The 56,609-nt window shown below is 65.4% G+C and carries 53 protein-coding genes, 3 tRNA genes and 1 other RNA gene (1 of these 57 running past the window's edge); 27 read left to right on the top strand and 30 right to left on the bottom strand.

All coding sequences use genetic code 11. From position 1 onward, the window contains the following. Positions 1-2,154, bottom strand: partial view of a pyruvate dehydrogenase (acetyl-transferring), homodimeric type gene (gene aceE, locus ACT3UE_RS11895; RefSeq protein ID WP_086994496.1) — the 5' portion only. 588 nt of this gene lie to the left of the window's left edge; only the first 2,154 of its 2,742 coding nucleotides appear in the window; it begins with the start codon at positions 2,152-2,154; its stop codon lies off the left edge, out of view. A 362-nt stretch (positions 2,155-2,516) separates the two neighbouring features. Between aceE and ACT3UE_RS11890 the strand changes: the two genes are divergently transcribed. The 4 genes from ACT3UE_RS11890 (at position 2,517) to ACT3UE_RS11875 (ending at position 4,365) form a co-directional block, all read left to right on the top strand. After that, positions 2,517-2,933 carry a DUF3052 domain-containing protein gene (locus ACT3UE_RS11890; RefSeq protein ID WP_441380672.1) on the top strand — a complete coding sequence of 139 codons (417 nt, stop codon included), beginning with the start codon at positions 2,517-2,519 and terminating at the stop codon, positions 2,931-2,933. Continuing rightward, positions 2,933-3,409, top strand: coding sequence for a redoxin domain-containing protein (locus tag ACT3UE_RS11885; RefSeq protein WP_443390226.1), 477 nt, complete (start codon positions 2,933-2,935; stop codon positions 3,407-3,409). Before ACT3UE_RS11890 ends, ACT3UE_RS11885 begins: the two co-directional genes overlap by 1 nt. 72 nt (positions 3,410-3,481) lie before the next feature. Then, positions 3,482-3,554: transfer RNA gene (locus ACT3UE_RS11880), tRNA-Val, on the top strand. 241 nt (positions 3,555-3,795) lie between these two features. Continuing rightward, positions 3,796-4,365 (top strand): mismatch-specific DNA-glycosylase, encoded by a 570-nt coding sequence (locus ACT3UE_RS11875; protein WP_444566780.1) that lies wholly within the window; start codon positions 3,796-3,798, stop codon positions 4,363-4,365. A 53-nt stretch (positions 4,366-4,418) separates the two neighbouring features. Here the strand turns inward: ACT3UE_RS11875 and arfB are convergent, their stop codons facing one another. The 4 genes from arfB to ACT3UE_RS11855 are packed head-to-tail and all read right to left on the bottom strand — an operon-like array spanning position 4,419 to position 7,083. Next, positions 4,419-4,841: an alternative ribosome rescue aminoacyl-tRNA hydrolase ArfB gene (gene arfB, locus ACT3UE_RS11870; protein ID WP_444566779.1), complete on the bottom strand. Its 423-nt coding sequence runs from the start codon at positions 4,839-4,841 to the stop codon at positions 4,419-4,421. Positions 4,842-4,844: 3 nt separating this feature from the next. Further along, positions 4,845-5,645: a glycosyltransferase family 2 protein gene (locus ACT3UE_RS11865; RefSeq protein WP_444566778.1), complete on the bottom strand. Its 801-nt coding sequence runs from the start codon at positions 5,643-5,645 to the stop codon at positions 4,845-4,847. Continuing rightward, positions 5,642-6,271: a hypothetical protein gene (locus ACT3UE_RS11860; protein WP_444566777.1), complete on the bottom strand. Its 630-nt coding sequence runs from the start codon at positions 6,269-6,271 to the stop codon at positions 5,642-5,644. The genes ACT3UE_RS11865 and ACT3UE_RS11860 overlap by 4 nt, the downstream gene beginning before the upstream one ends. After that, a complete protein-coding gene (locus tag ACT3UE_RS11855; protein WP_444566776.1) occupies positions 6,268-7,083 on the bottom strand; it encodes an endonuclease/exonuclease/phosphatase family protein in 816 nt (271 codons plus the stop codon). The genes ACT3UE_RS11860 and ACT3UE_RS11855 overlap by 4 nt, the downstream gene beginning before the upstream one ends. 353 nt (positions 7,084-7,436) lie before the next feature. Between ACT3UE_RS11855 and gndA the strand changes: the two genes are divergently transcribed. Continuing rightward, entirely contained in the window at positions 7,437-8,873 is a 1,437-nt protein-coding gene (gene gndA / locus ACT3UE_RS11850; protein ID WP_096223469.1) for an NADP-dependent phosphogluconate dehydrogenase, read from the top strand. A 120-nt stretch (positions 8,874-8,993) separates the two neighbouring features. Continuing rightward, positions 8,994-9,998 carry an aldo/keto reductase family protein gene (locus tag ACT3UE_RS11845; RefSeq protein ID WP_443390222.1) on the top strand — a complete coding sequence of 335 codons (1,005 nt, stop codon included), beginning with the start codon at positions 8,994-8,996 and terminating at the stop codon, positions 9,996-9,998. Positions 9,999-10,079: 81 nt separating this feature from the next. Here ACT3UE_RS11845 and epsC read toward each other — a convergent pair whose 3' ends face one another. The 3 genes from epsC to msrA all read right to left on the bottom strand — a co-directional run bounded on the left by epsC (position 10,080) and on the right by msrA (position 12,346). Beyond that, positions 10,080-10,664, bottom strand: a complete 585-nt coding sequence (gene epsC, locus ACT3UE_RS11840) for a serine O-acetyltransferase EpsC (RefSeq protein ID WP_086998077.1) — start codon at positions 10,662-10,664, stop codon at positions 10,080-10,082. A gap of 39 nt (positions 10,665-10,703) precedes the next feature. Continuing rightward, positions 10,704-11,639, bottom strand: coding sequence for a cysteine synthase A (gene cysK / locus ACT3UE_RS11835; RefSeq protein WP_444566775.1), 936 nt, complete (start codon positions 11,637-11,639; stop codon positions 10,704-10,706). 71 nt (positions 11,640-11,710) lie between these two features. Beyond that, positions 11,711-12,346 carry a peptide-methionine (S)-S-oxide reductase MsrA gene (gene msrA / locus ACT3UE_RS11830; RefSeq protein ID WP_444566774.1) on the bottom strand — a complete coding sequence of 212 codons (636 nt, stop codon included), beginning with the start codon at positions 12,344-12,346 and terminating at the stop codon, positions 11,711-11,713. A 163-nt stretch (positions 12,347-12,509) separates the two neighbouring features. On the opposite strand from msrA, the gene ACT3UE_RS11825 reads away from it, so the two are divergent. From ACT3UE_RS11825 to ACT3UE_RS11815, 3 genes are read left to right on the top strand one after another with little or no spacing between them, the layout of a single operon-like run. Continuing rightward, positions 12,510-13,418, top strand: coding sequence for a Nif3-like dinuclear metal center hexameric protein (locus ACT3UE_RS11825; RefSeq protein ID WP_444566784.1), 909 nt, complete (start codon positions 12,510-12,512; stop codon positions 13,416-13,418). A 54-nt stretch (positions 13,419-13,472) separates the two neighbouring features. Next, entirely contained in the window at positions 13,473-14,210 is a 738-nt protein-coding gene (locus tag ACT3UE_RS11820) for a zinc ribbon domain-containing protein (protein ID WP_444566773.1), read from the top strand. A gap of 44 nt (positions 14,211-14,254) precedes the next feature. Next, positions 14,255-14,641: a VOC family protein gene (locus tag ACT3UE_RS11815; RefSeq protein ID WP_444566772.1), complete on the top strand. Its 387-nt coding sequence runs from the start codon at positions 14,255-14,257 to the stop codon at positions 14,639-14,641. A gap of 16 nt (positions 14,642-14,657) precedes the next feature. On the opposite strand, the gene ACT3UE_RS11810 is transcribed toward ACT3UE_RS11815, so the two are convergent. Next, positions 14,658-15,440: a YaaA family protein gene (locus ACT3UE_RS11810; RefSeq protein ID WP_444566771.1), complete on the bottom strand. Its 783-nt coding sequence runs from the start codon at positions 15,438-15,440 to the stop codon at positions 14,658-14,660. A gap of 200 nt (positions 15,441-15,640) precedes the next feature. On the opposite strand from ACT3UE_RS11810, the gene ACT3UE_RS11805 reads away from it, so the two are divergent. The 4 genes from ACT3UE_RS11805 (at position 15,641) to ACT3UE_RS11790 (ending at position 22,366) form a co-directional block, all read left to right on the top strand. Continuing rightward, positions 15,641-16,750, top strand: a complete 1,110-nt coding sequence (locus tag ACT3UE_RS11805) for an acyltransferase family protein (protein ID WP_444566770.1) — start codon at positions 15,641-15,643, stop codon at positions 16,748-16,750. A gap of 13 nt (positions 16,751-16,763) precedes the next feature. Continuing rightward, positions 16,764-17,132, top strand: an RNA gene (rnpB, locus tag ACT3UE_RS11800) — RNase P RNA component class A. 741 nt (positions 17,133-17,873) lie between these two features. Continuing rightward, positions 17,874-18,866, top strand: coding sequence for an IS481 family transposase (locus ACT3UE_RS11795; RefSeq protein ID WP_444566769.1), 993 nt, complete (start codon positions 17,874-17,876; stop codon positions 18,864-18,866). Positions 18,867-19,105: 239 nt separating this feature from the next. Beyond that, positions 19,106-22,366, top strand: a complete 3,261-nt coding sequence (locus ACT3UE_RS11790; RefSeq protein ID WP_444566768.1) for a BTAD domain-containing putative transcriptional regulator — start codon at positions 19,106-19,108, stop codon at positions 22,364-22,366. Here ACT3UE_RS11790 and ACT3UE_RS11785 read toward each other — a convergent pair. Together ACT3UE_RS11785 and ACT3UE_RS11780 are read right to left on the bottom strand one after the other, a co-directional pair. Beyond that, positions 22,363-23,178, bottom strand: a complete 816-nt coding sequence (locus ACT3UE_RS11785; RefSeq protein WP_443427889.1) for an ABC transporter permease — start codon at positions 23,176-23,178, stop codon at positions 22,363-22,365. The genes ACT3UE_RS11790 and ACT3UE_RS11785 overlap by 4 nt on opposite strands. After that, positions 23,175-24,173 carry an ATP-binding cassette domain-containing protein gene (locus ACT3UE_RS11780; RefSeq protein ID WP_444566767.1) on the bottom strand — a complete coding sequence of 333 codons (999 nt, stop codon included), beginning with the start codon at positions 24,171-24,173 and terminating at the stop codon, positions 23,175-23,177. The genes ACT3UE_RS11785 and ACT3UE_RS11780 overlap by 4 nt, the downstream gene beginning before the upstream one ends. A 299-nt stretch (positions 24,174-24,472) precedes the next feature. Here ACT3UE_RS11780 and ACT3UE_RS11775 point away from each other — a divergent pair, with 299 nt between their 5' ends. Together ACT3UE_RS11775 and ACT3UE_RS11770 are read left to right on the top strand one after the other, a co-directional pair. Further along, positions 24,473-25,954, top strand: coding sequence for a glyceraldehyde-3-phosphate dehydrogenase (locus ACT3UE_RS11775; RefSeq protein WP_444566766.1), 1,482 nt, complete (start codon positions 24,473-24,475; stop codon positions 25,952-25,954). Positions 25,955-26,022: 68 nt separating this feature from the next. Continuing rightward, positions 26,023-26,643, top strand: coding sequence for a hypothetical protein (locus tag ACT3UE_RS11770; protein ID WP_444566765.1), 621 nt, complete (start codon positions 26,023-26,025; stop codon positions 26,641-26,643). Between the two features lie 85 nt (positions 26,644-26,728). On the opposite strand, the gene def is transcribed toward ACT3UE_RS11770, so the two are convergent. The 4 genes from def to ACT3UE_RS11750 form a co-directional block, all read right to left on the bottom strand. Next, entirely contained in the window at positions 26,729-27,307 is a 579-nt protein-coding gene (def, locus tag ACT3UE_RS11765; protein ID WP_086998112.1) for a peptide deformylase, read from the bottom strand. A 67-nt stretch (positions 27,308-27,374) separates the two neighbouring features. Beyond that, a tRNA-His gene (locus tag ACT3UE_RS11760) sits at positions 27,375-27,450 on the bottom strand. A gap of 150 nt (positions 27,451-27,600) precedes the next feature. Next, positions 27,601-28,218, bottom strand: coding sequence for an oligoribonuclease (gene orn, locus ACT3UE_RS11755; protein ID WP_444566764.1), 618 nt, complete (start codon positions 28,216-28,218; stop codon positions 27,601-27,603). A 98-nt stretch (positions 28,219-28,316) separates the two neighbouring features. Then, positions 28,317-28,514, bottom strand: coding sequence for a hypothetical protein (locus ACT3UE_RS11750; protein WP_096223455.1), 198 nt, complete (start codon positions 28,512-28,514; stop codon positions 28,317-28,319). A gap of 240 nt (positions 28,515-28,754) precedes the next feature. Here ACT3UE_RS11750 and mptB (ACT3UE_RS11745) point away from each other — a divergent pair, with 240 nt between their 5' ends. Genes mptB (ACT3UE_RS11745) through ACT3UE_RS11735 form a run of 3 tightly spaced genes read left to right on the top strand, consistent with a single transcriptional unit; the run spans position 28,755 to position 33,211 of the window. Then, positions 28,755-30,290: a polyprenol phosphomannose-dependent alpha 1,6 mannosyltransferase MptB gene (gene mptB / locus ACT3UE_RS11745; protein WP_444566763.1), complete on the top strand. Its 1,536-nt coding sequence runs from the start codon at positions 28,755-28,757 to the stop codon at positions 30,288-30,290. Further along, positions 30,291-31,898, top strand: a complete 1,608-nt coding sequence (gene mptB, locus ACT3UE_RS11740; RefSeq protein WP_444561540.1) for a polyprenol phosphomannose-dependent alpha 1,6 mannosyltransferase MptB — start codon at positions 30,291-30,293, stop codon at positions 31,896-31,898. Further along, on the top strand, positions 31,895-33,211 hold the full coding sequence (locus ACT3UE_RS11735; RefSeq protein ID WP_444553716.1) for a glycosyltransferase family 87 protein: 1,317 nt from the start codon (positions 31,895-31,897) through the stop codon (positions 33,209-33,211). Before mptB (ACT3UE_RS11740) ends, ACT3UE_RS11735 begins: the two co-directional genes overlap by 4 nt. 19 nt (positions 33,212-33,230) lie before the next feature. Here the strand turns inward: ACT3UE_RS11735 and ACT3UE_RS11730 are convergent, their stop codons facing one another. Together ACT3UE_RS11730 and soxR are read right to left on the bottom strand one after the other, a co-directional pair. Further along, on the bottom strand, positions 33,231-33,758 hold the full coding sequence (locus tag ACT3UE_RS11730; RefSeq protein ID WP_444553715.1) for a flavin reductase family protein: 528 nt from the start codon (positions 33,756-33,758) through the stop codon (positions 33,231-33,233). Between the two features lie 104 nt (positions 33,759-33,862). Further along, positions 33,863-34,309, bottom strand: a complete 447-nt coding sequence (gene soxR / locus ACT3UE_RS11725; RefSeq protein ID WP_444566762.1) for a redox-sensitive transcriptional activator SoxR — start codon at positions 34,307-34,309, stop codon at positions 33,863-33,865. Between the two features lie 100 nt (positions 34,310-34,409). Between soxR and ACT3UE_RS11720 the strand changes: the two genes are divergently transcribed. Continuing rightward, complete coding sequence (locus tag ACT3UE_RS11720; RefSeq protein ID WP_444566761.1) at positions 34,410-35,015, top strand: HAD family hydrolase; 606 nt, start codon at positions 34,410-34,412, stop codon at positions 35,013-35,015. Positions 35,016-35,057: 42 nt separating this feature from the next. Here the strand turns inward: ACT3UE_RS11720 and ACT3UE_RS11715 are convergent, their stop codons facing one another. Then, on the bottom strand, positions 35,058-36,545 hold the full coding sequence (locus tag ACT3UE_RS11715; protein WP_444566760.1) for a DUF2079 domain-containing protein: 1,488 nt from the start codon (positions 36,543-36,545) through the stop codon (positions 35,058-35,060). 146 nt (positions 36,546-36,691) lie between these two features. Continuing rightward, the gene (locus ACT3UE_RS11710; RefSeq protein WP_444553711.1) at positions 36,692-37,324 is read right to left on the bottom strand and encodes a uracil-DNA glycosylase; all 633 of its coding nucleotides are present in this window, start codon (positions 37,322-37,324) and stop codon (positions 36,692-36,694) included. A gap of 291 nt (positions 37,325-37,615) precedes the next feature. On the opposite strand from ACT3UE_RS11710, the gene ACT3UE_RS11705 reads away from it, so the two are divergent. Next, a complete protein-coding gene (locus tag ACT3UE_RS11705) occupies positions 37,616-38,722 on the top strand; it encodes a GTP pyrophosphokinase (protein ID WP_444561543.1) in 1,107 nt (368 codons plus the stop codon). Between the two features lie 48 nt (positions 38,723-38,770). Here the strand turns inward: ACT3UE_RS11705 and ACT3UE_RS11700 are convergent, their stop codons facing one another. Beyond that, positions 38,771-39,397 (bottom strand): malonic semialdehyde reductase, encoded by a 627-nt coding sequence (locus tag ACT3UE_RS11700; protein ID WP_444561544.1) that lies wholly within the window; start codon positions 39,395-39,397, stop codon positions 38,771-38,773. A gap of 134 nt (positions 39,398-39,531) precedes the next feature. Further along, entirely contained in the window at positions 39,532-40,227 is a 696-nt protein-coding gene (locus tag ACT3UE_RS11695; protein ID WP_444553708.1) for an HAD-IA family hydrolase, read from the bottom strand. A 97-nt stretch (positions 40,228-40,324) separates the two neighbouring features. On the opposite strand from ACT3UE_RS11695, the gene ACT3UE_RS11690 reads away from it, so the two are divergent. Beyond that, entirely contained in the window at positions 40,325-41,164 is an 840-nt protein-coding gene (locus tag ACT3UE_RS11690; protein ID WP_444553707.1) for an aldo/keto reductase, read from the top strand. Positions 41,165-41,192: 28 nt separating this feature from the next. Continuing rightward, complete coding sequence (locus ACT3UE_RS11685; RefSeq protein WP_444566759.1) at positions 41,193-41,852, top strand: SDR family oxidoreductase; 660 nt, start codon at positions 41,193-41,195, stop codon at positions 41,850-41,852. 10 nt (positions 41,853-41,862) lie between these two features. On the opposite strand, the gene ACT3UE_RS11680 is transcribed toward ACT3UE_RS11685, so the two are convergent. Together ACT3UE_RS11680 and ACT3UE_RS11675 are read right to left on the bottom strand one after the other, a co-directional pair. Further along, entirely contained in the window at positions 41,863-43,107 is a 1,245-nt protein-coding gene (locus tag ACT3UE_RS11680) for an MFS transporter (protein ID WP_444566758.1), read from the bottom strand. A 219-nt stretch (positions 43,108-43,326) separates the two neighbouring features. Then, a tRNA-Arg gene (locus ACT3UE_RS11675) sits at positions 43,327-43,402 on the bottom strand. Between the two features lie 215 nt (positions 43,403-43,617). On the opposite strand from ACT3UE_RS11675, the gene ACT3UE_RS11670 reads away from it, so the two are divergent. Beyond that, entirely contained in the window at positions 43,618-44,163 is a 546-nt protein-coding gene (locus tag ACT3UE_RS11670; RefSeq protein ID WP_444553704.1) for a single-stranded DNA-binding protein, read from the top strand. A 133-nt stretch (positions 44,164-44,296) separates the two neighbouring features. Then, on the top strand, positions 44,297-45,979 hold the full coding sequence (gene ettA / locus ACT3UE_RS11665; protein ID WP_444553703.1) for an energy-dependent translational throttle protein EttA: 1,683 nt from the start codon (positions 44,297-44,299) through the stop codon (positions 45,977-45,979). Between the two features lie 79 nt (positions 45,980-46,058). Here ettA and ACT3UE_RS11660 read toward each other — a convergent pair whose 3' ends face one another. Continuing rightward, positions 46,059-47,015: an acyl-CoA thioesterase gene (locus ACT3UE_RS11660; RefSeq protein WP_444566757.1), complete on the bottom strand. Its 957-nt coding sequence runs from the start codon at positions 47,013-47,015 to the stop codon at positions 46,059-46,061. 116 nt (positions 47,016-47,131) lie between these two features. Between ACT3UE_RS11660 and ACT3UE_RS11655 the strand changes: the two genes are divergently transcribed. Then, complete coding sequence (locus tag ACT3UE_RS11655) at positions 47,132-47,806, top strand: hypothetical protein (RefSeq protein ID WP_444553701.1); 675 nt, start codon at positions 47,132-47,134, stop codon at positions 47,804-47,806. Here the strand turns inward: ACT3UE_RS11655 and ACT3UE_RS11650 are convergent. Then, positions 47,778-49,721 carry an FtsX-like permease family protein gene (locus ACT3UE_RS11650; RefSeq protein WP_444566756.1) on the bottom strand — a complete coding sequence of 648 codons (1,944 nt, stop codon included), beginning with the start codon at positions 49,719-49,721 and terminating at the stop codon, positions 47,778-47,780. The two genes, ACT3UE_RS11655 and ACT3UE_RS11650, sit on opposite strands and share 29 nt — an antisense overlap. 4 nt (positions 49,722-49,725) lie before the next feature. Then, entirely contained in the window at positions 49,726-50,493 is a 768-nt protein-coding gene (locus ACT3UE_RS11645) for an ABC transporter ATP-binding protein (RefSeq protein ID WP_444566755.1), read from the bottom strand. Between the two features lie 320 nt (positions 50,494-50,813). On the opposite strand from ACT3UE_RS11645, the gene ACT3UE_RS11640 reads away from it, so the two are divergent. Next, complete coding sequence (locus ACT3UE_RS11640) at positions 50,814-51,734, top strand: CPBP family intramembrane glutamic endopeptidase (protein ID WP_444566754.1); 921 nt, start codon at positions 50,814-50,816, stop codon at positions 51,732-51,734. Here ACT3UE_RS11640 and ACT3UE_RS11635 read toward each other — a convergent pair. Together ACT3UE_RS11635 and ACT3UE_RS11630 are read right to left on the bottom strand one after the other, a co-directional pair. Beyond that, the gene (locus ACT3UE_RS11635) at positions 51,731-52,408 is read right to left on the bottom strand and encodes a response regulator (protein ID WP_444553697.1); all 678 of its coding nucleotides are present in this window, start codon (positions 52,406-52,408) and stop codon (positions 51,731-51,733) included. The two genes, ACT3UE_RS11640 and ACT3UE_RS11635, sit on opposite strands and share 4 nt — an antisense overlap. Further along, entirely contained in the window at positions 52,405-53,682 is a 1,278-nt protein-coding gene (locus ACT3UE_RS11630; protein ID WP_444566753.1) for a sensor histidine kinase, read from the bottom strand. The genes ACT3UE_RS11635 and ACT3UE_RS11630 overlap by 4 nt, the downstream gene beginning before the upstream one ends. A gap of 300 nt (positions 53,683-53,982) precedes the next feature. Between ACT3UE_RS11630 and ACT3UE_RS11625 the strand changes: the two genes are divergently transcribed. Beyond that, on the top strand, positions 53,983-55,251 hold the full coding sequence (locus tag ACT3UE_RS11625; protein WP_444566752.1) for an MFS transporter: 1,269 nt from the start codon (positions 53,983-53,985) through the stop codon (positions 55,249-55,251). 19 nt (positions 55,252-55,270) lie between these two features. On the opposite strand, the gene ACT3UE_RS11620 is transcribed toward ACT3UE_RS11625, so the two are convergent. Then, the gene (locus ACT3UE_RS11620; protein WP_444566751.1) at positions 55,271-55,876 is read right to left on the bottom strand and encodes a globin; all 606 of its coding nucleotides are present in this window, start codon (positions 55,874-55,876) and stop codon (positions 55,271-55,273) included. Between the two features lie 44 nt (positions 55,877-55,920). Next, on the bottom strand, positions 55,921-56,609 hold a 689-nt coding region (locus tag ACT3UE_RS11615), incomplete at its 5' end, for a DNA alkylation repair protein (protein ID WP_444566750.1).

Raw genomic sequence — 56,609 nt, 5'->3', positions numbered from 1 at the left:
CTGGAGCATCGGCTCGTTGTACAAGGTGATGTAGTACATGACGTTGGGGTCTTCATGCTCGCCCCCGTACATCCGGGCCAGACCAGCCTTGACGATGTGCCCGATCTCGTAGCCGTAGGCCGGATCGTAGGAGACCACTGCCGGGTTGGTTGCGGCCAGGATCGGGGAATGCCCGTCCGCGTGCTGCAGGCCTTCACCGGTCAACGTGGTCCGTCCGGCGGTAGCGCCCAAGACGAAGCCACGCGTCATCTGGTCGCCGGCGGCCCAGAAGAAGTCGCCGGAACGCTGGAACCCGAACATCGAGTAGAAGATGTAGATCGGGATCAACGGTTCGCCGTGGGTGGCGTAGGAGGTTCCCGCCGCCGTGAGGGCAGCTACCGAACCTGATTCGTTGATACCGGTATGCAGGATCTGACCCTGAGGGGATTCCTTATAGGCCAAGATCAAGTCGCGGTCCACCGACAGGTAGTTCTGACCCTTCGGGTTGTAGATCTTCTTCGTGGGGAAGAGCGAATCCATGCCGAAGGTACGTGCCTCGTCGGGGATGATCGGGACCACGCGTTCCCCGAAGTCCTTATCCCGCATGAGGTCCTTGAGGAGACGCACGAAGGCCATCGTGGTGGCCGCCTGCTGCTTGCCCGAGCCCTTCTTGGCGACCGCGTAGGCCTTGTCCTCGGGCAGGTGCAGAGGCGTGTGCTTGGTCCGACGTTCGGGGACAGAACCGCCCAAAGCCGCACGACGTTCCATCATGTACTTGATTTCGGGGGCATCCATCCCCGGGTGGTAGTACGGCGGGGCGTACGGGTCGGCTTCGAGCTGCTCATCGGTGATCGGGATCCGCAGGTGATCGCGGAACCCCTTCAGATCATCAAGGGTCAGCTTCTTCATCTGGTGGGTCGCGTTGCGCGCCTCGAAGCTGTTGCCCAGGCCGTAGCCCTTGACCGTCTTGGTCAGGATGACCGTGGGCTTGCCCTTGAACTCGGTGGCTGCCTTATACGCGGCATACATCTTGTTGTAGTCGTGGCCGCCACGCTTCAGATTCCAGATTTGGGCGTCGGTCAGGTCGGCAACCAGTTCCTTGGTCTGCGGAGACTTGCCGAAGAAGTGTTCGCGGATGAATCCGCCCGATTCGGCCTTATAGGTCTGGTAGTCGCCATCGGGCGTCTGGTTCATGATGTCGACCAGCGAGCCGGTGTCGTCCTTGTCCAGCAGATCGTCCCATTCGCGGCCCCACACGACCTTGATGACGTTCCAGCCGGCACCGCGGAAGAAGGCTTCGAGCTCCTGCATGATCTTCCCGTTGCCTCGCACCGGGCCATCAAGGCGCTGCAGGTTGCAGTTGATCACGAAGTTGAGGTTGTCCAGCTGTTCGTTGGCTGCCAACTGGAGGAAGCCGCGTGATTCCGGCTCGTCCATCTCGCCGTCGCCCAGGAAGGCCCAGACGTTCTGGTCGGAGGTGTCCTTGATGCCACGGTTATGCAGGTAGCGGTTCAGCTGGGCCTGATAGATGGCGTTGGACGGGCCGATCCCCATGGAGACCGTGGGAAATTCCCAGAAGTCGGGCATGGAATGGGGGTGTGGGTAGGAAGGCAGCGCATGGCCCTCCTTGGACTTTTCCTGGCGGAAGCCGTCGAGGTCCTCCTCGGTCAGCCGTCCTTCCAGGAAGGCGCGGGCATACATCCCGGGGGAGGCGTGGCCCTGGAAGAAGACCTGGTCGCCGCCGCCGGGGTGGTCCTTGCCGCGGAAGAAATGGTTGAACCCGACTTCATACAGCGTGGCCGCACCGGCGTAGGTGGAGATATGCCCGCCGACCCCGATATCGGGGTGCTGGCCGCGGTGGACCATGATGGCGGCATTCCAACGCATCCAGGCACGGTAACGACGTTCGGTCTCTTCGTGTCCGGGGAACTCGGGTTCCTGGTCCACGGGGATGGTATTGACATAGTCGGTGGTGGTCACCATGGGGACACCGACGCTCTGGGCACCCGCGCGTTGCAGGAGAGAGCGGACGATGAACTGGGCCCGTTCGGTGCCCTGGGCCTCGACCAGACCGTCGAAGGATTCAATCCATTCGGCGGTTTCCTCCGGATCGCGGTCCGGCAGCTGGCTGGTCAAGCCACTGCGAATGTGGGAAATGTGTTCCTCTTCAGCCACGTCCAACTTCTCCTCGGTACGGGTTACAGCGTGGGGAATGCGACGTTCCCGTTGTTGGAGCGGGGCGCGTCGCGGCGGCAAGGCCGCTTGACGATGGATGCACGCCTCGTGGGTGTGAGTCCATCCCGTCCACTGTAGTTGTCTTTCTCCGGTGATGCGTAGCCGAGGGTGTCGTCGGTGACCTTGGTTACGCTCACTCAACCCGCCGCCGAGCTGGCGACGACCGGTGGTATCTGGCCTTCATTCGGGCCATGGAGGCATGATTTTCGTTCTGGAAGCGTGTTTGCGGGCTCTGCGCTTGATGGGAACTGTTTAAAGGTGTTGGCTTGAGAGGTGTATATGCATCTAGTGGGAGGAGAAACGTGAGCGACGCCGGAGCGGCTAAGACCGCAGCCGTGGAGAAAATGGGCTTCAAGGATGGAGACCTGATCCAAGAGCTGGGTTATGACGACGACGTTGACGACGGTCTCCGTGACACGTTGGAAGAAGTTACCGGCCACGCACTGCTGGCCGAGGACGAGCATGAAGTCGTCGACGGCGTCCTCCTGTGGTGGCGCGAAGGCGAGGGCGACCTCGTAGACGAACTCGTCGACTCGCTGACCACCCTGGACGAAGGAGGCGTCATCTGGTTGATGACTCCCAAATCCGGACGCGATGGCTTTGTCGGTGTGCCCGAAATTCAGGAAGCCGCCCCGACTGCCGGGTTGCATGTCACCAGCAGCGAAGGTGTTTCCGAGGACTGGACGGCGACCAGGCTCGTGGGGCGTCGAAAGAACTAGTGACGACTGACCCCGGAACTCACCCACTGGTGGGTTCGCTGATCCCTGCTGTGAGCCTACCGAATCAGTTCGGTGAGCCGGTGTCCCTGGAGGGCATCGGCGCCGCACGGGCTTTTGTGGTGTTCTACCCCTTTGCCTTCTCCCGGGTCTGCACGGGCGAACTGGCTGCCTTGGAACGGATGCGTCCGGCACTAGAGGCCTCAGGGGTTTCACTGCACGGGATCTCCGTGGACCATAAGCACGCCTTGCGGGCCTACGCGACCGAGCAGGGCATCGGGTTCGACCTGCTGGCTGATTTCTGGCCCCACGGCGAGGTAGCCCGGGCCTTCGGCTGCTTCGATGAGGACCACGGCCGGGCCCTGCGCTCGACGTTCCTGCTCGCCGGTGGGCGCGTGGTGGACCATTTCAGCAGCGGTATCGGTGAACCGCGAAGCGGTCAGGATTACCTCGACGCGGTCGCCCGGCTGAGTCCCTGATGAGCTCCTGAAGCGGCCCCCGCGGCCCGAGTTGGTGGCGGAGCCGTTTACCGGTAAGCTCGATCCCCGCAAGGGCCTTTAGCTCAGCTGGTAGAGCGTCACGTTTACACCGTGAATGTCATCGGTTCGATCCCGGTAGGGCCCACGCTTCAAATCCCCGTTTTCCCGCGGCACAACCGCGAGGAAGACGGGGATTTTTGTCATTCCCACGCGAGTACTTCGGCGTAGGCCCGAGAGGGCACGATACTGCCCCGTGGGTCCCGCGTCAGCTACCAGGATCTAGGCTGTCCTGTATGCAGACCCGACTACCCTCCGACTGGACACCCTGGCGTCAGAAGTCCCCACTGGAGGGAAGACGGCCCACCAAGGCGGAGGTGGCCCACGCAGTGGACTCGGGGCAGGGCCGGGAAGACGTCCTGCCCTATCCGAGCGACCGGCTATCGGCCGAGCTGCTCCGATTGCTGATCGTGGGGATCAACCCCAGCCCGTGGACGGCAACAGTGAATGCCCCTTTCGCCCGGCCCGGAAATCGTTTCTGGACTTCGCTGGCCTTGGCGGGAGTCATCGATCGAAAAGTTGATGCTTCGCGGGGACTCGCCGCGATTGACGAACGGATGCTGGCGGAGCGGGGCCTCGGAATCACCAACATGGTCTCGCGCACTTCGGCACGGGCCGACGAACTCACGACCGAAGAACTGTGGACCGGTGGTGCCCAGCTCGTGGAGCGGGTGCGCACTCTGCAGCCTCGAGCGGTCGGCGTGCTGGGGGTGACGGCGTTCCGTGTGGCGTTCAGGCAACCTCGAGCGAAGCTGGGGCTGCAAACCGACGCCCGGCCACCAGGTTGGCCTGAGGAGGTGCAGTTGTGGGTGCTCCCCAATCCCAGCGGGCTCAATGCCCACGAAACTGCCGGATCGCTCGCGCAGAAGTGGGAAGAGGTCTGGCACGCCAGTGCCTGAGCGGGGGACCCGGCCCGCCGTGGAAGGGATGACTCCGCCCGTCCGGGCGGCATCTACTCCGCGGAGGGCCGACGGCGCTGGGCTTTGACGTCCGATCGCTGTATCTTTGCGGCCCGATGTCGTCGTTTGGAACCCCGTGTTGGTTTCGTCGGACGCCGCTGGGGTCCCGCCGGGGCCAGACCCTCGCGGATGAGCTGGGCCAGCTTCTCCACAGCGGTCTCCCGGTTTCGACGCTGCGAGCGTTGCTCCGAGGACGTGACGGTGATGGCTCCCGCGACCAGCCGCGAACCCAGACGGTCCAGCAGCAATTCACGCTGTTCTTCGTTAACCGTGGTCGAATCGTCGATGTTCCAGAACAGTTCCACGCGGCTGTCCGTCTTGTTGACGTGTTGCCCGCCGGGTCCCGAGGCGCGTGAGAAACGCCAGCCGAGCTCCGGGGCCGGGATCGTCAGAGCCGGCGATACGTGCACATCCATGAATCAAGCGTCCCACGAAGCAGTGTCCCCGGGAGTCCCGCCGTCGTACCGGCCCCTGATGGTGGGACGCCGGAACCTCCTGCGGAGCCGCCGGGTGAGGCGAAGCCAGGGCAGATCGTGGGGCCAATGCAGGAACACCGTATGGAATCCGCGCCGCAAGCGCAGGGCTGCCCCGCCATCATGGAAGGGGCGCATCGAGATGCCGGTGCGCAGGGTCGGCACGAAACGGAGCACATGCTCGACGCCCAAATGGAATGAGAGATCGAAATCATCGTGGACCAACCAACGATCCGTATGGAGGTGATCTTGGACCTCGTGCCACGCCCGGCGTCTGAAGGCCATATTGGAGCCGAAAAGCGGCACATGCCCGAGGGCCAAAGAAGAGAGCGCAAAATAGGGCAGGAGGTAAGCCAACAGCGCCGGTCTGCGGAGGGCCGAGGGTCCGTCATTGAAGTGGGCTGGACCAGTGATCGCATCCACGCTGGCGTCGGCGTGGAAGGACCTGACGATCGTGGCGATCCAATCCGGAGCCGGCACCGAATCGGCGTCCAACCGGGCCAGGATGTCGCCACGTGCCCGGTTATAGCCGGCAGCACTGGCGACACCGATCCCGGGGCGGGGTTCGAAGAGAACCTCTGCCCCGTTCCGCCGGGCCACCCCCGCGCTATCGTCGCTGGAGCCATTGTCCACGACGATGATTTCCCCGGGGGCCAACTGTTGCCGGGCGAGTGCCTCCAGGCAATGCAGCAATTTCCCGGCGTCGTCCCTGACCGGGATCACCACACTGACCGTCGATCGGCTCATGGGAGCTCCGATGGGCCATGCTGCGCGGCAGCCTGCGCGGCGGAGCCCGACGGGACGGCGGACTCCGGGGGATCAGCCGTCAAGTAGGGAAGCAGGAATCCTCCGATCAGGGCCCCCAAGCCATCGGCCGCCAAATCGCCCATGGTGTCCTGGTATCCGACGTGCACCTCCGGGTCGATGAGGGTGTGTCCGGCCCACTCCAAGAGCTCCCAGACGGCTCCGGTGGCCAAACCGAGAAGGACGGTCGCCAGGACGAGTGCACCGGGACGCTGGGTGGTCGGTGGCAGGATGCCTGCCCGTTGGGCGATCACCACGGACAGGACGGCAATCAGACCGCCCAAGACGGCGTGCATGAACTTATCCCACCCCGGCAGGAGCACATACAGGTCGAAGACATTGCTCCAAGCGGCTGCCAGCGAGGCAATACCGACACAGAGGTCCAGGCTGCCGCGTAGTCCCAGCGCACGGGGGATCAAGGTCGCCAGCACGGCCAGCATGAAAACCGCCACCTGGATCCACCCCCACCCCACGCCAGCGACCACGACGCTGATGAGCATCGCGGCCCGAGCGACGTCGGCGAGCAGCACCACCCGGTTCACGGCAGGCCGGAAGAGGGCCTGCTTCACCGTTTCGATGACTGGCCTCCTTCGGGTTTGGCCGAAAGGTTCGGGCCGAGGTTCAGCACTGCCTGCACCGGTTCATGATCCGAAACGGCCGCGCCGCCCAGACGCAGCGCATTCACACCCGCCGACTCGACCTCCAGATCGGGGGAGACGAGGATCCAGTCCACACGGGGGCCCGTGGTTGTGGGGCTGCGATACCTGGAGAACGTCGAACAATCGGCGCCGACCCTTCGCGTCGACACGTCCATGGCATCGGACAGAACGCGGTTGTCGACCAGTTCTCGGTGGGCCGGTGAGCCGGCCGTGGCATTGAAATCGCCCATCACGATCACTGGGCCGCAAAGCCCTGCCACGACCCGGCGCAGGAGTTGAGCCGAGGCAATGCGCGACGGCGCGGAAAACGGATCCAGATGGGTGACCAGGGCGTGGAAACGCAGTCCGGTCTCTAGATCGTTGAACTGGCACTGGACCACGAAGCGGGGTAGCTGGTTGCCGAAGGAGCGTGAGCCGGGCCGTTCGGGTTGGGCCGAAAGCCACCAGAATCGGGAGTCGAGGAGACGGAGTCGACGCCGATCGTAGTGCAGCTCGCAGCGTTCCCCGCGGCCACCGGTGGAACGCCCGGTACCTACGTGTGCATACCCGTTGCCGAGCAGGTTGCGAATTTCCCGCGAGGGGCCGGGCAACACTTCCTGCAAGGCCAGCAAGCTGGGCTGCTCGGCGGCCAACAGACGTTGCAGGAGCGGGCGCCGCCGTGCCCAACGATCTGCCGCCGGGAACCAAAAACGGGGCATTTGTCGCCGGACGTTCAACGTCATGACATGCAGCAGAGGAGCCGGCGTCGGGCCGATCAGCGGGGGCGGCGTGGAGTGGGCGGGGAATGACCGCAGAACGCTGTTCCCCTCGCCCGCCCTGCTGCCCATGACGTCACGTTATCAGCAGACCAACGGACTACGCGGGAAACTGGCACAAGCCCAAACTCTTGTATTTGATCCTACAAACTGCAGAGCTTGTTGTCTCGAGGGTGTTTCGGCGGGATCCTCCAGCGTGGCTTCATCGGCTTTCCGCCGACGGGCGGGCGAACTAGACTGGGAATCAGTCACGGAGCCGTGTCCGGCACCGTAGTGTGCCGGGGCACCAGCTCGTCTTGTTTCCAATGGATGGAGTCCTGATGAAGGCACAAATCGGCGTCACCGGCCTAGCGGTCATGGGCGCGAACCTCGCTCGTAATTTCGCCCGCAACGGCTACACGGTGGCCCTGCATAACCGCTCGATCGAGAAGACCGACGCCTTGCTGAAGGAACACGGTGATGAGGGCGAGTTCATCCGCACCGACACCATGGAGGAGCTTGTCGAGTCGCTGGAGACCCCGCGCCGCGTGCTGCTCATGGTCAAGGCCGGCGCACCCGTGGACTCCGTCATCGACTCGTTGGTTCCGCTGCTCGAAGCCGGTGACATCGTCATCGACGGCGGCAACTCGAACTTCCAGGACACCCGCCGTCGTGAAGCAGCCCTGGCGAAGAAGGATCTGCATTTCGTGGGGATCGGCGTCTCCGGCGGCGAGGAAGGCGCCCTGTTGGGCCCGTCCATCATGCCCGGTGGCTCCGAGGAGTCCTATCAGGCGCTGGGCCCGATGCTCGAAAAGATCTCGGCCCATGTCGACGGCGATCCGTGCTGCGCCTGGATCGGCACCGACGGCGCCGGCCACTTCGTGAAGATGGTCCACAACGGCATCGAATACGCGGATATGCAGGTCATCGGTGAGGCCTTCGACCTGCTGCGCTCCGGCGCCGGCATCGAACCAGCGGATCAGGCCAAGATCTTCAAGGAATGGAACGAAGGTAACCTGGCGTCCTTCCTCATCGAAATCACCGCAGAGGTGCTGGCCCACCAGGACGCCAAGACCGGCAAGCCGCTCGTGGATGTCATCGTCGACTCCGCGGGGCAGAAGGGCACCGGGCGCTGGACCGTGCAGTCAGCCCTGGATCTGGGATCGCCCACCTCGGCCATCGCCGAATCGGTGTTCGCCCGGGGCCTGTCCTCCCAGCGCGACCAGCGGGCCATCGCCCAAGAGGTGTTGGCCGGACACGAGCAGGACGTCACCCTCGGGGACGACTTCGTTGAAGACGTCCGTCAGGCCCTCTTCGCCTCCAAGCTCGTCTCCTACGCCCAGGGCCTGGATATGCTCACCGCGGCGGCCACCGAATACGACTGGGATCTGAAGCTCGACGAAATCGCCTCGCTCTGGCGCGGTGGCTGCATCATCCGTGCCGAACTGCTGGCAGACATCATGAAGGCCTACGCCTCGGACGATCAGCCGGCCAACCTGCTCTTCGCGCCGGCCTTCTCGGAGGCCATTGCCGGCGCCGTCCCGGCCTGGCGACGCGTGGTCTCGACGGCGGTCTCCCTGGGCATCCCGGTACCGGTGTTCTCCTCCTCGCTGGCCTACTACGACGGCCTGCGCCGCAAGCGCCTTCCGGCAGCGCTGACCCAGGGGCTGCGTGACCTCTTCGGCGCCCACACCTACAACCGGATGGACGCCGAAGGGACCTTCCACACCCAGTGGAGCGGTGACAAGACCGAGATCGAAGCCGTCTCGACGCACTAACACCAACACCCGACGGAGTACAGGCCAATCTGTTCCGTCTCAGGGCGCGACGAGGGAACCGTTCCCGGTTTCACCGTCGTGCCCTGTTCTGCTGGTGGCCCCCGGGCATAGTCTGAGGACATGGATTACAGATTCCTCGGAGCCTCGGGGCTCAAAATCACCGAAATCACGTACGGCAACTGGCTCACCCACGGGTCCCAGGTCGAGAACGATGTCGCCTCCCAATGCGTCCAGGCGGCCCTCGACGCAGGGATCACCACCTTCGACACTGCGGATGCCTACGCCAACGGCGCCGCCGAGAAGGTACTGGGTGACGCGTTGAAGGACCAGCGGCGTGAATCGCTGGAGATCTTCACCAAGGTCTACTGGCCGGTCGGACCCAAGGGGCCCAACGACGTCGGACTGTCCCGCAAGCACATCATGGAGGGCATCAACGGTTCGCTGAGCCGGTTGGGCATGGACTACGTCGACCTGTACCAGGCGCACCGTTACGATCACCAGACGCCGCTGGAGGAGACCATCCAGGCCTTCGCCGACGTCGTCCGGGCCGGGAAGGCCCTGTACATCGGGGTCTCCGAATGGTCCGCTGACCAATTGCGTGAGGGGCAGCGCCTCGCGAAGGAGGCCGGGTTCTCGCTGGTGTCCAACCAACCGCAGTACTCTGCGTTGTGGCGGGTCATCGAGGACGAAGTTGTCCCGGCTTCCAAGGAATTGGGTCTGTCCCAGGTCGTCTGGTCGCCCATGGCACAGGGCGTCCTCTCCGGTAAATACCGTCCCGGACAACCGGCGCCGGAAGGCAGTCGTGCCACGGATGAGAAGGGCGGGAAGAACACCATCTCAGGCTTCATGAGCGAGGAGGTCCTCACCCGGGTCCAACAGCTGCGGCCGATTGCCGATGAACTGGGTTTGAAGATGTCCCAACTGGCCATCGCTTGGGTGCTACAAAACGAGAACGTGGCCACCGCCTTGGTTGGTGCTTCACGTCCCGAACAAGTCGCAGAAAACGTGAAGGCCTCCGGCGTGCGCATCCCCGCCGAACTCATGAGCCGGATCGATGAGGTGCTCGGCGATTCCGTCGAGCGTGATCTGGCCAAGACGGTCAGCCCGGAGCAGCGTCCCGCCTAACAGGGCGCGCACACGAGCGGTCCGGTGCCGACAGCGATGAGCTGTCGGCACCGGACCGTCTTCATGCGCCCGGAAAAGGCCTCAGATCCACATGGCCGGGTCGATGTATTCGGCTGGATCCACGGCCGGCTGATGCTCCTGGGGTTGCCGTGGCCGGTTGGTCGCCGGGATACCGGTGATGATCGAATCGGCCGGAGCATCCTTGACCACCACGGCATTGGCGCCAATCGCGGAATCGGCGCCGATGGTGATCGGTCCCAGGACTTTCGCCCCGGCACCGATCACCACCCGGTCCCCAATGGTCGGGTGGCGCTTGACCTTCGCCAATGAACGGCCACCGAGGGTTACTCCGTGGTAGATCATCACGTCGTCGCCGATCTCGGCGGTTTCACCGATGACGACCCCCATGCCGTGGTCGATAAAGAACCGATGGCCCAGGGTGGCCCCCGGATGGATCTCGATACCCGTGGCGAACCGGGCCACCTGGGAGATGAGCCGCGCCGGTAGTCGCAGCGCAGGGTTCTGCCAGAGCCGGTGGGTCAGGCGGTGCACCCAGATGGCATGCAGGCCCGAATAGGCCAACGCGTTCTCTGCATTCCCACGTGCCGCTGGGTCATGGGCGCGCGCCCCTTCGAGGTCTTCTTGGAGGCGGGATAGGAAAGTCACACGAAACCTTTGCTGGTGGTTGCCCTGCAGGTGCTGCCGCTATCCGCGGATGTCGTCGTACAGTGGCGTGGAGATGTACCGTTCGCCAAAGTCGCAGACGATGGCGACGATGAGCTTCCCAGCATTCTCCGGGCGTTTGGCCAGTTCCAGGGCGGCCCAAACGATCGCTCCCGAGCTGATACCGCCCAGGATGCCTTCCTTGGTGCCCAGTTCGCGGGCCACGCGGACCGAATCCTCCATGGTCGCGTCAAACACCTCGTCGTAGACGTCAGTGTCCAGCACCTCGGGCACGAAGTTCGCGCCCAGGCCCTGGATTTTATGCGGGCCGGGTGCACCGCCGGTGAGGATGGCCGAATCCTTCGGCTCCACGGCGACGACCTGTACAGAAGGCTTGAGTTCCTTCAGGAGATTGCCGGCACCGGTGACGGTGCCCCCGGTTCCCACACCGGCAACGAAGACGTCGACCTGGCCATCGGTATCGTCCCAGATTTCCTGGCCGGTGGTCTTGCGGTGGATCGCCGGATTGGCCTGGTTGGCGAACTGCTGGGCCCAGATGGCGTTTTCGGTATGGGCGACGATCTCCTTGGCTTTTTCCACCGATCCGCGCATGCCCTCTGAGCCGGGCGTCAGAATGATTTCAGCTCCGTAGGCACGCAGCATGACCCGGCGCTCGGTGGACATCGTTTCGGGCATTGTGAGGATGACCCGGTAACCGCGGGCAGCGCCGACCATGGCCAAGGCGATGCCGGTGTTACCTGAGGTGCCCTCGACGATGGTGCCACCGGGCTTCAACGCGCCGGCTTGCTCGGCGGCGTCGACGATGGCCACCCCGATGCGATCCTTGACGCTGTTGGCCGGGTTATAGAACTCCAGTTTGACGGCGACCTGGGCGGGCAGGCCTTCGGCCATCCGGTTCAGGCGGACCAGGGGAGTGCGTCCGACCAGTTCGGTCACGTCATTATAAATCTGTGCCATCAGCGTCCTGCTTTCGGTAGGAAATGAGGGGTTCGTTGGTGTTCTAGCCTATCGAGGTGCCGAATCACGGTTTATTCGGTCAGCCACTGGGAGTAATATTTCCTCGCTTTGGCCAACTTGGGGTTGATGATGACCTGGCAGTAGCCCTCGTAGGGGTTCATGGCGTAGAAATCCTGGTGGATCGGTTCGGCTTCGTGGAAGTACGGGGCGGGGACGATTTCGGTGACGATCGGATCATCCCAATTCTCTTGGTTTCGCCGCAGCGACGCCTCAAAGAACTCCCGTTGCCGGGCATCGGTGTAGAACATGGCCGAACGGTATTGGGTGCCCACGTCGTAGCCCTGACGGTTCAAGGTCGTGGGGTTGTGCCCGGTAAAGAACATGTCCAAGATGACGTCGGCGGGGACGACGGCGGCATCGAATGTTACGGCGACCGCCTCGGCATGTCCGGTGGTTCCGCTACAGACGTCACGGTAGTTCGGGTTCGGGGTGTGCCCACCGATGTATCCGGAGACCACCGACGAAACGCCGATGGTCTTGCGGTAGATCGTGTCCATGCACCAGAAGCATCCGGCAGCGAGGATGAAGGTGTGGACGCCATGGTCCGGTAATCCGGCGGAATCGGACGGGCCGAACTGCGTCTCTGACGTGGGGATTGCTGACTTGCTCTTCACATTCATGGTCAATGCGCGCAGAGGCTCATTCATTCCCGAAGGTCTTCGCGGTCAGGGTAACCGAGCCCATTTGACGCCCATTTGACTCGTCTCGGACTACGGTAGGAGCATGCGCAATGATCAGGACAGGACGCCGCAGGACTCCCCGGAAGGCGAGACGGACGTGACGGACAACGCCCCCGAGGTTGAAGAAGCCGTGGAGGCCGTCGAGGGCGGGGCGCAGGATATGCGCGCCGTGGTGGCCCCCGAACCCCGGCCCGGAGCGACCGTGCCTACCTTGGGCGAGGTCCTGGTGGCGATCGAAGAGCTCTGGCCGGCCTCGTTGGCCGAAGACTGGGATGCCGTCGGCCTTGTCGCCGGCCGGGTCGAACGTCCGATACGGCGCATCATCTTCGCGGTGGACCCGACCCTCGAGGTGGTCCGCGACGCCATCGCTGGTGGAGCAGACCTGCTGATCACCCACCACCCCTTGCTGCTGCGTGGAGTGAAATCGGTGGCTGCCGACCAGTTCAAGGGCGAAGTCGTCCACGAGCTCATTGAAAACCAGTGTGCCTTGGTCACCGTTCACACCAACGGCGACTCAGCGGTGGGAGGGGTCTCCGACGTCCTCGCCGATATTCTCGGACTGACCAACGTCACCCCCTTGGTGGCGGCCTCCGAGGGCCTTCCCGAAGAAGGGCTCGGCCGGGTCGGCACCCTTCCGGACGCACTGGCCCTCTCCGATTTCGCCTCCCGAGTGTTCGGCGCACTGCCAGCTGTCGCAGGAGGTGTGCGCGTGGCCGGGGACCGTGACGGGATCGTGAGCACGGTGGCCGTCTGCGGCGGCGCCGGGGACAGCCTCTTCGACGCGGTGCGAGCCGCCCGGGCCGACGTGTTCGTCACCGCCGATCTGCGCCACCACCCGGCCTCCGAAGCACGCGAGGCCGCCGTGGAAGACCGCCCCTACCTCGTGGACATCTCCCACTTCGCCGGCGAATGGCTGTGGCTTCCGGCAGCCGCCGAAGGCCTCTACAACGTGCTGATCGACCAGAACTTCATCCTGGAGATCGGTGTCAGCTCGATCAATACCGACCCCTGGGATTTCATCCTCACCCCCGGGGACTGATCGGCGCCGGTGGGCAGTAGGCTGGGGAGCCACCGAGCACGAGGAGAATCACCGATGGCCAAGGCATCACCCGCCGACCAGCTGCTGCTGTTGGACCTGCAGGCACTGGACTCGAAGATCGTGAAGATCGACCGGGCCGTGAAGGTTCTGGCCTCCGACCCGGAGATTATCGCCGCCGGCGAAACGGTGGCCGAAGCCGAGGCCGCCCGCCGAGAAGTGGCCGAGGAATCTGCTGCCGCCCAACATGCCTTGACCGATATTGAGCATCAGACCGAGAAGGTGCAGACCCGGATCGAGAAGGATCGCGCCCAAATCGAGGCCGGCCGTGGCACCGCACGGGACATGATGGCCCTCCAACATGAGATCGACTCCTTGACGCTGAAGCGCGGAGAACTCGAGACCACCGAGCTGGAACTGATGGAAACTGCCGAGGAAGTGGCCGGCAGGCTCGAAGGGGTCACCGCCTCGGCCGACGGAACCGCGGCCCAACTAGCCCAGCTCGAACGCGCCCGAGATGAAAAGGCCTCGGAGTTGGCCGCCGAGCGTGCCATGCTGGTGACCGAGCGCACCGAACTGGCCGGACGCATCGACTCGACCCTGGTGGGAATGTATGAAAAGCGTTTGGCACAGCGCGGTATCGGTGCCGCTCGCCTCTTCCACGGCACCTCGGAAGGATCCGGCATGCAACTAGCCGCCGGTGACTTGGCTGAGATTCGTGCTGCGGCCGAGGACGACGTCGTCTCCTGCCCCGACTCGGGCGTGATCCTGGTCCGCTCACCCGAGTGGAAATAGAACAACACACCCGCAGGCCGGTTCCGCGGGGGCGGCTGCACCATGTGGAGATATGGGTCGCTGATCTGGAGCAGGCCACCACGACGCTCGGCTGGATCTTCGAATCCCTCGGCTACGTGCGTGCCGAGGAATGGTCTGGCGGCGCGAGTTGGCAGGGTACGGGGGAGTATTTGGTCCTCGAATCAAGCTCGGAGGTGTTGGGAACCGTGCATGAACGCCGGCGTCCCGGGCTGAATCATCTGGCGTTCTGTGCTGGAACCCCCGAAAATGTTGAAGCGCTAGCCCGTGCCTCGGTGGAGCGGGGATTCACCCTGATGTTCGCCGAGCTGCACCCACACGCGGGCGGACCCGACCACTACGCCGCCTATCTGCAGAACGCGGACGGTTTCGAAATCGAACTGGTGGCAGACGGCGAAGTCTCCAGGCGTTGATCCTGCGGCTGCGGGATTATTTGGCGGCGAAGCTATGCTCCTCGGGCAGGATGATGTTCAGCTGGTGGGCCTTTTTGGCGGTGGCGGGAACCAACTCGGCATCCCACCTCTCCTGGATGGCCTTCAGCAGGGCCTCCGGAGTGCCGGGTGTGCTTCGTTGGGCCAGGACATGGCGGGCCACCTCGCCACGGGTGTGCTTGGCGAAATGTGAGACGACCTTGCGCTGGCCCCCGCGTAGCTGGAACACCGAAACGGCCACCGTGTTCTGCGGCGGGGGAGCGAAGGCAGCGGCATAGGTGCTCGAACGGCAGTCGATCACCAACTCTTGGACAGCACGATCACCCAACACCGGGTTCAGCCGGGTCTTCCACCAGCTCGCCAGTTTTCCGATTCCCGGGAGCTTCACCGACATCGACAGCCGATAGGCGGGAATCCGGTCGGCGAAGCCCACGGCGCCCCATAAGGCGGAGACCACCACGACGGAGGCATCCGCCCTGCGTTGCTGGGCCGGGGTCAGCGTGCGGTAGCCCAACGCCTCGAAGAGGACACCGGTGTAGATCTCGTGAGCCGGAGCAGCCGGTTCCTGGTGGAGGGCAATATTGCGGGTCACTTCCCCGGCCAGTGAGGCTCCCACACCCAAGACGTTCAGGGCATCGTCTTCGGCCGAGACCGCGGCAAGGGCCTGAAGCACTGCGGCACGATCAGCCGCGAGTCCGGGAAAACTCAGCGAATCGGCGTCGTAGGCGGGGCCCGCGGCGGCAGGCTTCTTTCCTTCGGAAGGGGGGAGCAGAATAAGCACCCGTCGATCCTAGCTGCGCCCCCGGCGGCTCGGAGCACGGTAGACTGCCGGGGCGTGACGGTCGTACGGTCTTTCGTCGCGCAATCGGTCCATGGAATGTCCGGGTTCCACGGATGAGTGGGGGGTGTCATGCCCAACCGGATGTCGTCAGGAAAACGCAGTACATGATGGTTACCCCTCCAACCCGTAGAGACCCGGTCTTGGATGCTTCCAAGGGCATTTTGATCCTCTTGGTGATCCTGGGGCACTTGCTGGCCCGCTCCGATCCGCAGGATGGTTTCATTACCAAGGCGCTGATTACCGGCATCTATGCCTTCCATATGCCGGCCTTCGTCTTCCTCGCCGGGATCACTTCCAAACCCCGCGGAATCCTCCAGCGCTGCACCCAGTTTTTGACCCTGTTGATTGTTTTTCAGGTCGCATATTTCCTGGCTCGGTGGGTGATGGGTTCCGACGCAACGTTCTCCTGGGAGAGGCCCTACTGGATCCTCTGGTTCTTGCTCTCCATGACCGTGTGGACGGCGCTGACCCCGCTGATCGCGAAAATTCCCCGCACGAGCCTTATGCTTTCAGTCCTCATTTCGCTGGCATCCGGGACGATCGACGTGCTTGATTACCCCTACAGTGCCTCCCGCACCCTGGTCTTCCTCCCGTTCTTCGTTCTTGGTTTCATCTACGGCAAGCCTATTCTGGCCTACCTTTCCCGATTGCTGGTGAGGGGCCGGGTAGTGGTGGCCGTCTCGGCACTGCTCACGTTCGGCTTCTTGCTGTATTGGGCGCCGAACCACAAGTGGTTCTACGGGAGCAGGGGCTACGACGTCCTGGATGTTTCCGATCCCACGGGTGTCATCTATCGACTCGTGCTACAGATCTGTGCCGTGGTGCTCACCGCCGGTCTGCTGGTCCTGGTTCCCCGCGACCCCGGCCTGCTGGTCAGGTTTGGCCAGCGGAGCCTCTCCATTTTCCTGCTCCATGGCTTCGCGATACTTGCCGTGGCGCGCTACGCAAAGATCATGGCGGAGGACAACAGGTACGAAGCCGTGGTGATCTACGTGATCCTCATGGCAGGAATTGCGTTGCTTGCCTCGATGCAGCCGGGCCACCAGTCGGTTGGCCGCATCGGCACCCTCCTGCTGCCCCTCGTCGAGAAGGTGTCGCCATCCAGCCCGGTGGCAGGCACCGGCCGAGCACAGCCTGTCCACCCCGGGCCAGACAAAGAACCACTGCGAGCCGAGGAGCCGCACGTCTTGGAGGGGGCCGACGATCGACACATAGGTGTCGCCGCCCAGACCAGACCCGGAGCACGGTAGACTATTCGGCGGACGGGATGGCTGGACGATCGCGTGTCGCGCAAGCGGCCCGAGGAACGTCCGGGCTCCACAGAACAGGGTGGTGGGTAACGCCCACTCGGGGTAACCCGCAGGATAGTGCCACAGAAAACAGACCGCCCGCCTCGTGCGGGTCAGGGTGAAAAGGTGGTGTAAGAGACCACCAGCGCCCCAGGTGACTGGGGCGGCTCGGTAAACCCCACCCGGAGCAAGGCCAGACAGGCTGCGTATGAGGGCTGTTCGCCCCAGTAGTCGGGTAGGCCGCGTGAGGGCATCGGCAACGGTGCTCCTAGATGGATGATCGTCACCGGCAATCGGGTAACCGCTGCCGGTACAGAACCCGGCGTACAGGCCATCCCGTCCCCTATGATCCACCACGTCCCGCCACGTTCTGCGGCCGAGCTCATTCGGGTTGGACGGGACTGCGATCGGACTCGTCATCTGGTTCCCAGTCATCGGGATGGATCTGTGGCGGGTAGTCGCCCGGCATCAGGGCCCGCTTGAGATGGTGTTGGCGACCCCCGCTGGCCAAATCCGAGTTGAGGATCCGCAACGCTTGAGCGACGTCGACCTTATTGATGGTGTCCTCCCCGGTGGTTGGCGAGGTTTAACCATAGTCGAAAGTATGTTCTAGTACATGCCGGAGTGCTCTGCTGCGCGCTTCACGACGTGATCTCTGCGCTGGCAGCCAGTGGGCCGGTGTGGGGTTCTTGGACTTCGATCTCTGCGTCCAATGACAGTGGCGGTGAAACCCAGCCACTAATGGTTAGCACCTGCCGATATTCGCTGCCGACCCAAATAGCCCTGAAATACTCCAACGTCCCGTTGATGGCCATCGTCTCGTCGAGAAAGACCACTCCCAGATGACGGTGCTCGCGGGATAAGTCCCCGATTCTCATAACCCCCCAGTCAGTTGTCGGTTGACGGCGACATGCCGGACCTTCCGTCAGTGTAGATGCGCAGTGCCCCTTTGTGGCCTAGATGTACTGCCCAGGGAGGTTCGTTGAACTCGTGCCACGACACGATCTGAATTAATGGGATGAAGAAGGCCCCCTGATGTGGAGTGGAGCTGTCTAAGAAACCGCTTCACAAACAGGAGGCCTTCATGTCCCACGCTAATGCAGCCTTGACTCCGAAAGCACGTCTGAGACTTGCCAGGCTCATCGTCGAAGATCGCTGGAGCGTGTCCACCGCGGCGAAGATGTTCATGGTCTCCTGGCCTACGGCCAAACGCTGGGCAGAGCGCTATCGGGTCCACGGCCCGGCAGCAATGGCCGATAAAACCAGCCGGCCCAGGACGTGCCCGGCACGCACCAGGCAGGCCATGGTGAAGAAGATCGTTGCCCTGCGCTGGCGAAAACGGTTGGGCCCGGTCCAGATCGCCTACCGGCTGGGCCTGGCAGCCTCGACCGTGCACGCGGTGCTGGTCCGCTGCCACATCAACCGGTTGCGTTATATCGATCGGGTCACCGGCGAGCCGATCCGCCGCTACGAACATCCTTATCCCGGATCCATGATCCACGTGGACGTCACCAAGTTCGGGAACATCCCCGACGGTGGAGGCCACCGATACGTAGGCCGACAGGCAGGGGACAAAAACCGTGCGGCGACCCCGGACAAGCCCCGCAATACGACCTACAACCCGAAAATGGGTACCGCGTTCGTACATACCGTGATCGATGACCACTCCCGCATCGCCTACGCCGAGATCCACGATGATGAAAAGGCCGTCACGGCCATCGCCGTGCTGGAGAGGGCCGTGGCCTGGTTCGCGGACAGGGACGTCACCGTGGAGCGGGTGCTATCCGATAACGGTTCCGCCTATCGCTCACATGCCTGGCGCGATGCCTGCGGGGAGCTGGGGATCAAGCCCAAGAGGACCAGGCCCTACCGGCCCCAGACCAATGGCAAGATCGAACGGTTCCACCGGACACTGAATGACGGGTGGGCCTACGCCAAGTTCTACGGCGACGAGGCCACCCGTCGAGACGCGTTGCCGGCCTGGATTCATGAATACAATCACCACAGGCCCCATACCGCTATCGGGAACCAGCCACCCATCAATCGTTTAACTAACGTCCCTGATCAGTACACCTAGATGACGGGTGGGGTCTGTACGAGACCATGGGTGGACGCCCCTGAACCGGCAACCGACCCTGCCCGAGGTGAAGGGGCAGGGTCGGTTGATGGGCACGGTCTGGGGGAACCGTGCCGGCGACGCAAGAGACGGGGCGCCGCCACACCCAGTCTAATCGAAGATGTCTTCGAAGCCATGGTTTGTGGTCGGCGCGCCGGAGGACTGGATTCAGCCGGGCCCGTCCTTGCTAGGCTCGGGATGTGCCCCCGGAACCTGAAGCCCATCTACGCGTCGCGATCCTCGGCACGGGGCTGGCTTCCGGGCGAGATTCCGACGGCCTGGTTGAACCACCAGGGGTGCGCGGCAAGGGCCTTCTTGTCGCGCTGGCCCTGACACCCGGAGTATCGGTATCGGTCGGGGGACTGGCCGAAGATATTTGGGCCGGAACGCCACCTCGTGACCCGCGGGCCTCGATCCAGACACTGGTCTCCCGGCTACGACAGGTGCTGGCCCCCGGGCTGATTGAATCCACGGCCACGGGCTACCTGCTGCGGGTCGAGCCCCGAGAAATCGATCTGGGGCGGGCAGAATTTTTGGCCGAAGAGGCCAGGCACCACCTGGAACACGGTGAGGCAGAGAACGCCGCATCGGCCATCACACAGGCCCTCGGCCTGCGGCGTGCCGCACCTGGCGCCGATCTGGGTGTGAGCGAAATGGGGGAGCTGCTGGCGAGCCGCTGGGAAGGACTGCGGGTCAAATCGCACACTTTGCGCGCCGAGGCCAGGATCCTTGCCGGTGATGGGCCCGGGGCGCTCAGCGATCTCGACGCCGTCGATGATTCCGGGGCAGACGAAACAATCTTGGAACTGCGGATGCGCGCCCACGCCGCGGCCGGCGCCTCCCACGAAGCACTCAGACTTTTTGCCCGGCACCGCAGAGAGCTGCGCGATTCCTTGGGAACCGACCCGGTGCCACGGTTGGTGGAGCTCAATGCCCGGCTCTTGACTGCCGAAACCGAACACAGCGGGAATCGCCCCCATATCGGCCTCCGTGCGGCTCCCAATGAACTCGTGGGCCGTGCCGCGGACCTTGAGGCCTTGAGTTCCCTGCTGGGCACCGGGCGCTTGATCACCATCCTCGGGCCCGGCGGACTCGGCAAAACCCGGCTAGCCCAAGAAGCTGCAGCAGCTGCGGGACGGTCAGGGCCCTTCGTTGTCTTTGTCGAATTGGCGGGTGTTGCTTCCGGGGAAGATCTTGGCCTCGCCCTGGCCTCAACACTGGGGATCCGGGAGGCGGCACCACGGATCGGTTCGTTGGAGGCGCCGGCACGACTCGATGTGCGGGCACGCATCCTTGGTCTCCTGGCTGAACGTGACACCTTGCTGGTCATGGACAACTGTGAGCATCTGATCGAGCAGGCTGCCCGCTGGATTGCTGATATTCTCGCCAGCTGCCCCGGGGTCAGAGTGCTCGCGACCAGTCGCTCACCACTACGTATTGCTGCGGAACAGATCTACGCACTTGGCCCACTTCCGGCTGAAACCGGCGGGGCGGCGGTTGAGCTCTTCACCGCACGGGCTCGGGCTGCTCGGCCCGCGGTGTCCCTGCCGGCAGCTGAGGTCTCGATGCTCTGCCAGCATCTTGACGGTCTGCCGCTGGCGATTGAACTGGCTGCGGCGCGGGTCAGGTCGATGACCGTGCAGGAAATCCTGCAGCGCCTCGATGACCGATTCGTCCTGCTGACCGTCGGTGACCGGGCGGCTCCGCGACGACACCAAACACTGTCCGCGGTGATCGATTGGAGCTGGAATCTCCTCGAGGCGCCCGAACAGCAGTTACTCGGCCGGCTCTCGGTCTTTGCCGACGGGTTCAGTGCCGGCGGAGCACGAGCCGTGGCCGGCGGAGGGCATGACATCGAGGACGGGCTCGGTGCCCTGGTGGAGCAGTCCTTGGTGACCGTCTCCGAGGAGTCACGTACCGGGGAACTGCGCTACCGCTTGCTGGAAACCGTCCGCGAATTTGCCGCCCACGCACTTGATAGCGCCGGGGAAAGGGGTCTGGTGCAACAGGCGCTGGCCTCCTGGGGTGTGTCATATTGCCGTGACATGTTGCCGGCACTGGATTCCGGGGATCAACGGAGGGCCTTCGCCGGTTTTGCCGTCGAACAAGAAAACCTGGTGGCGATCCTCCGTGAGGCGTTGGACCGCAGGGACGCCTCGGTGATCCTGACCCTCTACGGGGTGATGGGTTACTTCTGGACCATGTCCGGGGCGAACTCCGATCTGTTCACCTTCGGGGCAGCGGTAGAACACGCCACGGTGGGTTACCGCGCGACGCCCGAGACCCTCGACGTCGTCGTGTTGTCCGATCTGCTGGCCGCGACCGGTTTCCCGTTCGGCGAGCGGCGGGCCGCACTGTTGGCTATGGGACGTTTGCGGCACACCCTGGCGATGGCGACACCCTCGATGCCGCGGATTGCCGCGGCAAGCCGGCTGCTGGTGGCGGCTCTGCAGGGCATGGACGCCGGACGTGCCCAGCTGGCCCGCCTCGTCAGCTCCCCTGATCCTGCCGTGAAGGCGCTTGCCTTGCTCTTGACCTCCCATCTGGCAGAAAATGACGGCCACACCAACCGGGCCCTGCCGGGTCTTCTGCAGGCCTACGATCTGGCAGTCTCCGACGGGCATCTGTGGAGTCAGGCGTCCACGGCCCAATCCATCGCGTCTTTGCACGTTCAGCTGGGGTACCCCGAGCGGTCCCTGGACTGGATTGAACGGGCCCGAGCTGGCCAACGTGCCCTACGCGCCCATCCCGATCTGGACCAACTCGATTGGCTGGAGGCCATGGCTCGGCTCTCCGGCGGCGATTATGAGGTGGCCGCCCGGATCTTTGACGGAATGAACACCGAAGAAAGCACCCCGGGTTTTGGCGCCGGCGGCCGGCAGGGGATGGGTCTTTCCGGGCTGGCCGAGGTGGAGCTGGCTTCAGGGCAGACGGAACTCGGGTTGGCGCATTACCGGCAAGCGCTCCAGACGCAGGGGCCCGGGGAGCACGATCCGTGGTATCAGATTCTGGCAGCGGGGGCCGTCCTGGCCCATATGAGGGTAGCGGAGACCGACGCATCGTGGTCCCTGCCGACGGTTCGCCGGCTGCGCTCGGGGATCCTGGCCAGGCACCGGCTCCAGGGCGCCTCCATCGATGTGCCCGTCTCGGGCTCCGGATTGATGGCGATTGCTGCCTGGCTGCTGCGCCCGACCGGGCCGGGGCTACTCCCGGAGCGGCAATTCGACGGGTTGGACCTGCTGGCCCTGGCGACCCGGATCGGGGTCCAACAGACCCTCCCGAGCCTGAACGTACGCACTTTTTCTGAACATATCGCCGGTAGGTTCGGGGCGGGTGCACTGGAGGCCGCCCGACTCCGCGTGGATGGGCTCGACCTGCAGGAAGCACTGGACCGTGCCCTCACGCTCTTGCGTCAGGACACGGTCCGTAGCGCCCTCCAAGAACACCGACCGGGGGATTAGGCCTTGCGCATATAGGCGCGCACGGTCAACGGGGCGAAAACGGCCACGATGACAGCAGCCCCGATCAATGACATGACCAGATCCGTTCCGACGACCCCGTTGTTGGCGAGGTCTCGGACGGCGCTCACCAGGTGGGACACCGGATTGACCTGGACGAAACCCTGTAACCAGGTCGGCAACGTGTCCACCGGGACGAAGGCATTGGACAGGAACGTCAACGGGAAGAGCACGATCATGGAAATTCCTTGAACGCTGGAGGCGCTGCGGGCGACGACACCAAAGAAGGCGAAGATCCAGCTGATGGCCCAGGAGCAGGCAATGACCAAGAGCCCGGCCATCACCACGGCAGACAACCCTCCCTGCGGGTGGTACCCCAACAGGTACCCCATCGCGAAGGTCAAGGTCGTAGCGATCGCATAACGCACCGTGTCGGCGAGCAACGCTCCCGATAAGGGGGCGATCCGTGCGATCGGCAGGGACTTGAAACGGTCAAAGACCCCCTTGTCCATGTCTTCGCGCAGCTGGGTGCCGGTGACCACCGACGTGGTAATGACCGTCTGGACCAGAATGCCGGGGATGAGCAAGGGCAAATAGCTGGCGGTATCCCCGGCGACCGCTCCGCCGAAGAGGACGGTAAACATGAGCGTAAACAGAATCGGTTGAACGGTGACGTCGATGAGCTGTTCGGGGGTCCGTTTGATTTTCAGCAGGCCACGGTAGGCCATGGTCAGCGTGTTCTGTAGTGTCTGGGCCGCCGAGGTGTGGTTCGTGAGTTGGCGTTCGGCGCCGGGAATGATGGTGGCTGTACTCATGAGTAGATCCTTGCCAGTGCGTCGGCATCGGCGTCGGTGTCGTCGCTTGCGGTGGGATGTCCGGTAATACCGAGGAAGACCTCGTCGAGGGTGGGCTTCTGGACGCTCATCTCCGCCAGGGTGATCCCTGAAGCCCGCATTTCAACCAACAGGTCGGTCACCCGATCCACGCCGGTCATCGGTGCCGTGATCCGGGCGGCTTCGGGGGAGACCGTTCCCTGAACTCCCAGCACCCGGTGGATGATCTCCAACGATCCGCCCACGTCGGCGGAATCCTGCAGGCGTAGCTGCAAGGAGGCCGTGCCGATGGAGGCTTTGAGGTCATCGGGTGTTCCTTCGGCGACGACGGTGCCATGGTCGATGACGGCAATGCGGCTGGCCAGCTGGTCCGCCTCGTCGAGCATCTGGGTGGTGAGCAGGACCGTGGATCCTCCGGCGACCAGCCGGCGGATCGTTTCCCACATCTGGGTGCGCGTCCTGGGGTCCAACCCGGTGGTGGGTTCGTCCAAGAAGATCAGTGGAGGTTGGGCAATGAGGCTGGCCGCCAGGTCCAGCCGCCGGCGCATTCCGCCGGAGAACTTTGCCAGCGGCCGGCGGGCTGCTTCGCTCAGACCGAACTCCTCCAACAGTTCCTCGGCCTTGACACGCGAGGCGCGCCGGCCCAGACCGAGGAGACGGGAAAAGATGACGAGATTCTCCGTCGCACTGAGCTTCTCGTCGACGGACGCGAATTGGGCGGTCACCCCGACGAGCTGCCGGACGATCTGGGCCTCGGCAACGACGTCGTGCCCGAAGATCTTCGCCTGTCCGCCGTCCGGGCGCAAAAGGGTGGCGAGCATGCTGATCGTGGTGGTTTTCCCGGCACCATTGGGTCCGAGGACCCCATAGACGGTTCCGGTTTTGACGTGGAGGTCGACGCCGTCGACGGCTCGATGAGTGCCGAAGGTCTTGATGAGGCCGTGGGCTTCAATGGCCCAGTCGTGGGTGGTTTCCATGGTTGGTTCCTTTCATGCTGTCGTGCGGTGCACTGTTGGAAACCAGCATGGGGTGCGCCACTGTCAAGACCCTGTCATCGCGCTGTCATGGCCTGACATGGACCTCAGGGACTCTTCAGGTCATGTGAGTGAGTTCACCGGCATCAATGCGGTGATCGGGGGCCAACAACCTAGAATGGAGGTGGGCTCAGCCCCGGGGGGAGAGGAATCTCGGACCCCAACCAACCGTATCTGCAATGGTGCTTTCGCGGTGCCAACCGGCTAGTGGATCCCTGCCGGCTGAATTGGAAGGACAAAAAGTGACCCAGCAGTCTGTCGCCGCCCAGAACGAATGGAGCGGCCGCGAGGAACTCGCCGAGGCCATGATTCCCCTGATTGGGCGTCTGTACCGCAAGAACAATGTGGTGACCTCCATCTACGGGCGCAAGCTCATCAACAAATCCCCGATCGACATCCTCAAGGCCCACCGGGTGGCCCGCCATATTGACGGCGTGGAACTCTCCCCCTCCCAAACACTTCCCCTGCTCCAGGGCCTTGACTCACTGGATCTCGGTGCGGTCTCGGTGGATTTGGCCCGGCTGGCCCGCAAATTCAACGAACAGGGCAACGGCGCCGTGCTGCAGGACTTCCTGGCCGCCGAATTCGCCGAAAGGGCCGGCGGCGCCGGGCGCACCGACGTCGAATCCCGCGATATCGTGCTTTACGGCTTCGGACGCATCGGACGGCTGCTGGCGCGCATCCTCATCGAGCGCGGCGGCTACGGACTGCGCCTGCGCGCCATCGTGGTGCGCAAGAACGGCGAGAACGATCTGGTCAAGCGCGCCTCGCTGTTGCGCCGGGACTCGGTGCACGGACCCTTCGAAGGCTCGATCACCGTCGACGAGGAAAACAACACGATCCTCGCCAACGGAACCCTGATCCAGGTCATCTACTCCAACGACCCGACCACCGTGGACTACACCGCCTACGGCATCGACAAGGCGATCGTTGTGGACAACACGGGCCGCTGGCGCGACCGCGAAGGACTGGGCCAGCACCTCAAGGCCAAGGGCGTATCCCAGGTCCTGCTGACCGCTCCGGGCAAGGGCGATGTGAAGAACATCGTGCACGGCATCAACCACGGCGACATTGCCGCCGACGACACGATCGTCTCCGCGGCGTCCTGCACGACGAACGCGATCACCCCGGTGCTCAAGGCGATCAACGACGAATACGGTGTCACCCACGGTCACGTGGAAACCGTCCACTCGTTCACCAACGACCAAAACCTGACCGATAACTTCCATAAGGGAGACCGTCGTGGACGGTCGGCGGCGTTGAACATGGTCATCACCGAAACCGGTGCCGCGAAGGCAGTATCGAAGGCACTGCCCGAATTCGAGGGCAAGCTGACCGGAAACGCGATTCGCGTCCCCACCCCCGATGTCTCCATGGCGATCCTGAACCTGAACCTGGAGAAGGACACCACCAAGGAAGAGCTGAACACCTACCTGCGTCAGACGTCGCTGGGAGCCGAACTGCATAAGCAGATCGACTACATCGACTCCCCGGAGATCGTCTCCACCGATTTCGTCGGTTCGCGCCGCGCCGGCATCGTCGACGGGCTGGCGACCATCGCCAACGGCCGAAACGCCGTCGTCTACGTCTGGTACGACAACGAGTTCGGCTACTCCTGCCAGGTGGTTCGCGTCATCGAGGAACTGGCGGGAACCCACCCGGTGGCTTTCCCCGCAGTAGAAAAAACCGAAGACATCACGGTCGAGGCAGAAGCCACCGTGTAATCACCACCGGCGCCATCAGTGGCACCGGATCACCAGCCCACGCACCGGGCAGGAAGCAGGACAAGAGCATGGATCGTCGGATCGATAGCCGAGCACGCCGCACACTGGGGGTCACCGCCGCCGGATTCGCGGTACTGCTGGCAGCCACCGGATGTTCCTCCACGGGCAGCTCCGACGATTCATCGTCGGCGCCGGCCACGCAGGAAACCTCGGCAGCAGCCTCCAGCTCGGCACCGGTGAGCAGCAGTGCTGCCTCGTCGGCATCGGAAACCGAGACCGCGGAGAAGTCCTCCTCCTCGGCGCCGGCCACGAAGTCCACGAAGGCCGCCCCGGCCAAGGACACGTCGGCTCTGGACACCGTGAAGAACAAGGAGCACAAGATTGCCGTGGTCTCCACCGGCGCGTCGGCTTCCGGTAAGGATTCGCTGAACACCAAGCTGATCATTGCCGATCACGGTTGCTTCCACGCCGTCAATCAGCAGGGTCCCCCGACACTGCTCGTCTTCCCCGAAGACACCACGCTGAACAGCAAGGGCAAGCCGACCGTGACGGTGGGGGGAACCTCCATCCGCGTGGGTCAGCAGGTGACCTTCACCGGCAAGAAGATCAACCTGAGTGCGGACCAGGCCTCACAGGCCAAGCCGTGCCGCGCCAAGGGCGACGTCTTCCAGGTGGCCTCGGCGAAGTAGCCGGACACCCGTGCCAAAGAGCCGGTGCCCACCCCGATCCGTCGGGGTGGGCACCGGCTCTTTCATGGGCAGTCTGAAGGCGCGCTTAGTGATCGTGCCCAAACGGGTCGGGATCGACCCCCGGCAGCCACGAGTTCCCCGGAACGCCCCAGTCCAAGGACTTCTTGGCCTTCTTCCACCGCTTCGCCCATTTGGTATTGAGCTTATCGACGTAGAGGTAGCCGTCGAGGTGGTCGTATTCGTGCTGCAACATCCGGGCGAACCAGCCGGTCGCCTCGAAGTCGAGCTGGTTCCCCTCGCCGTCGTAGCCCATCACCCGGGCATAGTCCGCACGTTTCAGCGGGAAGGACAGGCCGGGGGCCGACAGGCAACCTTCGGCCTCCTCGTCGGGGTCGGGCTGCGCGCCGGAGACCTTGCCGAGCACGATCCGCGGATTCACCAGCACACCCTCGGAGGGGACCCCGTCGTCGTTCTCCATCGTGTAGGTGAACAGCCGCAGGCCCACCCCGATCTGAGGGGCAGCCAGACCGACACCGTTGGCGGCGTGCATCGTCTCTGACATATCGGCGATCAGTGCCCGCAGGTCATCGTCGAAGGCGGTGACTTCGGCGGCACGGCAGTGCAAGACGGGTTCGCCGTAGACGACGACGGGACGGACGGGCATCTGTGCCTCCTGCTGGTGATCATGACAGCGAACAAAAAACCGCCCCGGAATGATCCGGGGCGGCTGTTGGGGTGAGTAACGGGGCTTGAACCCGCGACCTTCTGGACCACAACCAGACGCTCTGCCAACTGAGCTATACCCACCATTGCGTCTCTCAACGCGGTGCCCGCACCTTCGGTATTCCTACCGGGGAGGTCCGGGCAACGAATACTAGTTTACACACTTTCGGCAGGGCTTGCGACATGGGGACACGCCCGCGCCGAACTGTGGCAGGGATCACTCCCTGTGGTTGTTCAGTTGGTGTGGGGGCCCGACGTGGCGTCGGCCCCGGAACCCTCAGGGGCAGCGTTTTCGGCTGCCACGGAACGGGCAGCTTCCTTGGCCGTCTTGCTATCGGGGCCGGGGGCCGGAACCATGACCGCCTTGCGGTAGTACCGCAGTTCGTTGATCGAATCACGGATGTCACCCAGGGCCCGGTGGTTACCGGTCTTCGGCGGAGCCTGGAAGTAGGCGCGGGCATACCAGCGCCGGGCCAATTCCTTGATCGTGGAGACGTCGATGACACGGTAGTGCAGGTGGTCGATGACCCCGGGCATATCACGGGCCAGGAAGTTCCGGTCGGTGCCGATGGTGTTTCCAGCCAACGGGGCCTTGCCCGGCTCGGGGACCCATTGGCGGATATAGGCGAGGACCTGCTCGGTGGCGGTATCCAGGTCGACGCCGGCGTCGAGTTCCTCGAGCAGCCCCGAGGTGACGTGCATCTGGCGCACAAAGTCATTCATCTGTTCCAACGACTGGGCTTCGGGTTTGATGACGACATCGACACCCTCACCGAGAATATTCAATTCCGGGTCGGTAACCAGAACGGCAACTTCGATCAACGCGTCGGCTTCCAGGCTCAGCCCGGTCATTTCGCAGTCGATCCACACAATGTTTTCAGCAGAAATAGGCACAGCCCCAATCTACCGGATTCGGCGACCCCCACGGTGAACGGCAGGGGTGGGGCGTCCTAGGTGGTCAGGCCACTGAGGAAATACAGGACCACGAAGACGACGCCCGCGGTGACGCCCAGGGCGGCAGCGGCCAGGGCGTGCAGCCCCAGCAGGGGAGAGACGACCACCACCAAAAGGGCGATGAATAGACCCCATCCCAGCAAAGCCTTCTGCCGGGTGGGGGTGCTGCCTCCGCTCGATGCGTGCCGACCCACTGAAGCCCCTTCCGTCAGCTACGTGTCCCGCCGGAGGATCCCGGCAGCAGATACCACCTTAGGTCCCGTCGGCGGAGAACCCGGGATCCGGCGTCGTGCCGCCTGTTGGGGAAGACGCGATGCTAACATCGGGTGAGTATTTGAGCGGGCCGCCGGCCCCGGAGCCCGGTCGTCTCAGCGTCCGCGGTGATGGGTTGGCGCAGCCCCGAGAGGGCAAACGACGGAAACGAGCCGATGGCGATGAGCAGGGTCGAGGCGGGCGCGGGGACCCGCCGCATGGACCACGGGACCCGGGCGGTCCTGGTCCAGGGCTTCATTGGGGCGATGCTGGTCCTGCTGGGCTCCTACGGCATCGGCTGGCTGGCGAGCGTCTCACCGCTGAACCGGGACCACCTGCTCATTGCCGTACGCACCGAGCAGTGGGGGGTGATCACCTCCACGGTCGTGCTCACGGTCGGCTGCTGGATCATGTTCCGGGCCTGGCTGCGGTTGGGGCAGGAACTCGCCGGTTGGGCCGAAGGCTCCCTGCGAATCGTCAGACAGGCCTGCTGGGCCTGGGGGGCGCCGCTGCTGCTCTGCTTGCCGATCTTTAGTCGGGACGTCTTCGCCTACATCGGACAGGGCCGGCTGGTCACCGCCGGGCAGGACCCCTACGTGGATGGCATCTCCACGCTGTCGAACTGGTTCCAGCTCGGCGCCGATGTCACCTGGGCGGAATCCGAAACCCCGTATGGCCCGCTGTTCCTGACGATCGAACGCCTCGTGAACATGGTCACCGGGTCCTCCCCGGACGCCTCGGTGCTGCTCTACCGTCTCGTGGCCTTCGCCGGGGTGCTCCTCTGCATGGTCTACGTGCCCAAGCTGGCCGGGCTGCACCAGGTGCCCGGGGCCAAGGCCCTGTGGATCACCGTGTCCAACCCGCTGTTCTTGATCAGCTTCATCGCCAGCGCCCACAACGACGCCCTGATGGTCGGGTTGGCCGTGGCCGGGACCTACTATGCAGCCACCCGCCGCGGTGTGCTCGGGGTCGTGCTGGTCACCGCCTCCATCGGCATCAAACCGATCACCATGGTCATCCTGCCGTTCATCGGCTTGCTCTGGGCCGGGCCCGGCTCCTCCTGGAAACGCCGTTTCCTCTATTGGGCCTATACGTTGGGGCTGTGCCTGGGCATCATGGCCCTGATCGGCTGGGTCAACGGCTACGGTTTCGGCTGGCTGAAGGTCATGCTGGGCACCGGGACCGGAACGGTCTTCTTCGCCCCCGTGGGGATGTTCACGAACTTCTTCAGCGGGATCCTGGACACCTTGGGCCTGGAATACGCCTGGGTGCTGCCCGTGGTGAAACTCATCGCCCGGCTGGTCTCGGTGGCGGTGGTGGTGTTTTTGATGTTCCGTGGCAGCCACTCCCATCTGGTCCAACGCCTTGCCCTGGCCTTCGCCGCGCTGGTGGTCCTGTCACCGATCATCCAGCCCTGGTACCTGCTCTGGCTGCTGCCCTTCTTCGCGGCCACCGGCATCCGGGACGACTGGCAACTGATCTGGGTGTACTTCACCGTGGCCTTCTTCGTCGCCTTCGGGGCCGCCGACCAGATCTTCATCTGGCAGTTCCTCGACGGGCTGGACCCCTGGGTGAAGCATCTATCCACCGGCATCTCCTGGGCCGCCATGGCCTACCTGGCGTTCCTGGACCCCCGGACCAAACGCATCTTCCTGGACTTCCGCGATTCCCTTCGTGCCGCATGGACCGTGCTGCGGCGGCCCAAGGCAGCCAACTGAATGGCTGCAGGAAACCCCGGGCGGACGCGGGCCCGCACCGCAGTGCTCACCGACGCGGTCCGGGGGCTGCGCCACTACATCGAGCATCTGCCGTTGCTGCACCGGCTGGCCGGCGGCGACGAGGCCAAACGCGGGGTGGCCATGGCCCAGGGGTTCCTGGCCTCGCTGATGATCATGGTCGGCTCCTGGGGGGTGGGCTGGTTGGCCCAGTCCCAGGACTCCCTGTTCGCCCGCACCACTTTGCTGAACCCGTTGCGCGTGGAAACGGCAGGGGTCATCGTCTGCACCATCCTGCTCGCGCTGGGTTCGATGATCATGTGCCGTGCCTGGTTGCGCTTCGGGCAGCGCGGGGGGCCGAACAACCGGGCCTCCGTGGTGACGGTGCGCAACACCGTCCTGCTCTGGAGCGGGCCGCTGCTGTTCTCCTTCCCGATCTTCAGCCGGGACGTCTATTCGTATCTGGGACAGGGCCGGCTCATGCACGCCGGCCTGAGCCCCTACGAGAACTGGATCTCCCAACTCCCGGGCTGGTTCGCCCAGGGGTCGGACAGCCTCTGGGCGGAATCCGCGTCCCCGTACGGACCGCTGTTCCTGCTGGCGGCCCAGGGCGTCTATTTCGTCACCGGCGGCATCCCGGAGCTGGCGGTGCTGCTCTTCCGCGTGCTGGCCGTGGCGGGGGTGCTCCTCTGCCTGTATGCGGTGCCCCGGCTGGCCGACCGGTTGGGCTCGGATCCGACCTGGGCGGTATGGATCTCGTTGGCGAACCCCTTGTTCCTGCTGACGATGATCGGGGGCGTCCACAACGACGCCCTGATGATGGGTGGGGTGCTCCTGGGTTTCCTCTGGGTCTACCAGGGCCGCAGGTTCGCCGGGGTGCTGGCCGTCAGTGCCGCCATCGCCATCAAACCGGTCGTCGTGCTCGCACTGCCTTTCATCGGGCTGGCCATGCTGCCCGCCACGGCACGCCTCGCCCTGCGGCTGCGCGCCTGGGCCTATACCGCCCTGGTCTCCGGGGCGACGCTGACGTTCCTGGGCTGGGTCTCCGGCCTCTGGTTCGGGTGGATCAAGGCGATGGCCTCCGCGGGGTCGGCCGCCTTCCCCTACGCCCCGGTGGGGCTGCTGGGGTTGGGCATCGGCTGGCTGGTCGAACAAGCCGGGGGGAACCTGTCCGCCACGGCCAATGGCGTCTACACGGGGTTCAAGGTCCTGGCCCTCGCGCTGGCCATCTGGCTCGCCTTCCGTCGTCCGGCCAGCTCGCCGGTGCTCTATAGCGCCCTGGCCCTGTTGGCCACGGTGCTGCTGGCACCGATCATCCAACCCTGGTACCTGCTGTGGCTGATCCCCTTCTTCGCGGTCACCCGCGTCTATGAGGGCCGCTGGGCCCGCTTCTGGTACCTGGCCAGCATGGTCCTGGTCCTGGTCGGGGTCGTCGACCAGCTCAGCGTCGCCCAATGGATCAGCCTGCTCTGGGTCCGGGTGCTGGCGGCCGTGATCGGGCTGCTGTATCTGGGGTACCTGGTCTTCTCCGACCCCAGGACCTCCTTCATCTTCACCCGGGGCACCGGCCCCGATCCCACCGAGAACAGAAACGAGGCCACCGCGTCGTGACTTCACCACTGAAGACCCTGCGCAACTCCCGCGAAGCCACCAGGCCCGTGATCGGTTGGTTGCTGGTTGCCACCGTGATCGGCGCCGTGCTGGCCGTCCTGAGCAAACAGTGGTGCCGGGTGAACGGCTGGTCAGGGGCCGATCAGCATATCCACATGTGCTATTCGGACTTTGCCGAACTCTTCGGCACCCGCGGGCTGGCCGATAAGCTCTTCCCCTTCTACACCGGGCTGCCCCAGGAACAGGCGCTGGAGTACCCGGCCCTGCTGGCCGTCATCGCCGGGGTCACCGCGTTCATGATCCCCGGAACCGGCTTCAGCCTGGAGCGGCAGCTGGCCTACTTCGACCTGAATTCCCTGGGCTCCTTCCTGTGCTGGGGGATCATCGTCGTGGCGGTCGCCTACAGTGCCCGCAAGCGCAGTCGGGACGCCCTCATGGTCGCCCTGGCCCCGGGCATCATCCTGACCAGCCAATTGAACTGGGACCTGTGGGCCGTGTTGTTCGCGACCCTGGGGCTGTTCGCGTTCTCGCGACAACGGATCTACCTGGCGGGGATCCTATTGGGGCTGGGCGCCGCGGCGAAGCTCTACCCGTTCTTCCTCTTCGGGGCGATCCTGGTCGTGTGTTGGCGCAGCGGAAGGATGTCGGCCTTCTGGAAATCACTATCCACCGCGGTGCTTGCCTGGCTGGTGGTCAACGTCCCGTTCATGCTCACCGCCTTCGATGAATGGTCGCGTTTCTATACCTTCTCCTCCGAACGGGAGATCAGCTTCTCCTCGATGTGGCTGGCGTTCACCTGGACCGGGCTGGACGGGGAAGGGTTCTCGTTGCTGTCCAACGGCCTGTTCGCGCTCGCCTGCCTGGGGATCGCCTACCTGGGTTTCACCGCCCAGCGCCGGCCCCGGGTGGCCCAGTTGGCCTTCCTGATCATCGCGGCGTTCATCCTGCTCAACAAGGTCTATTCCCCGCAGTTCGTCATGTGGCTGATCCCGCTCTACGTCCTGGCCCGCCCGCGCTGGCGCGAATTCCTGCTCTGGCAGGTGTTGGAGGCCTACCACTGGGCGGCCGTCTGGCTGATGAGCGCGAAAATTGTCAGCGGGGGAAGCTTCGGTGAGGGGACCGCGTGGATCGAAATCGCCTATGGCACCGGCATCGCCGCGCATATGGCGATGGTCATCTACCTGTGTGTGAAGATCATCGGGGACATCAGGCACCCCACACGGGATCTGGTCCGCGCCGACGGGGACGACGACCCGCTCGGCGGTCCGGTGGAAGATACGCCGGACCGGTTCACGCTGCCCGTGCGGCGCTGAGCGGGCCGGGTCCGAGGCCCTAGCCGGCCAGGCTGGAGCCTTCGGAGAGCCGGTGGTAGGTGCGGTCGTGGTAGACCAACGGCCCGTGGCCTGAGGCTTCCCCCTGGATGTCCAGGACGGAGGCGATCACCACCCGGGATGAGCCGACCTCGACCCGGTCGGTGATGGAGCAACGCAAAGCCCAGGCGCTGTGGTGCAGCAGGGGTTCCCCGGTGGGAAGGAACCTCCACTCCAGGTCCTCGGTGAAACGCGGGCTGCCCGGGGTGGCGAAGAGCCGGACGGTATCGGCCTGTCCGGCATCCATGAGGTGGACCAGGACCGTATCGGCGGCGGCCAGCAGCGGGGCCGTCGTCCGGCCCGAAAGCGAGAACACCAGGGCCGGGGGATCGGCGGACACCGAGGAGACCGAGGAAGCAGTCAGGCCGATCGGCCCCGTCGGGCCGGTGGCGGTGATGACGGCCAGCCCGGCCGGATGGCCGCGGAAAGCCTCCCGGAAGAGGAGCGAATTGGTGTGCGCTGCGGGCACGGACTGGGCGGGGGCGGTCATCGATGGTCTTTCGTCGGCGGGTTCACGACGTCCTCGGGAACACCCCGAGCCTAAAACCTAAACCTAGGTTCAGGTCAAACCGGGGGTCGTGATGGACCGCCGGTTCACTGGTCCAGCCGGGGCGCCCCGGTGGTGTCGGTGCCCAGATGGTCATCGGCATTGACGAAACCGCAGGTCGACAACGAGAGGCAACCGCAGCCGATGCATCCGTCCAGCCGGTCCCTCAGATGCTCCAACATGGTGATGCGGGCATCGATCTCACCGCGCCAGGCCTCGGAGAGATGCTGCCAATCGGATTGGTCGGGCACCCCGTCCCGCGGCAACTGCTCGAAGACCTCCAACACCGAGGCCAAGGGGATGCCGGCGCGCTGGGCGGCCCGGATGACGGCCACCCGGCGTAGCGTCGATCGGGGATACCGGCGCTGGTTGCCGGTGGTGCGCCGGCTCTGGATCAGCCCCTTGCGCTCATAGAAGTGCAGGGCCGAGACCGCGACCCCGCTGCGGGCGGACAACTGTCCGACGCTGATCCGCGCATCGTCCTCCGACGGCATGGTTCCCTCCGGCTACTCTGGATGGTGGCCCCGGGGACGGGGGCCGCTTGGAAGAATACACCGGATCGGCTGCCGGGGGACCGGGCGATACGCTGGGGACATGGCACAAACACAGCACGACGCCGGGTGGTACCTCTTCGATTACGGGATGGTCATCGCCGCGGCGCCGGCCGCCGGGGACTGGGACCGTCTGGAACAGACCGCCGGGCGGGAACTGCGGGCGCCGGGCAGCACCTATTGGGCCCATCGCCACTCCTTCGACGCCGGCGCCCTGGATTCGCCGTCGTACTGGAGCGCCGTTCTGGAACGGCCCGTGGAGCCGGCCGAAGCGGAGAACCTGGACCGACTCGATACCGGTCTGTGGTCCCACCCCGATCCGCGGACCCGGGAGGTCCTCCGGTCACTGGAATCTCGCGGGGCGTCGATGGCGGTGCTCTCGAATATGCCGGCGCGGATGTCGCAGATCTTTGAGGCAGAAGGCTGGTGGACCGGCTACTTCGAGCACCTGATCTTTTCCGGACCCCTGCGCCTGGCCAAACCCGATCCGCGGATCTACGAACACGCCCTAGCGACGATGGGCGCCGAAGCCTCCGACGTCGTATTCATCGACGATAAACGCGAGAACATCGACGCCGCCGCGGCCCTGGGTCTGGAGACCGTCCACTACACCGCCGACACCGATCTGGCGGCGGAACTGGGACTCTGAGCCGACCCGTGAGCTTGCCGGCCCCCTCCGGACGGAACCGGCTCAGTCGTGGGGCAGGTAGTTGCTGCAGACCGGGTTGACCGGGATATCGCGATGCAGGACCCAGATGCCGTGATCGTCTTCGGTGACGACCTTGAAACCCAGCTTCTTGCCCCGCTTCAGGGCCTCCTGCGGTGAGAGCGGATCCCAGCCACCGAGTTCGTCGGTATTGAAGTCGATGATCATCCAGCTGGACAGGTCGTCGCCGATATCCCCGTGCAGGCCCACATAGGTGCGCTGGACCAGATGCGGAACGGCGGTATCCGCGGCCTCGACACAGACCCCGTCGGGAATCAGGGCCACCGCCCGGGCCTGGGCCTTCGCGGTTTCGGGCATCGTCCAGTTCTGCCCGGTCAGCGTCCGGCCCAGCGGGAAGACCGCATGGATGAACAGCGTGCAGACGAACGCCAGGATCAGCAGATAGGCGGGGGCCCCGACGGCTAGTTTCCTCCTGCCGGTGCGGGCGATGATCTTCGACAGCACATGCACCGAGGCCATGAGCAGCACCGGGGCGAGCATGGCATCGTATTGGTAGACCGGGGCCCAGGTGTTCAGCCGGTCGTTGAACAACCGGCTGAGCAGGCTCGGGGCCACCAGGATCACGTAGGGGGAGAGGAAGGGCAGCAGTGCCAGCGGGACGAAGGACATCAACCAGAGCAGGACCTTCAGCTCGTGGTTGAACAGCAAGGCGATGGACTTCAACGGGTGGGACAGGATGAAGACGATCGCGGCCCCCGCCGTGGGGCCCAATGCGGTGTATTGCCAATAGGACATGGCATCGGGGGGAGCGAAGTGCGGGACCAGTATTTCGGTGACCACCAGATAGCCGGCCACACCGACGACCGCCATCAGGATCGCCTTGCCCCATTGGCGGTGGAAGGCCAGGACGATGCCCACGGCAATGAGCGTCACGCCCATGTCCTCACGGACCAGCAGGAGCACCGAGGACAGGCCCACGACCAGCCAGTACCGTCGGGCATCGAAAGCCCAGACGATCCACGCCATCAGGGGCACCGCGAAGGCCACCTCGTGGAAATCCCAGTTCACCATGGACTGGAAGGGCCACCACAAAAGCAGTGCCGAGGCGGTCAACAGCCCGCCCCGGTGGCCGAGGTGCCTGCGGGCGAACAGATAGACGGGGATGGCCGTGACCACCAGCAGGGCGATCATGCCGAAGTTGAGCATCCGCGGATCGGGCCAGATCCAATACAGCGGGGCGAAGAGGGCGATGATCGGGTGGAAGTGGTCCCCGAGCAGATTGAAGTCCACGCCCTTGATCGGCACGATCGGCGCCTTGAACAGGGAATACTGGTGGACCGCCTGGTCGAAGATGCCCAGGTCGTAGCCCTTGGCCTCGAAATTGCGGTAGCGCAGCAGCGAATGGGCGACGTACAGGATGGTCGCACCGACCATGACCGCAGCCAGCTGTAGCTTATGGGCTCGGCTGACGGGCGTCACCGCGGGTTCGGCGGCGGGTGGGGCTTCGGGCATGGCTACGAGTTTAGCGGGGTATCAGGGCCCTCGCTGGACCATCGCCGCGGGGATTCGGCGCGGCATGGCTCACAATAAAAGACGGTGCCCACCTAAGAGGTGGACACCGTCCTGAGGATTCCTGCCGCAGCCGGCAGGGAGCCGGACTAGCGGATGGAAGCCAATCCGGTGCGGGCCATCGCATCGGCGTAGGCGGTCTGCATCTGGTCCAGGTGGCCCTGCTGGCGTTCGGCGGAGCCGGCGAAGGCCCGGCCGTCGAGGGACTTGACCTTATAGGTCTTGAAACCGCGACGCCACAACAGCGGGTTCTGGGTCTTGGCCAGCTGATCGGCCAGACGGTGTGCCTCGGTGCCGTGGGCGACCAGGACCGACGCACGTGGAACCTGCTTGAGCATGCGCAGCAGCGGCTTCAGGCCCGAAGTGATCTGGGCCGGTTCGAAGCGGCCATTGGCTTCACCGGGGGTATGCCACGGGGAAACGTTCCAGGGCATGACGTATTCCGGACGCAGGCCCAGCTGCCACTGCAGGGCAATCATGCGCTCGGCGGCGTCGGAGTCGCCCGGGGTGATGAAGCCGCTGTCATCGGCGATGCCGATGTTGGAGAACAGGGAGATGATCTTGACCTGGTCGACGTCGTGCTGGGGGTCGACGTAGCTGACCGAGGAGCCGGGGCGCAGCAAGGCGGTCTCGTCCAGAAGTCGGTTGACGGGGGCGATCTGCTCCTCGTAACGGCGGCTAAACAGCGTGTCGGTCGATAATTCCGGGGCAGATGCGGTCATGAAGGGGTGCTTCTCCTGGGGTTGCTGCTGGTTGCGGATAGCTGGTCCGCCGGTGATGACCGGCGCACTGGAGGACTTGCCCCCTGGGGCGCCGAGGTGAACGGGAAACGCGTCGGAAAATGCCGTTGCGTGCTTCCCACACTACTCCTTCTGGCTTTTGGACACGCCGAGGCGGCCTCCTGGTCTTCGGTGATCCATGGCACGGAGGGCCTGGAACCGGAGGATTCTCAGCGTCCACGCCGCTTGATAGTGTGTGGTGCGGTAGACAACGAGGCGAGGGAGCAACCCTTCATGGGAGCAGTATTCGACCGGCTGGATGACCAGTTGAAACCCGGGGTCGACGCAGTGACCCTCGACTACGAGCGCCTCCGCCCCCATCTGGAGCGGGTGACCGCCGACGTCACAGCACGGATCCGGGAGATCTTCGAAGGCGTTGACCTGCAGCCGCTCTTCGTGACCGGCCGGACCAAAACGGTGGACTCCTTCCGCGATAAGGCCTCACGGACGATCGAGCCAGACGAGCCCGGGGGCGATCGCCAACTCGAATTCCCCCATCCGCTGCGGGACCTCCACGACCTGGTCGGGGTGCGGGTCATCGTGTCCCTGCCCCACGAAGTCCGCGAAGCGGCCAACCTGATCAAACGCCGGCGCCACGAATTCGATTGCCGCGCCGACCGGGAGAAGGACATCGGCTCGGTGGAATCGGGGACCTACGGCTATTCCAGCCGGCACCTGATCCTGCGCACCCGGCAGAACGACGTCGTCCGTGACTACCAGAGTGAACTGGCCGAGAACGTCAGGGTCACCGGCAACTACATCTTTGAAACCCAGATCCGCACCATCCTGGCCCATGCCTGGAGTGAGATCGAGCATGACATCCGGTTCAAGAAGGTCGACCCGCGGGCCTGGAGCCCCTATCTGGACCGCCAATTCACCGCGACCGCCGCCATGCTCGAGGCCGTTGAATCGACCTTCGAGGAACTGCATGACCGCTATCTGGCGGTCACCGGCTACTGGGACCGTGACGGCGAAGGGGCCGTGGAGCTGGACCCGGGGCGGATCCGGGAGATCTGGCAGACCCTGCTACCGCATGTGGACCGCAAGGCGGACGACGACTGGGGGTGGGCCGCCGAACTGCTCGCCGCCCACGGGCTGGGGACGACGATCGAACTGGCCGGGTTGCTCGATGCCACCGCAATCACCGAAGTACGCAAGGCGTTGGACCACCGGTACTCACCGGGCCCCGACCGGCTGCTCGATGACGTGCTGCTGTGGCGTTTCGGGGCCCGCCATATCGAGTTGACCGCCGGGAAGGACCGGCAGCGCCAGGAGAGCCTGCGGCGCCGGTTGGCCCAGATGGACTCCTACCAGGCAGAAAAAAACCCCGGGTCCGACTAGCACCGACCCGTCGGGTTCGTGCGCCGGTCCCGGGGCAGGCGCCGGCTACTAGATGGTGGTGGTGGCCGTCTGGTAGTCGAAGCGTGGCAGGCGCGGACGCCAGGCGTTCTCGCCGGGCTTGCCGATGTTCACGACCATGAACGTCTGCTGGGTGGTTCCGGCATGGAAGTCCTCGTCCACCCCGGCGGCGTCGAAGCCTCCCATGGGGCCGGCATGCAGACCGACGGCCCGCACGGCCATGATGAAGTAGCCCGCCTGCAGATGGGCGTTGGAGTTGCCCACATGGGAGCGTGCGGCGGCATTGTCCGCACCGTCGAAGGCCTCCTTGCGGTCCGGGGCATGGGGCAGGAAGGTGGCGAAGTGCTCATGCCATTCGGTGTCGAAGCTCAGGACGGCGACCAGCGGGGCGGAGAGCGTCTTGGGCCGGTTCCCCTCGGCCATGCGGTTGACCAGGGTTTCGCGGGCGGCCTCGGAGCGGACCCAGGTGATGCGCATCGGCTGGTTGTTCATCATCGTGGGCCCCATCTTCATGAGGTCGTAGATGGCCTGGGCCGTCTCCTCGCTGACCGGCTCATCGGTGAAGGTGTTGGCCGTGCGTGCTTCACGGAAGAGTACATCGGCGGTGGCCGGGTCGATGGCCAGTTCCTGCTCGACGTCGGAGGTCGTGGTGGTCATGGGGTCCTTCCGGGGGAGACGGTGGTCGGGGCATGGTGAGGTGCCGGCCACTGACGTTGTGCTGGTCTTCAATTCCCAACCATTGCATGCCTGTGCATATTTCCGCATCATGGTGTGGCCTTGATCACCGGCGCCTAGTCAACGGTCGGAAAACCAATGCGCAGCCCCGTACCGTCCCCACCGACGGCCACGGTCAGGCCCTCCAGGGTCCCCACGATCTTCGAGGCGTCCAAGGAATCGGCATCGTAGGTTCCGGTGATGCCCAGGGTCCACGCTCCGGCGGCGCGCCCGGCCTCGATCCCGGCGGGAGCGTCCTCGAAGACCAGGGTCCGCTGCGGGTCCACGCCCAGGGCGGTTGCTGCGGCCAGGTAGCCTTCGGGGTCGGGTTTGCCCTGGGCGACCGAGTCGGCGGAGACCAGGATCGCGGGGGCCTCGATCCCCGCCACCGACAACCGCACGGCGGCCAGCTCAGCGGTGCAGGAGGTGACGATCGCCCAGCGTGTCGCCGGCAACGCCGCCAGCAGTTCGGCGACACCGTCCTTGATCGCGATGCCCTCCTTCTGCTCCACCTCCAGGGCTTCGATCAGGGCCAGCGCCTCGGCCCGGCGGCCCGGTTCGATCCGTTGGGCCACGACATCCCGGGCCGGGACGCCATGCGGGTGCGGGCCGTGCTCTCCCAGCCCCATCCGATGGGACCATTCCTGCCAACACTTCTCGGTGGCCCGGGTCGAATCGATGAGGGTCCCATCGAGGTCGAACAGCAGTGCCTCGACGTCGAGATGGTCGCCGTTGGAGTGGTGACGGGCCGCTGGGCGGTGGCTGGTATCCATCAGCCCAGCCTATCGGCGGAACCGGGCTCCCGGAGTGGCCGGAAAATCGGTGGCCCGGGCCCGGGCAGGAATCGACGGGGCAGGCTAGCATGAGTGAATGTCAGAGAACCCAGCAGCAATTCCCCTTCAGAAGCTCGCCAACGGTGCCGAGATCCCGATGATCGGATTGGGCACCTGGACGATGGACGACACCGAGGCCGGAGCCGCGGTGCTCAACGCCGTCGAGGCCGGCTATCGACTGATCGACACCGCCGAGAAATACGGCAACGAAGCCGGGATCGGACAAGGTATCGCGCGCTGTCCGCTCGCCCGTAGCGAATTGTTCGTGACCACCAAGTTCAATGCCGAATGGCAGTCCTTCGACGGGGTCCGCCAGGCTTGGCGGCATTCGATCGAACAGTTGGGACTGGACTACATCGACCTGCTGCTCATCCACTGGCCGAATCCGGGGCAGGGGACCTACGTCGAAGCCTATGAGGGGCTGGTGAAGCTCCTGTCCAAGGGCAAGGTCAGGGCGATCGGGACCTCGAACTTCACCCCCGCGCAACTGACCGAACTCATGGATGCCACCGGGGTGGTGCCGGATGTGAACCAGATCCAGCATTCCCCGATGTGGAGGCGTGAAGAGGAGATTGCCTTCCACCAGCGCCACGGCATCCACACCCAGGCCTGGGCCCCGCTGGCCCGCGGCGACGCGTTGAAGGCAGCACCGGTCATCGAGGCCGCCACCGCCCACCAGAAGACCCCCGCCCAGGTGGTGCTGCGCTGGAACCTGCAGCACGGGGCATCACCGATCCCCAAGTCCCAGGATCCGGGACGGATGGCCAACAACCTCGACGTGTTCGGATTCGAACTCGACGCCGAGCAGATGGCCGCCATCGACGCCCTCGACGGGACCGGCGACGAGCTGGTCGACCCGATGGTCTTCGGCCACTGACCGCCACCACGAACCCCAGGAGCCACCCATGAAGGTCATCGTGATCGGCGGCCACGGAAAGATCGGCTTATTGCTCGGCCGCGAACTGTCCCGTCGAGGTGATCAGGTCACCTCGGTCATCCGCAATCCGGACCATGCGGAAGAGGTCCGGGCGACCGGCGCCACCGAGTTGGTGCTGGACATCGAGCGGGCCTACGGCCCCGAACTGGAACCGGCCCTGACAGGATTCGACGCCGTGGTGTTCACCGCAGGGGCCGGCGGCGGTGATCCCGAGCGCACCTACGCGGTCGACCGGGACGCGGCCATCCGCATCATGAACGCCGCCCTGGTGGCCGGAGTGCAACGCTTCGTCCTGGTCTCCTTCGCGAAAGCCGATACCCGCTACCTGAAACCGCTCGACGACCCGTTCTATCCCTATCAGGTGGCCAAGATCGCCGCCGACGAGCATCTGCGTGAATCGGCGTTGGACTGGACGATCCTGGGGCCGGGGGCGCTGACGCTGGAACCGGGAACCGGGAAGGTGGCCCCGCTGGACCATCCGATCTCCGGGGACACCTCCACCGCGCGGGCCAATGTCGCCGCAGCCATTGCCGAAGCCTTGGCCCAACCGCGCACCATTGGTGCCACGTTGAACTTCTGCGACGGGGACCTGCCCGTGGACCAATGGTTCGCCGCAGTGGACGGGTGACCCGGTGGCGCTAACGGGGTGGGGCGCGCATGGCGCGGGGTGCGACCACCAGTGAAAGCAGCAGCATCAGCGCCACGAGATAGAACGCGTTGAGGATCCCCAGGTGTTCGCCGACCACACCGAGCACCGGCGGGCCGACCAGGAAGGCCATGTAGCCGAAGATCGAGATGATGCTGACCCTCCGTGCCGACTGCGTGGGGTGGTCCGCCGCCGCCGAGACACCGATCGGGAAGCCCAGCGAACCGCCCAGGCCCCAGAGGCCCGCGGCGGCAAAGGCCGTCCACTGGCTGTCGGTCAGGATGAAGATCAGGATGCCGATGAACCCTAGTGCCCCCATGATCGTCAGGGTGTGGCGTCGGCCCAATCTGTCGATCAACGGCCCGCCGCCCGCCCGCCCGACGGTCATCGCCGCCACGAACGTCCCGTAGACCAGGGCCCCACCGGCATTGTCGAAACCATGACCATCCACGGCAGCGATGGGCAACCAGTCGTTGGCGGAGCCTTCCACGAAGGCCATGCCCACGACCATGAGCCCCAGGAAGAACAACTGGGGTTCGGCGGCCATCTTCAGGATTTCGCGCAGCCGTGCCCCGAGGTGGGTGTGCCTCCCGACACCGGTGACCACCTGGGGCGTGGTCGGTAGGACGACGGGCTCCTTGATCCCGGGCCCGGGAAGATAGCGAACGCTCCAACTGCCGGCGGCCGCGATGGCCACCCCGACCAACGTGAAGTGGATGGCCACCGGGAGCGAATTCATGGCTGCCACCGCGCCGAGGCCGGCACCGATGATGGTTCCGAAACTGAAGAAGGCGTGCATCATCGGCAGCAGGGTGCGCCCATTGGCCCTTTCAACCTCCGCCCCTTCGACGTTCATGACGACGTCGGTGATGCTGTAGAAGAAACCGAAGAGCACCAATATGCCGGCCGAGGCGGGGAAGGAACCCCATACCTCGGTGGCCAGGCCCAGTAACACGGTGGCCACGGCCATGGCCAGCAGCGAATATCTCAGCCCGTTGCGGGTCCCCATCCGGGCCATGTAGTTCGGGGCGGTGGCGAGTCCAGCGATGGAACCGAAGGCCAGGCCGAAGAGCATCAGTCCGATGGTGGCGGTGCTCAGGTGCATGCCGTCCCGAACCGCCGGAATGCGGGAGACCCACGAGGCGAAGCCCAGGCCTGAAAGGGTGAAGACCACGAAAACGGCATTGCGCCACGCACGGAGGTTTCCTCGAACCATGGTCGGCTGCGTGGTGGGCACCTGGATGCTTCTTCCTGTTCCTTCGGGGTCAAGATGGTGATGCGGTCCCGGAGGACCGAGGACCTCCCGATCGGATCAGCGTGTTGCTGCCGGGCGGGGGAGTATCACTGCTGCTGCCTATAGTCTAATGGCTTTTATGCTGCGGGTGGACTATTTGTTGTTCGCGCCTCGCCGGCGCGGGCCCGGCGCGTCTGAGCGCAACGGCCTCGTGGGTGTGGGTGGTGCCCCCGGCGCGATTCGAACGCGCGACCGACAGATTAGAAGGCTGTTGCTCTATCCACTGAGCTACGGGGGCCCGTGCCCCGCAGGGCAACAGGAATCATTCTAGCGATCCGTTCCGGCAGCGCCACATCGGGCCGGCCACGGCCCCCTCACACCCCCCCGGTCTCCGGACGAATCAGACCGGTAGTGCACACCCTCGCCGACGGCGCCGCCGCTTCTGCGGCCGAACGGCCAGTCTGGGGATCCGGGACGATCCGTCCCGGTTCGAGCGCAGCACTGGAGGACACCATGAAAGACGTGAACAACTTCATCACCGTGGTCGGCAATGTGGGGACCGACCCGGTGGTGCGCACGCATGCCAATGACTTCAAGGTCACCCAGTTCCGACTCGGGGCCGATATCCGGGGCAGGAACCAGCAAAGCGGCGAATGGGAGACCAAGAGCACCAACTGGTACACAATCAAGGTGTTTCACCAGCTGGGGCTCAATGCCCACGCCTCCCTGCGCAAGGGGCAACGGGTTTTCGTGGCCGGATACGCCAAGGTGGACCAATACACCCGTGAGGACGGCAGCACGGGGACGGGAATAGATGTCGAGGCCGAGGCCATCGGCCATGACCTCAAATTCGGGACCACCGAATTCGCCAGGCTTCCCCAACTATTCGCCCCCCGGGGCGACGGGCACCGGACGGAGCCGGGGCCACCCGCGGTCCAGGGGGACGAAGCCGAGGCGCCGTCCGGGCCGGGAACGGCCCATGCGGGTCCCTCCGCTGCCGGGTCCGGTGATGCGTGGCAGGACCAGGAGGAACCGGAGGCGGATCCGTTGGCCGGTTGAGGCCGCGGCCTCCGGTCCTGCACCACCGGTGATGGACTGTTCCGGTGGGGCCACTGCAGCAGTAGTGCCGGCAGGAGTCCTCCGGCCCCGCCCAAATAGGGAAATGTCCGCGGCAACGACTAGCCTAGAGGGCATGGCAGAATTCATTTACACCATGACCAAGGCCCGCAAGGCCGTTGGCGACAAGGTGATCCTCGACGATGTCAGCATGTCGTTCTACCCCGGCGCGAAGATCGGTGTCGTCGGCCCGAACGGTGCGGGTAAGTCGACGATCCTCAAGATCATGGCCGGCCTCGACACGCCGTCGAACGGCGAGGCACGGCTCAGCCCCGGATACTCGGTGGGCATTCTGCTGCAGGAGCCACCGCTGAACGAAGAGAAGACCGTCCTGGGCAACGTCCAGGAAGGGGTCGGGGAAATCTACGGGAAGATCTCCCGTTTCAACGAGATCTCCGAGGAGATGGCCTCACCGGACGCCGACTTCGATGCGCTGCTCGAGGAGATGGGCAAGCTGCAGGAGGCCATCGACGCCGCCGACGCCTGGGATATCGATTCCCAGCTCGAGCAGGCCATGGATGCCCTGCGTTGCCCTCCGGGTGATGCCGAGGTTTCGATCCTCTCCGGCGGTGAGCGCCGTCGGGTCGCCTTGTGCAAGCTGCTGTTGCAGAAGCCGGACCTGTTGCTCCTGGACGAACCGACCAACCACCTCGACGCCGAATCCGTGCTCTGGCTCGAGCAGCACCTGCAGGCCTACCCGGGCGCCGTGCTGGCCGTGACCCACGACCGGTACTTCCTGGATCACGTGGCCCAGTGGATCGCCGAAGTCGACCGTGGCCAGCTCCACCCCTACGAAGGCAACTACTCGACGTACCTGGAGAAGAAGCAGGCCCGTCTGGCCGTCCAGGGCAAGAAGGACCAGAAGCTGTCCAAGCGTCTGAGCGATGAACTCGAATGGGTCCGCTCCAACGCCAAGGGCCGCCAGACCAAGTCCAAGGCCCGTTTGGGCCGCTACGAGGAGATGGCTGCCGAGGCCGAGCGCACCCGCAAGCTCGACTTCGAGGAAATCCAGATCCCGCCGGGTCCGCGCCTGGGCTCGCTGGTCATCGAAGCCGACAAGATCAAGAAGGGCTACGGGGACCGCGTCCTCATCGAGGACCTCTCCTTCACCCTGCCGCGAAACGGCATCGTCGGGGTCATCGGGCCCAACGGTGTCGGCAAGTCGACCTTGTTCAAGACGATCGTGGGCATGGAAGAGATCGACGACGGAGTGCTCAAGGTCGGCGACTCCGTGAAGATCTCCTACGTCGACCAGAACCGTGGTGGCATCGACCCGGAGAAGAACCTCTGGGAAGTCGTCTCCGAGGGCAATGACTACATCCAGGTCGGCAACGTCGAAATGCCCTCCCGGGCCTACGTCTCGGCGTTCGGGTTCAAGGGCCCGGACCAGCAGAAGAAGGCAGGTGTGCTCTCCGGTGGTGAACGCAACCGCTTGAACCTGGCGTTGACCCTGAAGCAGGGCGGCAACCTGTTGCTCCTTGACGAGCCGACCAACGACCTCGACGTCGAAACGCTCTCCAGCCTGGAGAATGCGCTGCTCGAGTTCCCCGGTTGCGCCGTCGTCGTCTCGCACGACCGCTGGTTCCTCGACCGGGTCGCCACCCACATCCTCTCCTACGAAGGCACGGAGGAGGATCCGGCCAACTGGTACTGGTTTGAGGGCAACTTCGAGGCCTACGAGGAAAACAAGATCGAGCGGCTGGGCCCGGATGCGGCCAAGCCCCACCGGGTGACCCACCGCCGTCTGACCCGCGGCTAGGTTCCCGGAACCACGAGCGGCGCCCCCACCGGATGATGACATCCGGCGGGGGCGCCGTATTTGTGTGGTGCGGGCGGTCCTAGCGTTTCTGTTCGTGCTTGACCGCCGCGCGCATCAGGCGCGACTGCACCCCGCCAATGATCTTGGACTTGGTATCGGTGGGAACACGGAGCATGCCTTCCTGGGCCACGGTCGCCACCAGGACGCCTTCGCGGGTGAAGAATCGTCCCTGGCCCAGCCCGCGGGCCCCGGAGGAACTGGGGCTCTCCTGGACGTAGAGCAGCCAGTCGTCGACGCGGACGTCGCGGTGCCACCACATGGCGTGGTCCAGGCTCGCGACACTCATCCCCGGGGTGATCCATGGCAGGCCATGGCGGCGCAGCACCGACTCCAACAACGTGTAGTCGCTCCCGAAGGCCAGCGCGGCCCGGTGGAGGGACTGGTCGTCGGGCAGGACCTCGTAGGACTTCATCCAGACGGCGTTCGAGGCGGTCCGGGCCTGACCGGTCGGGGCCTCGAAGTACAGGGGCTTGTCGATGTAGCGGATGTCGAAGGGGCGCTTATAGGCCCATTCGCGGGCAATGGGATGGTTGATCTTCCCGATCACCTCGGCGGTGGTCGGCAGTGATTCGGGCTCCGGAATGCCCTCGGGCACCTGCAGCTGGTGCTCCAGGCCCTCCGCCGGCTCCTGGAAGGAAGCGATCATCGACAGGATCGGCTTGCCCTTCTGGTAGGCATGGACGCGCCGGGCGGAAAAGGACCGGCCGTCACGCAGGCGTTCGACCCCGAAGGTGATGGGGATCTTCACGTTGCCGGGACGCAGGAAGTATCCGTGCATGGAGTGGATGGGCCGTCCGCCCTCGACGGTGCGCGAGGCGGCGATGACTGACTGGCCCAGGACCTGCCCACCGAAAACCCGGTCCCGGCTCTGCTCGGGAGTGTGGCCGACGAAGATGTCCTCGTCCGTGCGGGTCTGGCCGTCTCCTTCGAGATCCAGCACCCTGACCAGGGATTCGGGCACTTCTTTTTCGGGCACTATTACTCCTTGGTAGGCATTGTCCTGCGCTAGAGACTATCCGCGGGCCACCTCGCCAATCAAGCAGGAGAAACCGGAAAATAGCGTGCCGACACCGGGGGTGACAGCATGGGAACATGCTTCACGATACGCTGCTCTTCGCCGATGCCGACACCATGACTGATCTACGCACGTTCCTGACCCGGGCCCGGACTGTTGAGGACGGTCAAGTCCGGCTGCAGGCGGTTGGGACGGCACTGGCCGTCTACGTTCCGGTTCTGGCCCAGGAAGCCATCGCCGCGGCGACCCCCACCGTGCTGGGACTGCGGGTGGCCCGTCTGGCCAGCCCCGAAGCGGACGGTTTCGAAGCCGTCCATGAGCTCGGCGCGTTGACCGACCGGTTGGCGCGGGTCGATGAGTTCGAAACGACCTTGGCCTTGCCCCCGGCGGAGTCCCGGGCCGCCTGGGCCGGCATCACCCCGCCGTTGGCCGGTTGGGAGGAACTGGGTGCCTACGCCGACGACGAACTGCGGGCCCAGGCCGAAACCGGGATGCGCTCGGTCGCCGAGGCCGTTCCGGCCAGCGTGGGGCGCCCGGTCCTGGATACGGTCCGCGGGAGGATCTGGTCCGCCCCGGTGACCGGGACCGGCCCCCATGACGTGGAACTGCCGCTGGGGGCGGCCTTCGCCGCCCACACCTTGGGTTTCCTGCGGCCCGGGGGAACCAGCAGGGTCTTCAGGCAAGGCCGCTGGCTTCGGCTGTCCTCCGCGGGGGGACACACCCTCATCCGGCACGCAGCGCAATTGCTGTAGGGACCGACCGGCCCCCGGCCGGTGACCGATCACGGGTTCCGGCCCACGCCGACAGACCCATCGTCCCGACCGCGATCGACACCACGGCGGCGGCCAGTGCGCCATAGATCGGCCAGTCCACGGCCGGGTCCCAGCCTCCCAACAACCCGTAACCGACACCGAACAGTGCCGGAAGAACACACAGAGTGCCGATCACCAGGGCGGATACGGCGACGAAACCGGATTCGATGAAGACCATGAAACGCAGTTGGCTGCGGGTGGCACCCAACCGTTTCAACACGGTGAATTCGTTCTTCCTCGCCCCGGTGAGCATCACCAGGGTGTTTCCGGCAGCCAAGGCGACGAAGAGGACCAGGACCAGCAACAAGGCGTTGGAAAGGCGCTGCTGCTCGGCGGTGGAGATCACCGCTTGTTCGGCGTAGTCCGCGACACTGCTGACCGTGTATCCCCGGGAGGCGAGCGATGCTGAGGCGGCCGCGGCACCGCTGCCGGTGGTGTTCACCAGCACCGAGTCCACCCGGTCCGGGCGGTTCGTCGCCGGGATGTTGTCCTCGTTGATGATGAAGTCACCGAATCCCAGACCGTTGCGGTAGATCGCGGCGATGGTCAGGGTGTGTTCGCTGCCGTCGCCGAAACGCACTTCGAGGGGGTCATTGAGGCCCTTTCCGGTCCCCAGCGTGGCCACATCGCTCACGGCGATGGTCCCGGGGGTCGAAAGATCCTCCAGCCTCCCCTGCGTGAGCCCCGGATCAAGGAACCGGCCCGGGTGGTCTCCCACCGTGCGCAGGGCCCCGGGTTCCCAGAGGAAGTCATTGAACAGGGCCAGATCCTCGTCATCGTCCTCGAGCTTCGTGCTGACCGGGACGGTAGAGCTGGCCATCGCGGACTCCACCCCCGGGACCTGTCCCACCTCGGTGGCGTTTTCGGTGCCCAGACTCGTGGGGGAGGAGACCACCAGATTGACTTCCAGGCCCTCGCGGAGCTGCAGCCCGGCTGCTCCGACGGTACCGACCCCCACCCCGGACTGGACGGTTCCCAAGGCCAGCAACAGGGCCAGGGGGATGATCGCGGTGGTGAGCCGACGCGAGAAACCCCGGGTGTTGGCGATCGCCAGTACCGCCGGCCCGGCCGGGCCCGACCGGAAGAACCTGACCGCAGCCCGGGCGACCCACCCGATCATGGCCGGCCCGCCCAACGCGGCCGCGGCGACGAGCAGGAACGCGGACGAGGCACCGCTGGCGCTGCCGATGGTGTTCGGCAGGATGATGGGGATCACGGAGGACCCCGAGCCCGCCGCCAGGAAGCTCCAGGCCGAGATACGCCGGACGGGGGAGGGCACCGGGGTTTCCATGGCGCTGCCGCTGACGGCCGCCATCGGGCTGACGCGGGTCAGGCTCCTGGCGCCCAGGTGTGCCGTGAGCAGGCTCGTGGCCAACAGCACCACCACGGCACCCACTGCGGGAAGTGCGTTGATGGTTGGCTCGAACCCTGCCGGGACGATCCCGCTGCGGCGCAACAGCGGCAGGAGCAGGCCGGAAGCGTAGAGCCCGGGGATGGCCCCGAGCGGTGCGGCCAGGCAGAAGACGGCAAAGACTTCGGCGGTGATCATCGAACGAATCTGAGCGGAGGTGGCCCCGATGGCCCGAAGCAGGGCGAATTGCTGCTGGCGTTGCCGTAGCGAGGCGGCGAAGGTCTGGGAGAACACCAGGACGACCAGGATCAGGGCCGTGCCGGCGAAGGAACCGGCCACCGTCAGGAGCTGGGACACCGGGGAGCCCCAGGCCCCGGCGTACAGCCCCGCTGCCAGGTAGACTCCGGTGGCCGAAAGCAAGGCGGCCGCAAGGAGCACGATCAGAAAGCTGCCGATGAAACTGGAACGATGGGCGCGCAATGCGGAGAGGGTCGTGGACCACATGATCTCAGCCCTCGAGCTTCGTGAGACGGGCGACGATCTGGTCGGTGGAGGGCGCGGTCAGGTCTCCGGCCAGACGGCCGTCGGACAGAAAGAGCACCCGGTCCGCAGCGGTGGCCACCTGCGCATCGTGGGTGACCAGTACCAGGGTCTGGCCCAGTTCGTGGGCCGTGGTCCGCAGGACCTGAAGGACCTTCTGGCCGGTGTGGCGGTCCAGGGCGCCGGTGGGTTCGTCGGCGAAGACGACGTCCGGACGGGCGATCAAGGCCCGGGCGATAGCGACCCGCTGGGCTTGACCTCCGGATAGTTCGCCGGGGTACTGGTTTTCCTTCCCATTCAGGCCCACCGCCGAGATGAGCCGCTGCTGCCACTGCGTGTCGGCACGCCTGCCATCGAGTTGGAGCGGGAGTGCGATGTTCTCGGCGACGGTCAAATGACCGATCAGGTTATAGGCCTGAAAGATGAAACCTATATGCCGCCGGCGGAACCGGGTGACCGCGTCGGGGGAGAGCATCGTGAGGTCGGTTCCCCCAATGACCACGCGTCCACTGGTGGGTACATCCAGCCCGGAGGCACAGTTCAGGAAGGTGGATTTTCCCGACCCCGACGGCCCCATCACCGCGGTGAAGGTGCCCTGGGGGAGGGAGAAGGTGACATCGTCCAAGGCGGTGGAGACCCCGGGGCCGTTCGGGTAGGTCCTGCGCAGTCGGCTCAATACCACGGCCGGTGCCGGGATCCGGCCGGTCGGCACCGTGGCGGGGGTGGTCATGCTCATGGGATGGCTCCTATGTCGGGGGAATGTTGCCTGGGGACTTCGAGCCTAGAAGCGCCACGGGCCCGGCACGAGCCGCTGGAGGAGGCACCCCGGGACTTGCATCCTTTGATGCAAGGACCGGGTGCGCGCGGAGCCGGGAGGGCCCCTCGATGCCCCGGGGAGCCCGCCGGTCCGTTGACGTGGCACCGGTTCCCGAGGGCGGGACAACACCTTTGGATGGTGGTCCCCACATGCCATCCTGCACGGCTGGTGGCCCTGCCGCATGCGGCCATAGCGTCGGAAGGACAGCACAACAGCGGACGAACCCCCGGAAAGGGACCATGATGACCACCACCGAACTACAACCGGACGTCGAGGCCGGATCCGTCCGGGGACTGATTAGACGACGGCCTTTGACGACCTTCTTCATCCCGACCAACCTCTTGAGCTGGCTGGGCTGGCTGCCGTACATCCTGTCCAGGAACGGGCTGGGGGTCTGGGACTATGGATTCCCCGAGTTGCTGGGCACCTCGCAGTTCGCCGGCGTCCTGCCCGGGGCCTTCCTGGGACCCATCGGTTCGGCCCTGCTGGTCACGATCGTGACGGAGGGCCGTTCCGGGCTCCGCATCTGGGTCGGACGCCTGTGGAGGTGGCGTGTCCACTGGCAGTGGTACGCGATCACGTTGCTGGGGGTTCCCGCGGCGATGCTGGTGACCGGGTTCGTGTTCTCCGGCGGGAGGATCAACGCTCCGTCGGTGACGGCCATCGGACTCTACGTTCCCTTGCTGCTGGTCCAGCTGCTGACCACCGGACTTGCCGAGGAACCCGGATGGCGGGATTTCGCCTTGCCGCGCCTGCAGCAACGCTTCGGGGCCCTGGGGGCGGCGATGCTCCTGGGCCCGCTCTGGGCCATCTGGCATCTGCCACTGTTCCTGACCGAATGGGGTGGCTGGCCCGAGGCCCACTGGACCCGCCCCGTGGCATTCATCATCTTCTGCCTCGCGTTCAACGTGGTGATGTCCTGGGTCTTCAACCGGACCGGGCAGAGCCTTCCGCTCTCCATGCTCATGCACGTCAGCGTCAACACCTTCGCCTCCATCATCTGGACCGAGACCTTCCCGGCGATCACGGAAGTCATGGTCCTTCCGGCGACCGCCATCGGTGCCGTCGTCGCTGCGGTGGCGATCATCGTCGCCACCGGCGGACAGCTGGGCCACGTGCCTGCTGGCGCGGAGGAGGCAGTCCGGGAAGGGGTGGGCTAGGGACCAGAGCCGTCGGGGACCTCGACGATCCGATTCTGGTAGGCCCACACGACCGCCTGGAGCCGGGACCTGACCCCGAGCTTGGGCAGCATGCGCGCCAAATGCGATTTGACGGTGGAGACTTCCACCACCAGATCGGCCGCGATCTCCTCATTCGGTTTCCCCTGGGCCAGCAGGAGCAGGATTTCGTGCTCCCTCGGGGTCAACAGGTCCTCCACCCTGCGTCCGGTGACCGGTTGCAGGCTCCGTCGCTCGACGAACTCCCGCAGGATCCGGCGGGTGAGCGTCTGGTCGATGGTCGCCTCCCCGCCGGCGACCCGTCGCACCGCCTGGGCAATCACCTGTGGTTCGGCGTCCTTGAGCAGGAACCCCGAGGCCCCGGCCTCCAGGGCCCCGAAGACATAGTCATCGAGGTCGAAGGTGGTCAGCACCAGCACAGGGATCGGCGTAAGGACCCCCGGCCCGCACAGCTCCCGGGTGACGCTGATGCCGTCGATCCCGGGCATGCGGATATCCAGGCAGGCGACATCGGGGTCCATCTCGCGGGCCAACTCCAGGGCTTGAACCCCATCGGAGGCGACGGCGACGACATCGATATCGGCCTCCATGTTCAATAAGGCGGAGAGCCCGGCTCGTACGAGGGGCTGGTCGTCGGCAAGCAACACGCGGATCAAGGCAACTCCTGGTGGGTTTCGTGGTCGTCGACGTCGGGGTCCCTGGCCTCCCGGGGCACCACCAGACGAACCGACCAGCCGCCGTCGCCCATCGGCCCGTGGCTCAGCGTAGCCCCGATGAGCTCGGCCCGCTCACCCAGCCCGAGGAGGCCGAAGCCCCCGGCGGTGCCCCGGGGCCCGGCCGCGGACGGCCCATTGCGCACGACGGCCGTGAGTCGGCCGGGATCGGTGTCGTCGATTTCCACGACGCACCGGGCCCCGGGAGCGTGGGCGGAGGCATTGGCCAGTGATTCCTGGACCATCCGATACACCACCAGTTGGGCCAGCGGTCCGATCCCGGTCCCCGGCTCCCGGTCGTCCCCCGCCGCCGACAGGAGCACCTCCACGTCCATTCCCGTGCCGCGTCGTTCCTCCACCAGGTCGGGAACCGCAGCCACCGTCCGGGTTGAACGGGTGCCTTCGGGGTGTTCGCGCAGCAGGCCGACCAGCAGGCGGAGATCCTGCAGCACGGCCGTGCTTTGGGAGCGGACCTGCTGGGCAGACCGTTTGGCTTCCTCGGGGTCGGTGTCGATCTGCTGTTGGATCGCCGAGGTCATCAGGGCGATGCCCGACATGTGGTGGGCGGCAATATCGTGCAGTTCCCGGGACATCGCCGTGCGTTCCCTCGCAACTGCTGCCTCGATCCGGGCTTGGTGTTCACGCGCCAGGGCCTGGACTTCATGGGTGCGGGAGAGGCGGGCTTCCCGCCGGGACGAGAACACCAGCGCGAACAGGGCCGGGGCGCCGACCACCACCAGGGCCTGGAGGGCCGCGGAGATCCCGGCCTCGGAGGCCGGCATGCCGGTGCGGAAGTCGTTGACCGTCTGGGCCCCGGCAAGCAACAGGACGGTCAGGGCCAGCAAGGGGCCCAGCCGGCGTACCGGAAGCACGCCGACGGTGAGGAAGACGGCACAGAAGATGGCCAGGGTGCATAGGCTGAACGCCGAGCCAGGGACGAAGGGGGCCAAGGCGATCGGCAAGGCCACGACGATGAGCAGTACCGCCCGCGGGGCCGTCCTGGCCCGGAGCAGGGCGACCGCCTGGCCCACCAGGACCACCGCAACTCCCCATAGCTCATACCCGCCGGAGGGGAACGTCCCTCCCGGGATCTCCGTATCGGCGGTCTCGAGCAGCGGAAGCAGCAGCAGGGTGGTCAGTGCCAGCCCGGCACACACCACGGCGGAACCCCACTCGGCGGGAGATGGCCGGAAGCTGCGATCCTCGTGGTCCTGCATGTCCTGGGGTTCCTGTCCTGGAGTGGGTGGACGGTGGGCGACCTCGTCGTGGATTACCCTGTGTGGGCCCGGGGCACCCTCCCATCCTTGCAGATGATCGCCCGGCCCGAACAGGAGGCGTTGACCCGCGGGGAAACCGGAGTGAACGGGGCCGACGTCCCCCGACCGGTAGGGTCGGAACATGTTCTTCATCACACGGATCTTCTCCTAGTCCCGCACGTCATCACGTCCACAAGCCGTGGGCGTCATGTCGCTGCGCCCGGTGGCCTCTACCCCTAGGACGAACGACCAGGAAGATCCGTGAGAAACAAACCCCTTCAGCCCCGCCTCCGCCCTGCCATTCTCTCCAACGCCTCCGATGCCGGGGCGAATCAACTATTCGGCATCACCCTGGATATCGTCACCGTGACGGTCCTCGGGTTCTCGGCCACCCAAGTCGGCCTGCTCAACGCGCTGGGTTCGCTCGCGTTCCTGTTCCTCAGCGTCCCGTTGGGCATGCTCGTGGACCGTGTCGGCGCCGCACGGGTCCTGGCCGTATCTCTGGTGGCCAAACTGCTGGGATCGGGGACCGTCCTGATCCTGTTCCTGACCGGTCAGCTGGGCACCGTGGCCGCCATGGTCGCCGTGACGGTGACAGGGATCCTGACCGTGGCCTCCGAAAACGCGCAGACGACCATCGTTCCGGGATTGACCCGTGACACGAGGGGCATCGCCCACGTCATTGCCACGATGGCTTCGATCGACCGGGCTGCCGGAATCATCTTTCCCGGAGTGACCGGTGCGCTCATCGCGCTGTGGGGCGGCGGGCCCGCCTTGGCCCTGTCCACCGCCTTCTTCGCCCTGGCGGTGGCGGCAATGCTCCCCCTGGTGAGGAAGGGACCCGGCCGGGTGCGGCCGGCACGCGCCGCGTCGGCAGCCGGCAACCCGGCCGGGGCGGCGAAGGTCCTTGCCCTCGGGGCCGGCCACGGTTTCGCGGTATTACTGCGCAACAGGGTCCTGCTGGGAATCACCCTGCTGACGGCTGCCGGCAATATCGGGCTGGCCATCGGTAGTTCGATCCAACCGATCCTGATCCTGCGGACCTTGGGGCTGGGCATGGGTTTCTACGGGATCCTGGGGACCGTGGCGGCGGCGGCGGCGTTGACGGCCACCTTCGTGGCGCCGGCGATGGTGCGTCGGGTCTCCCTGAGGCGCCTGTTCGGCTGGGGTGCGGTCCTCCAGGCGGTCGTGGCAGCTCTCCCGCTGGCCGCGTATCTGTGGCCCGGGGCGGCCGTGGTGCTGCTGCTGGCCTTCGAGGTCTGCTGGGCGGCCACCCTGACGGTGACCAATATCGCCGGGGCGGCCTTCACCGCCAATGCCGTCTCGGCCACCTCGCTGGGCCGGACCAGTGCCGCCCAACGCACGATCACCATGGGCTCCGTGCCGCTGGCGGCCGTCGGGGGAGGGCTGCTCGCCGATGCCTTCGGGCTGGGCGTGCCGTTGCTGGTGTGGCCCCTGCTTACCCTCGGAGCCGCCGCACTGTTCTTCATGCTCACGGCCCACAGGGCGTCGGTTCCCGCGGCGGTCTAGGCTGCGGTGGGCAGGGCTCCTAGCGGTCGGCGGCGTTCTGCAGCGAACGGGCCGCCCGGTCGAAGTAGTCCCAGATCGTGGCATCCTGCAGCGGTGGCAACGCGATCCGGTCCAGGGCATGACGCATATGGGCCAGCCAGGTGTCCCGGGCCGCGGTGTCCACGGTGTAGGGGACGTGGCGCATCCGCAGCCGCGGATGCCCGCGCAGCTGGCTGTAGGTGGTCGGGCCACCCCAGTACTGCTCGAGGAACAACTGCAGGCGGATGGCTGCCGGCTTCAGATCCTCTTCCGGGTAGATCGAGCGGAACTCGGCATCGCTGGCGACGGACTCGTAGAAGAACTCGGTCAGCCGCTGGAAGGTTTTGGATCCGCCGACCTCGGCGTAGAAGGTCCCCAGATAGGGGGAGAGGTCCTCGTGGTCGCCCCGGTCGGCGGAGGCCGGGGTCGTCCCGCCGAATCGATCAGGGCCCTGCGGGGAGGTGTCGCCGTCCCCGGACTGCCCGCCCGGGGCCGCAGGGGACACCGAGGGGGAGGACAACGGGCGCGCTTGTCCGACATGGATGCCCAAGGATTCCCCTCCGGGCAGACGGACGGGCCCGCCTTGCTGGTTCTGCTGGTCGCTCACGAGTTGTTTCCTTCCACGGCTGGCACGGTCCAGCCTCCTCCACACTATCGAATACGCAGGTGCTTCAGGGCTTCTCGTTGGCTCAGGCCCGAGAGTTCCTGCCGATGCCCGGCCACGAAGGCGCGTACCCATGCCGGATCGGTTTTGGCGTATTCGCGCAGGGCCCACCCGATGGCCTTGCGGAGGAAGAAATCCTGTTCGCTCATATTCGCCACGATGGCCGCTTCCAGCAGGCCGACGTCGGTGGCCTCCTTCGCGCTGAGCTGGGTGATGATCGCCAGGCGACGCTTCCAATGGTTCGGATCCACCGCCCAGGCGCGCACCAGTGGATCAACCTGCCCGCGATGCTGCGCCAGGAGGTCGGCGAACCGGCGGTGGCACTGATCCACGATGTCCCACCAGGCGCCGTCGACGACCATGTCCTCGAACAGGTCGAGGAACTCGAGCCTGCCCCGGCAGGACCGGTACCCGGTGAGTTGTTGGGCGGCATACCACTGCTCGCGATACCGCGCGCCCTCCCAGAGTCCGCGGGCCGAGCCGAGCAGTTCCTCCCACCGGCCGACCCCGGATTCACGCACCGAGTCGCGCACGATCCGCTGGACGACGGGGGCCCGGACGCCGAAGAACTCCATGTCGGTCTTCATATAGTGCTGCATGGCATCCGCCGCGACCGGATCGGCGGCGGCCGCCAACCGGGAGATGATCAACTCCCCGAGCCCGGTGCCCATGGCTA

Source organism: Arthrobacter sp. 179, assembly GCF_052379645.1.
Taxonomy (GTDB): domain Bacteria; phylum Actinomycetota; class Actinomycetes; order Actinomycetales; family Micrococcaceae; genus Arthrobacter_H.
The sequence above is the reverse complement of the archived record's forward strand: the minus strand, read 5'-3'. Positions and strand labels throughout refer to the sequence as shown.

Bases quoted from the DNA above. Each gene is read 5' to 3' on its own strand.
- arfB (WP_444566779.1), bottom strand. From the start codon at position 4,841: ATGGATGTGCACGTATCGCCGGCTCTGACGATCCCGGCCCCGGAGCTC.
- ACT3UE_RS11865 (WP_444566778.1), bottom strand. From the start codon at position 5,645: ATGAGCCGATCGACGGTCAGTGTGGTGATCCCGGTCAGGGACGACGCC.
- ACT3UE_RS11855 (WP_444566776.1), bottom strand. From the start codon at position 7,083: ATGACGTTGAACGTCCGGCGACAAATGCCCCGTTTTTGGTTCCCGGCG.
- gndA (WP_096223469.1), top strand. From the start codon at position 7,437: ATGAAGGCACAAATCGGCGTCACCGGCCTAGCGGTCATGGGCGCGAAC.
- ACT3UE_RS11845 (WP_443390222.1), top strand. From the start codon at position 8,994: ATGGATTACAGATTCCTCGGAGCCTCGGGGCTCAAAATCACCGAAATC.
- cysK (WP_444566775.1), bottom strand. From the start codon at position 11,639: ATGGCACAGATTTATAATGACGTGACCGAACTGGTCGGACGCACTCCC.
- msrA (WP_444566774.1), bottom strand. From the start codon at position 12,346: ATGAATGAGCCTCTGCGCGCATTGACCATGAATGTGAAGAGCAAGTCA.
- ACT3UE_RS11820 (WP_444566773.1), top strand. From the start codon at position 13,473: ATGGCCAAGGCATCACCCGCCGACCAGCTGCTGCTGTTGGACCTGCAG.
- ACT3UE_RS11795 (WP_444566769.1), top strand. From the start codon at position 17,874: ATGTCCCACGCTAATGCAGCCTTGACTCCGAAAGCACGTCTGAGACTT.
- ACT3UE_RS11785 (WP_443427889.1), bottom strand. From the start codon at position 23,178: ATGAGTACAGCCACCATCATTCCCGGCGCCGAACGCCAACTCACGAAC.
- ACT3UE_RS11780 (WP_444566767.1), bottom strand. From the start codon at position 24,173: ATGGAAACCACCCACGACTGGGCCATTGAAGCCCACGGCCTCATCAAG.
- ACT3UE_RS11770 (WP_444566765.1), top strand. From the start codon at position 26,023: ATGGATCGTCGGATCGATAGCCGAGCACGCCGCACACTGGGGGTCACC.
- def (WP_086998112.1), bottom strand. From the start codon at position 27,307: ATGCCCGTCCGTCCCGTCGTCGTCTACGGCGAACCCGTCTTGCACTGC.
- orn (WP_444566764.1), bottom strand. From the start codon at position 28,218: ATGACCGGGCTGAGCCTGGAAGCCGACGCGTTGATCGAAGTTGCCGTT.
- mptB (WP_444566763.1), top strand. From the start codon at position 28,755: ATGAGCAGGGTCGAGGCGGGCGCGGGGACCCGCCGCATGGACCACGGG.
- mptB (WP_444561540.1), top strand. From the start codon at position 30,291: ATGGCTGCAGGAAACCCCGGGCGGACGCGGGCCCGCACCGCAGTGCTC.
- ACT3UE_RS11730 (WP_444553715.1), bottom strand. From the start codon at position 33,758: ATGACCGCCCCCGCCCAGTCCGTGCCCGCAGCGCACACCAATTCGCTC.
- soxR (WP_444566762.1), bottom strand. From the start codon at position 34,309: ATGCCGTCGGAGGACGATGCGCGGATCAGCGTCGGACAGTTGTCCGCC.
- ACT3UE_RS11720 (WP_444566761.1), top strand. From the start codon at position 34,410: ATGGCACAAACACAGCACGACGCCGGGTGGTACCTCTTCGATTACGGG.
- ACT3UE_RS11715 (WP_444566760.1), bottom strand. From the start codon at position 36,545: ATGCCCGAAGCCCCACCCGCCGCCGAACCCGCGGTGACGCCCGTCAGC.
- ACT3UE_RS11710 (WP_444553711.1), bottom strand. From the start codon at position 37,324: ATGACCGCATCTGCCCCGGAATTATCGACCGACACGCTGTTTAGCCGC.
- ACT3UE_RS11705 (WP_444561543.1), top strand. From the start codon at position 37,616: ATGGGAGCAGTATTCGACCGGCTGGATGACCAGTTGAAACCCGGGGTC.
- ACT3UE_RS11700 (WP_444561544.1), bottom strand. From the start codon at position 39,397: ATGACCACCACGACCTCCGACGTCGAGCAGGAACTGGCCATCGACCCG.
- ACT3UE_RS11695 (WP_444553708.1), bottom strand. From the start codon at position 40,227: ATGGATACCAGCCACCGCCCAGCGGCCCGTCACCACTCCAACGGCGAC.
- ACT3UE_RS11690 (WP_444553707.1), top strand. From the start codon at position 40,325: ATGTCAGAGAACCCAGCAGCAATTCCCCTTCAGAAGCTCGCCAACGGT.
- ACT3UE_RS11685 (WP_444566759.1), top strand. From the start codon at position 41,193: ATGAAGGTCATCGTGATCGGCGGCCACGGAAAGATCGGCTTATTGCTC.
- ACT3UE_RS11670 (WP_444553704.1), top strand. From the start codon at position 43,618: ATGAAAGACGTGAACAACTTCATCACCGTGGTCGGCAATGTGGGGACC.
- ettA (WP_444553703.1), top strand. From the start codon at position 44,297: ATGGCAGAATTCATTTACACCATGACCAAGGCCCGCAAGGCCGTTGGC.
- ACT3UE_RS11655 (WP_444553701.1), top strand. From the start codon at position 47,132: ATGCTTCACGATACGCTGCTCTTCGCCGATGCCGACACCATGACTGAT.
- ACT3UE_RS11650 (WP_444566756.1), bottom strand. From the start codon at position 49,721: ATGTGGTCCACGACCCTCTCCGCATTGCGCGCCCATCGTTCCAGTTTC.
- ACT3UE_RS11645 (WP_444566755.1), bottom strand. From the start codon at position 50,493: ATGAGCATGACCACCCCCGCCACGGTGCCGACCGGCCGGATCCCGGCA.
- ACT3UE_RS11640 (WP_444566754.1), top strand. From the start codon at position 50,814: ATGATGACCACCACCGAACTACAACCGGACGTCGAGGCCGGATCCGTC.
- ACT3UE_RS11630 (WP_444566753.1), bottom strand. From the start codon at position 53,682: ATGCAGGACCACGAGGATCGCAGCTTCCGGCCATCTCCCGCCGAGTGG.